We start from the raw sequence: 56,289 nt of genomic DNA, 5'->3' as shown, positions 1-56,289 counted from the left end.
CGGCGACGCGTTCACGCCGGGCGAGAAAGCCCGGGACTTCGCGTACTACGAGCCGCTGACCGTACGCGACTCGTCGCTGTCGGCGTGCGTCCAGTCGGTGATGGCCGCCGAGGTCGGCCAGCTCGACCTCGCATACGACTACCTGGGCGAAGCGGCGCGGATGGACCTCGACGACCTCGAACACAACACCGGCGACGGATTGCACATCGCCTCCCTGGCCGGCGCGTGGATCGCGCTGGTGGCCGCGTTCGGCGGCATGCGCGACAGCGGCGGATCGCTGACGTTCGCACCGCGGCTGCCCGAACCTTTGACCCGCCTCACGTTCAGCGTGCTGTGCCACGGACAGCGGCTGTGCGTCAACGTCACCCGCGCCGAGGCGACGTACAGCCTGAAGAGCGGCAAGACTCTCGAGCTGGCCCACCACGGTCGGGCCTTCACACTGGCCGCCGGCCAGCCGGCGACATTTCCGATCCCGCCGGTCGAGCCCGGTCCACGCCCGAGCCAACCGCCAGGCCGCGAACCGGTCCGGCATCGGCCCGGCTCCGCGTAGCATCCGCTCCCTCGCCGCATATGGACCGTACGGACGCCGCTGGCGGATGACAGGCATGAACACGCTGCTGACAACGCTCGGCCGGCTGCCGGCCGCCGCTGCACGGTCGCTGCCGACACCGGGTCGCCGGATGGCCCGGCGCAGCTGGGTGGGTAATGGCCGCGCCCACATCGAGGTGCGCGGCATCCACCGGCCCGGCAGCGAGTTCATCGCCAGACGCCTGGAGAATCGCCTCGAACGCATCGTCGGCGTCGACGCCGCGGAGGTCAATGCCGTTCTCGGACGGGTGGTGGTGGCCTTCGACAGCGGTCAGGTCGGCCTCGACGACCTGGTCGACGCGGTCGAGGACGTGGAGGAGGCGCACGACCTGCACGCTGAGGCCTTCCCGAGGGACCGCCCCGACCACCCCGCCGACGTCGAGCCGCTGCGCCAGCTTCTGGTCACCCTGGTCGGCGACACGGTCGCGCTGGCGCTGGCTGCGGTGCGGCCGGCACTCGGCCGCCGCACGTGGCCATCCGACCTGCTGTCCGTCCTCGCCCTGGTCGAGGCCACGCCCCGGTTGCGACACGAGCTGAGCCAACGGTTGGGCCGCGCCGCGACCGACCTCGTGCTCGCCGTGACCCACGCGCTCGCCCAGGGCCTGACGCCCGGATTACCGATCGGTCTGCTGACCGACGCCGCCGTCCACGCCATACTCGTCTCCGAGACCAGCGCCCGCCGGACCGCCTGGCAGCACCTGGAGCCCGAACTGTGCACCAACCGGACCGGCGAGTGCATGCAGCCGGTTCATGTGCCGCCACGGCCCGTACCACTGCCGCACGGTCCGGTCGAGCGCTACGCCGACCGGGCCTCCTTCCTGGCTCTGGCTGCGGCGACCGGCGTGGCCGCGCTCGTCAGAGACCGTCACCTGGCACGGACCGTCCTCGCCGTCGCCACCCCCAAGGCGGCGCGGCTGAGCCGGGAGGTGTTCGCCGCCCGGCTCGGACGCGCACTGTGCGCCCGCCGCGTCGTCCCGCTCGACGCCACGGTGCTGCGCCGGCTCGACCGCCTCGACACCGTCGTCATCGACTCCCGTGTCCTGACCACCGGCCGCTTCACTATCGGCCGAGTGGACGGGGTGGACTCCAACCTCCCGGCCGCGGAGAAAAGCAGCCTGCGGGCGCGCGTGGCAGGGCTGATGGATGCTTGTGACCCGGAGAAAGTCACCGCCCGCAACGGCTGGACGCTCGGCCCGCTGAGCAAGGTCGCGTCAAGCCGCCAGCCGGCGGTAAGAGCGGTGGCGGACCGACTGCGTACCGCCGGAGGCGTCACACTCGGCCTGACCCGGGGCCGGAACCTGGTCGCGGTCGGCGTCGCCGTACCCGAACTCGCACCGCACGCGGCGGACCTGGTGGCGTCGGCCCGTTCGGTCGGCGCCCTCGTCGTGGCCGGCGTTGGCAGTGGACTGGGTGAGAGTTTTTCCGCCGACATGGTGGTGCCGAACGGCACCCGCCTGGCCGGCGAGATCCGCACCATGCAGCAGCAGGGCCGGGTGGTCGCGCTGGTGGCCCGCGCCGGAAGCGCCGCCCTGACCGCAGCCGACGCCGGGATCGGCGTCCTGTACCAGACCGGTTCGGTGCCCTGGGCCGCCGACCTGCTGTGCGGTCCCGGCCTCCAACCCGCGTGTCGAGTACTGAACTCGGTGGAGATGGCCCGCGCCGTCTCCCGCCGTGGCGCCCTCATCGCGCTGTGTGGTTCGGTCGCCGCCGCGCTCCTCGCACTGCCCGGGCCCAGGACCGGAGCGTTCGTACGGGCCCGGATCGCGGTCAACGGCGCCGCCGTCGTGGGAATGGTGATGGGAGCGTTGTCGGCCAGATCGGTCGACAAGCGCCCGTATCCGATCCCGACCGACGAGGCACCGTGGCACGTGTGGAACGTTGATACGACACCACGCCCCCGGGCCCATGGCACGTCGCTGCCGGCCACCGTCCGGCACAGCGCGCCCGCCGCGGTGCCCACACCAATGAGATCGGGTCGGACGTAGTCCGTCGGCGATAACCGAGTCACGGTCAGCAGAGTGCTCAACTGTTGGCAGGGTCGTGATTCGCCGCTCGGCAAGGGCGGACCTGGTGCTCCCGGCGGACTCACAAAAGGTCGCGCAGGAGCTCGGTATCGGTGGTGACGGCGCCGCGCCGCACGACCGATACCTGGCCCCGTTGTTCGAACACCACGAATCGCACCGAGGAGAGCTCGTCAACGCCGTGCTGTCTCAGCAGGCCGTACAGGTCCTGGCGGGTCAGGCCGCTGCGGCGAAGCTCGCCGTCGAGGACCTTGCCCTCGGCGACCAGCAGTCGCGGCGGGTGGTCGATCAGTCGGGCGAACAGCGGCCGGAAGCGCAGCCGGGCGGTGAGCCGGTGGGCGAGGAGGACCGTCAGCAGGGTCGCCGCGCCGGCCAGGTAGCCAGCATCATGCGCATTAGGCACCCGACCGACGATGGCTCCGGCGGCTACGGCCGCGATGAAGTCGAACGCCGACATCTCGGCCAGGGTACGCCGTTCACCGACGCGGAAGCAGATCACGGCGGTGGCGTAAAGCAGCAGGGTCTTGACCACGACCCACCACAGGTCGTGCGGGGATCCGAACACAATTGACACGGCCCGCGCTACCCGATCCGAACGCACGACAAACGCCGCACGGCCGCCGGGCACCGCCCGTTCGACCCGCGCGGCCTGGCGACCGAAGCGCACGTCGATGCCGGACTGCTGGAACGACGCCGCTACCATCTCGCCGGCGAACGGCTCGACCCGGTTGAGCAGGCGGTCGCGGCGCACGAGCATCGTCGTCGCTGCAGCGCCGAGGGAGTGCAGTGCCTGGGACATCTCGCAGGCCACCGGCCCGGCGCCGATCACGACCAGCCGCTTGGGCACCTGCTGGACGCTGGTGGCCTCCCGGTTGCTCCACGGGCGCGCCTCCCGCAGTCCGGGCACGCCGGGGATCGCGGGGTCGCTGCCGGTGGCGACGACAACGGCGTGCCGGGCACGTAGCGTCCGGGTGCCGTCGTCCGGGGTGGTCACCTCGGCCCGCAGGGGGCCGGCCAGGTGAGATCGCCGTAGTCCTTCACCAGCGTCGGTGGGAACTGTACGGTCCACGCTTCGCGGTCCACGTGCGGCCCGTTCGGGTCGCGGACGAACCAGCCGGCGCCGCGGTACAGCCAGACGTCCAGTCCGACGACTCCAGCAGCGCGATCGCCGGGGTGACCACCGGGCTCGGGATGGTGTGCTGCTCGATCACGGACAGGCCGGGGTTGACGAAGGGCCGCCGTTTGAACGCGGCGATCGGGGTACCGAGTTGCAGCGGCTCGATCAGCATGGACATGCCGCGCGGCGGCCGGCCGCTGGTGATGGCGAACAGGATGTCGGCGGCGTGCAACGCGCGTACCGCCCCGACGGCGCGGTCGGTGAGGACCTTGTCGTGGGTCACCAGTGTCCCGTCGACGTCGGCGACCATCAGGCGGATGGGCGGTGTCATGGGCTTTCTGGCAGGTACCAATGGTGTGGTGAGATGAGTCGGTCGACGGAGTCCGGACCCCACGACCCGGGGGTGTACTGCTCCACCGGCGGCGGATCCTCCAGCAGCGGGGTGGAGACCTCCCAGAGCCGCTCGATACCGTCGGCGCGGGTGAACAGCGACTGGTCGCCCAACATCGCGTCGAGGATGAGCCGTTCGTAGCCTGCCAGCTGGTGCTGGACGCAGAACGAGTCGGCGTACCGGAACGTCATCGTCGCCTCGCCGAGACGCATGGCGGCACCGGGCTCCTTGGCCAGGAAGTGAGCCCTGATCCAGCCCGGATCGTCGAAGTCGATCACCAGCTTGTTGCTGGGCTGCACGGTCGGGTTATCCGGATCCAACGCGAACATCCGCAGGGACGGCTCTTTGAACCCGAGCGTGACCACCCGTCGCTTCTGCCCTAGCGATTTGCCGGAGCGCAGGTAGAACGGCACCCCCGACCAGCGCCAGTTGTCCACCTCGACGCGCGCGGCGATGAACGTCTCGGTCTGCGACTGAGGATCGACGCCGGGCTCGTCGCGGTACCCGTGGTACTGGCCGCGAACCACGCGGGTGGGGTCCAGCGACGGGATCGCCTCGAAGACCTTGGTCTTCTCGTCCCGCAAGTGTTTCGCCGCCAGGGAGGTGGGCGGCTCCATGGCCACGAAACCCAGCACCTGGAACAGATGCGTGACGATCATGTCCCGGAACGTGCCGGTCGGTTCGAAGAACGCGGCGCGGCCCTCGATCCCGATCGTCTCCGGAACGTCGATCTGTACGTGGCTGATGTGGTCCCGGTTCCAGATCGGCTCGAACAGTCCGTTCGCGAACCGGAGGGCGAGGATGTTGTCGACCGACTCCTTGCCGAGGAAATGGTCGATCCGGAACACCTGGGACTCGTCGAAGGCGGCATGGATGGTCTCGTTGAGCGCGCGGGCCGATGTGAGATCCGTGCCGAACGGCTTTTCGACGATGATGTGGGCGTCTCTGGCCAGACCGGTATCGGCGAGCATGTCGATCGTGGGCGTGAAGGCCGCTGGCGGTACAGCCAGGTGGTACAGCCGCCGTGGACGACCGCCGAGCGTCTTCTCGGCCGCGGCCACCGCGTCGACCAGTGGTCGCGGGTCTGTCGGCGTGACGGGGCTGTAGGACAGCGAGTTGGCGAACTCCTGCCATGCCTCGCCGGTCGGCTCCGCCAGCCCGAACTCGGCCACGGCTTCCTTTGCGTGCCGGCGGAACTCGTCGTCGGTCAGCACGGACAGGGACGCGCCGACGATCCGGTTCCTGGCCGGCAGCAGGCCCGCTCTTGCCAGATGGAACAGCCCGGGGAGCAACATCCGTTTGGCGAGATCCCCGGTCGCGCCGAACAGCACGATCACGTGGTCCTCGGCAGGTACTGTGCTCTCGCGCCGCTCCGGGCGCTGCAGCGTGGCGGCTGTCCCGGTCCCCGAGCTGCGTGCTTCCGGCCGTACGCTCATGATCTCTGATCACTCCAGCCGTCTGGGCACTACCCGAGTTCGTTACCCGGCGCTGCGGGTCGTACACCGATGGCGCACCGGTGGAGGGCCCCGCCTTGGTACCGGCTTCGACCGTGGCGTACCTGTTGCCGGCGCTAGCCCCGCTCCAGGCCGGCTGAATCAGTTCCAGCGCGACCACACGTCCAGCCCGGCCAGCCAGGCCGGATGGTCGTCAGTCTTGTTTCGGCAGTACCGTCGCTGGGCTAACGGTGATCGCTCCCGGCCGGAGCGGTCGCTCCAACGGCCGCGACCGACGCCACACACTCAGTCCTTCTGACGCAATCCGGATACGGGAACCGGCGAGCTGGTCCACCGCGTGCGTCAGAGCAGTTTTCCCTCTTACCCAACGGGAAGCCAGATACAAAAGGCCGACTGGTCCACCGTCGGTCGGCGCTTCGATGGCAGTCGCCCACCAATGTTTCGACTGACGGAACGTGCTATCCGGGAGCCCACGACCTCCTCGCGGTGGATGCAGGGCCGGAAGCGCCCGGTAGACACGCGCCTACGTCAAAGATCATTGTCCTCAGCAGGCGTGACTGCCGCCAGCGCCAGTCGGCTTCGCAGATGGGAGAGCACATGTGTCCGCCTGAAGACATGCGTCCGGATGCCCGGGCCGGGACTGAACCTGATCGCACTACTACGAACCCACGCGCAGTCGACGCGCGCCAGGCACCAGCTGCCGGTGCTGCCGAACCCTATGGCAGCAACCGGGGACAGGACGCCAAGGCGACGGTGGTCGCCGGCGCCGCGGCGGCGGACCCATTCGTCTACAACGCCCGCGGCCATGGGCTTACCGGTGATGGGATCACCAACGACCAGCCCGCCCTGCAGGCGCTGGTAGACGAGCTGGGAGCGGCCTACGCGCGTGACGGCCAGCCGCGAACCATCTACTGCCCGGCTGGGGTGTACTCGATCCGGGACGAGGGCACAGTGTGGCGGAGCGGCGTCTCGCTGATCGGGGCGGGCGCGGCCGCCACCCGGTTCGCCCTGTCCAACCCGGGAAATGAGACGTCCCCGACGCCGCTGGCTTTCTTCACAGCGCTGCAGCATGGCGCCGGCCGGGAAAACCACATTGCGGACTGCACCTTCGCGCACTTCGAGATCGACGGCTCCGGCGTCATCGTGCCCTCCTACGATGTGCTCGCCAAGGGGCTCGGGCTGCAGTACGTGCTGCGGGGCCGCTTCCACGACCTGTACATCCACGACACCCCGGCCACCGGCTTCGGCTGCGACTTCCTCCAGGACACGTTCGTGGACAACCTGCTGATCGTGCACTGCGGGCGGCTGGAGAACGGGGAGTGGATGGGCGGCGCCGGCATCGGTATCGGTGTCGGCGGCTGGGGAGCTGTCGAGCGGTGCACGGTCACCGCCTGCACCACGTACCGCAACGGCACCAACGGGATCTTCTTCGAGCTGCAGAAGCAGGACTGGACGCCGCCACGTGGCATCCGTGTCATCGGCTGCCACTCAGAGGCCAACCGGTTCGGCATCTCCGACTGGGGCACTGACGGGCTCGTCGTCGCCGGCTGCACCCTCATCGGCAACCACCAGGCCGGCTACGACGTCTCGTCGCTGGGCACCACGTCGGTCGCTGGGCGCGGGGGCATCCTGACCGGCTGCATCATCGAGGAGAACATCTGGGACGGGGTCGGCATCGGGAACACCCCGGGCCCCTACACCGTCTCCGGCAACCGGATCAGCCGCAACGGCCGCTTCGGGTACTGGCAGCACAACCTCGCCGGTGGCGACCAGGAGCCTGCCGCTGACATAATCATCGACGGCAACGAGTTCTGGGACAACGCAGTCTGCGGCATCTACATCGATTCCGCGCTGTCCGACCCCGTCGTAGCGGGAAACCGGGTGCGCAACAACGGCCGGCGGATGGAGCCCGGCTGTTCCGGCGGTGGGGCAACCGTCTCCTATACCGAACGGACCCTGATCGACACCGCCGCGGAGTGGGCACCGGATGGGCATCGCGGCAAGTGGATCACCGCCGGCGGGCAACAGGCCATCGTCATGGGAAACACGCCCAACGAACTCACTTTTGCGCCGCGCCGCCCCGGCGCGCTGACCGCCTGGTCCGAAGGCACCCCACCGCCGGGCGCGTCTTACCGGCTGCCCGACTCGCCAGCCGCCAGAGCCGGCATCACGCTGGCCGCTGCCACCCACCGTCCCACCATCCACGACAATCTGATCTGTGACAGTCAGCCACACCAGACCCAGACCCACGGCCTGCGGATCACCCAAACCGGCACCTGCCAGTCCGGACGGGTGCACGACAACGACCTGGAAGGCAACGCCGTCGCGGCCACCCACTTCGACACGGCGCCCTCCGGGGGTTGCTGGTACCACAACCTCGGCCTCGACAAATGCCCAGGCGAACAATCCTGATGTCGCACGGCTTCCCGGACGGCCACTCGGCGACGGCCGCGAACGGTGGGCGGCCGACCGGCCCGTTTCGGGCGGACAGCTTGGCGTGCTGGCGGCGGAGCGGGTCGCGATGCCAGCACAGGACGGTGCCAGCGCAGGACGATGCCAGCACAGGACGGTGTCGGGGGAGACGATCAGGTGCAGTTGCCGCAGCCGTGCCGGGGGAGTCGGTGGAGCAGGGCGGCGAGGAATGCCCGGTCGGGCGGGGTGAGACGGGGCTTGTCGGTCTGGCGCTGCACGAGGGCGAGCTGGTGACGCAGCATCAGAATCCCGACGTCCTTATCCGAATCGCGCAACGGCAGCAGCCAGATGAGCGCGAACGCGTTCGTGAGCGCCAGGTTGGGCAGTCGCAGCAGCACGATCGACCATCCTGGCGGACCCGGCTCGCAGTCTTCAGCCGTATCCGAGAACCGGCAGGTCATAGCTCCTGGACGTGGTTTTCGGCAAGTGCAACGATTCCGGGTGGCTGGGCCGGTGGCGTCGACGTGTGCGGCGGAGGCCGTGGGACGGCCCGGTGCTGTCGCTACGCGTTTGTCAAACCGTAGGTGGCGGCCCACGCCCGCTTCAGGTCTTCCTCATTCGCGTGCCCGAACGTGTAGGCAGGAGAATCCACCGGCAGTGCCCGGTCCACCCGGATCAGCACCGCCTCGTGACATGGAATGTCGGGGCCGTGGGTATCCAGCACCCACCGGCGGGACCACTCGTACACGGGGTCGCCAGCGCCGCGGATCGCGGCGGTTCCCTTGAAGCGGTAGCCGCGCCTGCGGACGAGATCGACCACATTCACCTCAAGCCGGGGGACGCGCCGCAGGTTCGCCACCGTCGTGGGTGAGGCCATGTTCATGAACACCAGGTGATCGTCGTCGTAGACGAGCAAGGACCCTTTCGGAGAGAGGTTCGGGGAACCGTCCTCGCAGACCGTCGCAACGAACGCCAGCTTGGCACTGGCGACGATCTCCCGCATGTCCTGAGTGATGATTCCCATTGCTTGCCAGCCTTTCCATGCCGTGTCTGCGTGCCCTCGGCCTCCTGAGCTGTGACGACGCAGCCTGTTTCGAATGCGCGGTATGACGAGCGGATGACAGGATCCGCTGAAGGCCTTGCCGCCTCTCTGCGCCGTTGGGCGGGCTTCTCGATCGTGTTGGATGACCCTCATCTGCTGGCACCGCGGTCGGTGATCGATCACATCCGTCCAGGTGGCCGGTTTCGGGAACGCGTTCCGGAAATCAAGCCCCGCCACCGGGTCGACACCCTCCCGCGCGGTTCTGCGTGCGGTGCCGCCGCGAATCAGCGCAATCACCTGTTGCGTCTCGCCGGACACGGACACGGGCACGGGCGCGTGGCCGTGCCCGTGTCCGTGTCCGGCGTGCCCCGTGATCCAGCATCAGGATCGGACGGTGCCCGGTCGCGGACGCGCTCAGGGGATGAGCACGATCTTCCTGCCGCCGGCCCGTCCGGCGGACACGCGGGTGAAAGCGGCCGGCCCCTCGCGCAGTGGCAGCGGTTCCGGCGCCAGCCGCAGCGTCCCTTCGCCGAGCTGTTCCGCCAGCCGGGCCAGCTGCGCGGCATCGGGCCGCACGTACAGGTCCGTGCTGGTGATGCCCCGCTCCTCCGGAGGCGCGTCCGAGGTCAGCGAGCACAGCTGGCCGCCGTCGCGCACCAGGGGCAGGGCCGCCACCGCCGTCCCGACGGCGGCGATCAGCGCACCGTCGAACCCTCCGCGTACCTGATTCGGCCAGTTCGGGTCGTGGTAGTCGACGACCTCCACCGCTCCCAGGCCGCGTACGCGGTCGGCGGCAGAAGCGGACGCGGTCGCGGTCACCTCGACGCCCACGGCCGCGGCGAGTTGAACGGCCAGGGAACCGGTCGCCCCGCCTCCGTTGGTGACCAGGAGCCGCTGCCCTGGACCAAGTCCCAGCATCTCCAGGGCCTGCCACGCGGTGAGGCCGTTGACCGGCAGTGCCGCCGCGTCCACAGGATCCAGCCCGGGCGGGCAAGCCGCCGCATGCGCCGCGGTGAGCAGGACACGTTCGGCCCAGAAGCCGCTCCCACCGGGCAGCGGGGCCTCGTGCGCGAGGACCCGGTCGCCGACAGCGAACTCATCGACATCGGCACCGACCGCCAGCACCCGGCCCGCGCCCTCCACACCGAGCGCCGCCGGGGGGCGCAGCCCCACGTCCCAGCCGGCGCCGTTGAGCAGCCGATCCCACGGTCCGACCCCGGCCGCCTCGACCGCCACCAGGATCTGACCGGGACCGGGAGACGGTGGGTCGGGCAGCTCCAGCAGGACGACGTCCCCACCCGCCCCGGACACTCCGCACGCTTTCACGATTACCCTTTCGCTCGGTCCGGCCGACCGGCAGGTGCAGGCCGGAATCCCTGACGCCGGGAGCACGCCGACAGGGCGTCGTTCGTGGTCTCAGCTTTCACACTGTCGAGCCTATGCAGGCAGTGGCCCGGACATGTGGTCCACTTGAAGAGTGACTCAGTGGGCCAATCACGGACTAGATCTGCACCTTGACCTCGGTTCGGGTGGAGGCGTACGGGCCGGTCTCGAACAGGCGCTGCGCCAGGCGGTACGGGACGGGCGGCTGGCACCGGGCACCCGGCTGCCGTCGTCGCGGGTGCTCGCGCAGGATCTGGGGGTCGCGCGGAACACGGTCGCCGACGCGTACGGGCAACTGGTCGCCGAAGGCTGGTTGACGGCGCGTCAGGGGTCGGGGACCCGGGTGGCGCGGGGGACGTTCGCCGAGCCGACGCCCCCCTTGGCCGCTCCCGTGGTCAGTGCACCGACGGGGCTCGTGGAGTCGGATTACGGCCAGAGCTACCCGTACGACCTGCGGCCCGGCTCGCCGGATCTGTCGTCGTTCCCGATCGACGCCTGGCTTGCCGCGAGCCGCCGGGCGCTGGCAGTCGCGCCCCGCGACGCCCTCGGCTACACCGATCCTCGCGGGCGGCCGGAGCTGCGCGAGGCGCTGGCCGAGTACCTGGCGCGGGTGCGCGGGGTGCGCACCGAACCGGGGCTGATCGTGGTGTGCTCGGGATTCGTCCAGGCCATCGGGCTGCTGGGGCGGGCACTGTACGGGATCGGGGGGCGGCGGATCGCGGTGGAAGCACTCGGTTTCCCCAACACCCGGACGATCCTGCGCAACGCCGGGCTGGAGACCGTACGACTGCCGCTCGACGCTGGCGGCGCCCGCGTCGACCGGCTGGCGGGTGAGGACGCGCTGCTGCTGACGCCATCGCACCAGTTCCCGACCGGTACGGCAATGCCGCCCGCGCGGCGCACGGCCGCCGTGATGTGGGCCCGCGAGCACGGCGCGGTGATCGTGGAGGACGACTACGACGGCGAGTTCCGCTACGACCGGCAGCCGGTGGGCGCGGTACAGGGCCTCGCTCCAAACCACGTGGTCTATGCGGGCACTGCGAGCAAGAGCCTGGCGCCGGGACTGCGGCTGGGCTGGCTGGTGCTGCCACCCCGCCTGCTGGAACCGGTCGTACGCGAGAAGCAGCTCGCCGATCGCCATTCACCCGTCCTCGACCAGTTGACCCTCGCCGAGCTGATCGTCTCGGGTGCGTACGACCGGCATGTGCGGCGGATGCGCGCCCGCTACCGGCGGCGCCGGGACCGGCTGGTCACGGCGGTGGCCCAGCGTGCCCCGCGCGTGCGGGTGTCCGGGATCGCCGCCGGGCTGCACGCGGTCCTGGAACTGCCCGCGGACGGGCCGGGCGAGGCCGAGCTGGTCGCCCGCGCGGAACGACAGGGGCTGGCGCTGTCCGGGATGGCGTTGTTCGGCAGCGGCACGGGTCCGGCGCTCGTCGTCGGTTACGGCACACCGCCCGAGCACGCCTTCGCAGGAGCGCTCGAGCGGTTGTGCGCGGTGCTCGACAGTGCGGACCGCCCCTGAGGCCGACGTCGCCGCCGTCTTCTCCGGCAACATGTACCTGTACGCCGGCAACGGTGCCGGTCAGCTCAGCCGTAGCGGTCTTATGTGGCCCTCCGGTGGGGGCGTGGTACGGCTTCCGGGCGATCACCGCCGGTGACTTCAAGGCCGACGGATCTTGGTTCGACTACTGTCTCACCTGGAGCCTCGCCCTCATCGATCTCAGGCCTGTTCGCACCCGCCGTGACCCGCCCGATCACAATGAAATGGGCTCGATTAGCGGGTCGGTTCGCCGGACGACTCCACGAGGAACGATTTGATGTGTTCCAGCGCCATGTCCAGAGCAACTTCCATGGGCGCGACGTTGTGCGCGGCGTTCGCCAGCAAGTAGCCGCCTTGCAAAGCTGCCATCAACCCCGTGGCCAACTTCTCCGGGTCGGCGTCCTTGCGCAGTGCACCGCTGTCCCGCATCCGGTGCAGACCATCACTGATCAGCTTTTCCCATGCCGCAAACGTCTCCGACAGCATCGATCGAGCCTGCTCATCGTGATCGGACAGCTCGACAGCCATCGACCCGAGGCCGCACCCGTATTTGCCGTTGTTCAGCGAGTTGGCCTGGACCAGCGCATTACGCCACCGGACCAGCCCTGAGAACGATCTCAGTCGTTCGAGCCCTCCGCGCTCGCGCTGAAGCACAAGCGCGCCTCGATATTTGACCAACGCGCGCACGAGCTCCTGCTTGTCGGCGAAGTGGTGGTAAAGCTGAGACTTGCTCGTCTGGCTTGCCTCGCGGACGTCGTCAAGGGTCGTCGCGGTCACTCCGCGCACGGACATCAGCCGGTTCGCCGCCTCGAGGATCCGCTCTCGCGTCGCGATGCCCCGTTGAGTGATCCTCCGCTGCTTCGACGGCGCAGCCACCTGCTCGTCGGCCATGGGTCAAGTGTATCCAGCGGTGCGCCAGATGATCCACGGAGGATGGGGCCTTGGAGTCCATCCGGCGTTATGTCGCATTCGCGTGGTGGTGCAGGACGAACGCATGCGCCGCCAGCTTGATTCAACGGGTGCTAGGTCCGCGAGATCAGCGATAGGCGAGTCTTTCCGGGACCATTTGGTCCTCGCTGTGGCAATCAGGGGTTGCTCGGCGATGCGTCGTGAGCTGCGCGCCGGAGGTCAACGTGTGTCAACGCTCGTTGTCATGCGTCTGCACGTCACACGTATCACCCGCAGTTGAACCCGGCTGCGGCCATCAAACAACAAGAGGGAATCCGCCGGGGCGTGGTGGCGTGGCCTGCTGGTGACCGCGATCGATGCCACCGTGCTGGACGTGCCCGACTGTCCGGGCACCGTGGCGCGCCTGGGTTGGGGCCGCAGCCAACACGGCCAGGCCGGATACCCGCAGATCCGGCTGGTGGCCCTGGTCGCCTGCGGTCCCGGGCGGTCATCGACGCGGTCTTCGGGCCGAAGAGCCGGGGTGAGACGATCCGGGCCCGCCGGCTGCTGCGCAGTCTGCACGCCGGGGTGATCGTGTTGCTTGATCGCGGCTTCGACAGCAACACGTTCCTCGCCGGCCTCGCAGGTACCGACGCGCACTTCCTGGTACGCCTGAGCAGCAACCGTAAGCCCCCGACATTTGCGGCGTTACCGGGACGGCTCGTACTGCCTGATCATCGCCGGAGCCGCGGTTCGCATCATCGATCCGTCGAGCTGCACCCTTCAGGATTCCGAGCCCATTTGCACGGCTGCGGAACAAAGGAGCAGTCGGACAAATGGGCTCGGCGCGAGCTGGTTATCTCTCGTCTCTCACGGACGAACGCGGATGACGGTCTTCCCGCTAATCGGTTCGGCCGGGTTGAGGGCAGCAACGGCATCGTTGAGGCTGGCGACCTGGCCGATGTGCGTCCGCAGCTGTCCGTGACGGACCCGTTGCGCGATCTCACCGAGCTGCGCGCGATCGGACACGACGACGAAATCGAGCGCTAGGCCGCCCTTTGGCTGTGCCTCGGGCGGGCCGGCGACCGATACCAGCTTTCCTCCTGCTCGGACGAGACCCGCGGACCGTCTTCCGATGTCGCCGCCGAAGACATCGAACACCAGATCGACGCCGCCGATGTCTTCCAGCGTGTCGTTCCCAAGATCGACGAACTCCTGCACACCGAAGTCGAGCGCGGTCTGACGGTGAGCGGCGCGTCCAGTACCGATGACGTAGGCGCCGGCCTCGCGGGCGAGCTGTGCCGCCATCGATCCGACTCCTCCGGCCGCACCGTGCACGAGGACGCTCTGTCCTGCGAGGAGGTGACCATGCTCGAACAGCCCCTGCCACGCCGTCAGGCCTGTCATCGCGACGCCTGCGCCGACCGTGAAGTCAACGTCTCCCGGCAACGGCGCGAGGTTGCGCGCCTCGACCACCGTGTACTCCGCCAGAGTGCCGTCGCGGGTCCAGTCCGTCAGGCCGAACACCCGCTGACCCACCGACAAGCCAGCGGCGCCATAGCTGAGCGCGGTGACCACACCGGCCACTTCGTGGCCGGGAATCGTCGGCGTTCGGTCACGCCCGAGGCGATCGACCCAGGTCGAAGGCCAGTCGAGCTCATCCCCGGTGAACCCCGATGCATGAACTTCAACGACGACATCGCCGTAGTTGGCGCCCTCAAGACTTGCGAGTCGCGCCGTGTCAGGGTCGGGCCGTTCCACCAACCTCATCCCGGCTGTCCCGGCAGCCCGGTCCGTCACCACGATCGCTTTCATCTGAATGCCTCTCTATAATAGTTCCTCTTTCAGGCCAGGTCGTGCTCGAAGGTGCCGATCTGATGCTCGTCGTGCTGGGCGACCGTCGAGTCGTGGTGGGGATACGCGCCGGAGCCTGGATGCACTTTGTCGATGAGATCGAGGTATTCCGGGTTGCGGGCGATGAACTCACCGATGACCGGGCAAATGATGGTGATGTTCTTCCCGGTTGCGCGGATCTCATCCAGTACGCGAGCGACGAGTTCTGTCGCTACCTGTTGCTTGCGGTAGGCGTGGTTGACCCAGGTCGAGAGCAGAACGACACGGCCTCCGACGAACCGATAGGTGAGTTCACCGATCGGTTCTGCGCCAAGAGCGGCGATCCATCGGCCGCGCTCCGCATCGTTGATGACATCGAACTCCCAGCTGGATGCCACCTCGCTGGCGATCTCCTTATTCAGAGCAGCGATGAGTTCGGCGTTGCTCTCTTCACGGTTGGCCGCTTCGGCCTCGACTGTCGTTGTCACTGTCGTACCTTCTGGTAGGGGAGCTGGAGGGTTGGTTCAGGCGCGGTGCGAACTCTTAGTCCTGCCGGGGTGCTCCGGGTCGATGAGATCGACGTACTCAGGGTTGCGTTCGATAAAGGTCCGGACAATCGGGCACATGGCGGTGACCGTCTTCCCTTGTGTGCGCACGTCATCGAGAACACGTCGGATCAGCTCGGTAGCGACGCCCTGCCCGCGGAACTCGGGGAGCACGGAAGTGGCCAGCAGCACGAGTCGATCAGCGCCGGCGACGTTGTAGGGCAAGCCGGCAATCCGGGTGTCGCCGACGATGGCCTCGTAGATGCCGGTCGCCTCATCGTTGACGACATAGAAGTCGAACGCTGGGGCATGGGGATCATCGATCACCTCGTCGATGAGGATGGCCTGGTCCTGACTGAGCGTGCCTGTCCCGTCCGGGTATCCGGCCTCGTCGGGGTACTCGAAGGCGTAGCGGGTCGGCTCGATGGGTTCTGTCATCAGGGTGAGTTCCTTCGCAAATTGTTCGTCAGGGCGTGTTCTTTGTCCTCACGGACGTACGCGGATGATCGTCTTCCCCTTGACCCGCTCAGTCGGGTTGAATGCGGCAACGGCGTCGTCGAGGTCCGCGACCTGGCCAATGTTCGTCCGTAGCCGACCATCCCGGACGCGCTGGACGATCTCACCCAGCTGCGTGCGATCGGCCTCGACCACGAAATCAACGGCGAGACCGTCCGTCGGCTGCGCCTCGGGCGGCCCGGCGATGGTCACCAGCATCCCTCCAGCTCGGACCAATGCCGCCGATCGCTTCCCGATGTCGCCGCCGATCGCGTCGAATACCAGGTCGACTCCGCCGGCGTCTTCCAGCGAGTCGTTGTCGAGGTCGACGAACTCGTGGGCGTCGAAGTCGAGCGCGTCCTGCCGGTCGGCGGCACGTCCGGTTCCGATGACGTGGGCGCCGGCCTCACGGGCGAGCTGCGTCACCATCGAGCCCACGCCACCAGCCGCGCCGTGCACGAGGACACTCTGCCCCGCCTGGAAGCGGCCGTGAACGAACAGCCCTTGCCACGCGGTCAGGCCCGAGATCGGCAGGCTCGCGCCCACCGTGAAGTCGATATCGCCCGGCAGAGGTGCGAGGTTACGCGCCTCCACGGCCACGTACTCCGCCAGCGTGCCGTCACGCGTCCAGTCCGCGAGACCGATCACCCGCTGGCCTACTGACAGCCCGCGCGTGCCATAGCCGAGAGCGCTGACCACACCCGCCACCTCGTGACCAGGGATCGACGGCGTACGGTCCCGCCCGGCGCGATCGGCCCAGGTCCCGGGCCACGTCAGCTCGCCGGGCGTGAATCCCGACGCATATACCTCAACGAGGACATCGTTACTAGCAGCCTCCGGCTGCGGACGCTCTACCAGCGTCATCCCGGTCGTTCCTGCAGCCTGATCCGTCACCACAATGGCCTTCATTGGGCATCTCCCTGTGTCCTGTGCTTGCCTGCGCGGCGTATACCGCCCAGCCAAATCTGGACGACCTAGCGGACCGCGTGATCTCGAAGAAGTCTTCGAGACGCTGATAGACTCTACCCGAGAACAGGACGCTACAGTCCAGTCATGCAAGTTCGGTTGCACTGGCGAAGCCTGCTGCGGGTGGTCGCGCACGCGAGTGAGTCAGGTCATCAGACCAACACTGACCTAGCATTTGTCCGATCGGATCGCAGCATCGGGCTGGTCGTGGCCAAGACGGCACGCTTGCTGAACGGTGACGCAGTATTCTAGGCTGGACTAAATCGTCCCATCTGGTCAAGGTTGAAGGATCGACCGAGCTCATGGGATTACCACGCCCGCGCCTCGCGGACGGAGCGCGCAGATGCCATCAGCCGCAGAGCGTCTGCGCGGATGCTGAACCCCCACGACAGAAGTTCAGCGCACCCCGCGAATTGCACGTGCGGCGCGACGAAGGAGGAAAATGAACGACACCAAGCAGTCCGCCGAAGATCTGGCGATCCTCAAGCAGCTCAACCTCGCCTACAACCAGGCGGACCAGGCCAGCGATGCCGAGCGGTTCCGCGAGCTGCTCGCTGAAGACTTCATCGTGCAGACTCCGGGTGTCACCCGCAATCGCGACGAGTACCTGGAGTACATCGCAAAGCCGCGCCCCTTCAAGGATCTGACCCTCCTCGACGTCAATATCCGGATCCTCGGCGACGTTGCGCTGATCCACGGTCGCGGCAGCTACACCATGATCGCCGATGGCTCGGTGCAGGAAGCCTTGTACACCGACGTGTACCAGAAGCGTGGGGGCATGTGGCTCTGCGTCGCAGCCTGTGCGATCGCTCCGGGCGCCTAACGCCCCCAGAACGCGGTCAGACACATGCGAGGGCCATGCGGTGTGCGGCTACGTGGACGCACGCCCCTCGAAACTTCCAGAGCCGCCGGCCTGGTTCAGAACAAGAGAAAGGCACGGCTTGATGCACACCGTGGCCCCAGCGCTCAATCAGGTTCGTCAGGGCAGACCGCTCCGGCTGGCATTCATATCCGGGGTGGTCTCCCTGATCGCCGTGTTCGCCGCGGCGGGCTCAACGATCCCGCTGTTCAACATCTACCGGGCCCAGGAAGGGTTCACCAACGCCGGCATCTCGCTGACCGTCGTCGCCTACTCCGCCGCTACTCTCGGCACACTGCTGGTGCTGGGGCGACTGTCCAATCACGTGGGTCGACGGCCTACCGCGATCGCCAGCCTCGGACTGCTCGTACTCGGTTGTCTGCTGCTCTTGAGCGTGCACGACATAGGCATCCTGATCGCTGGTCGACTTCTGATGGGCCTCGGCGCCGGGCTCGCCAGCAGTAGTCTCACCGCCTACATTGTCGACGCCGCGCCGTCCAGGCCGACCTGGCTGGCGTCGGTCGCTTCCAGCCAAACGGTCATGCTCGGTCTCGCTGTGGGCGCCATCGCGTCCGGTGCCTTGGTTCAGTTCGGCCCGTGGCCTCGTGACCTCATCTACCTGGTCGTCATTGGCCTGCTCCTGCTGTCCGCCGCACTCGTCGCCATCAGCCCGGAGACCGCGACCCCCTCGCCGGGCGGTTGGCGGTCATTGCGCCCTAGCGTTCGCGTGCCGGTCCGAGTCAGGCATCTGCTCCCCGTCGCAGCCGCGGTGTTGCTAGGCACCTGGGCGACCGGGGCCTTCTACCAGGCCTTCGTGCCCGCCCTGGTCGAAGATCAACTTCACACCAACAGCTCGCTCGTTCTTGGACTGGTGTTCGCCGCCTACATGGGCCCCAGCGCGCTGGGCGCCCCACTTGGCGGTCGGCTCTCGCCCGCGGCCGCGCAGCGTATCGGCATGATCGCCTTCCTGGTTGGATGGATCGGTATCATCGCTGCGATCGCCACCGGTACATTGCCGTTGTTCATCGTCGCAACTATCGTCGCGGGGGCCGCGCAGGGTATCGCCATCAGTGCCGCCACACGCGGCCTACTGTATGGCAGCTCCCTGGCCGACCGGGCACCTATCTTCGCCGTCGTCTATCTCCTCAGCTACAGCGGTGCCACCTTCCCCAGCCTCATCTCCGGTCAGCTTTCCCGCACCTTCTCGCTACCGCAGATCGCGCTCGGATACGGCGTACTTGCCCTGATCGCCACCCTGTTCACTGCCATCGCTGCGCGTAACCCGAACGCCGGCACGCTCAGCCAGGTCGAAGGGCGAGCATGACGAGCCTCGCCGCGATGACACCCTCGACGCTGAGCGGCGCGCCGCCCTCACTCGTCCGCACGTGTCCAGGGTGAACTGATCGGCCTCGGCTACCGGATCGCGGCGGGCACCGTGTGGAAGATCCTTCACGACGCCGGGGTCGACCCGGCTCCGAGGCGGTCCGGGCCGACCTGGAAACAGTTCATGACCGCCCAAGCGCGCACGATCCTGGCGTGCGACTTCTTCACCGTCGACACAGTGTTCCTCCAGCGGATCTACATCCTGTTCTTCGTCGAGATCGCCACCCGCGGGGGTCCATGTCGTCGGGGTGACGGCGCATCCGACCGGCGCCTGGATAGCCCAGCAGGTGCGGAATCTGCTGGTAGACCTCGACCAGCGGGTAGAGGACCTGCGATTCCTGCTCCGCGACCGGGACACGGAGTTCACGGCGGTCTTCGACGCGGTATTCACCGCCGACGCCGACCGGCAACTGACCGAGCTGGTCGCCGCCGCCGCCGGCAGCAGCCTGCAACAGCTGCACGGCATCGGCCCGTCCGGCGCCGCTCGGTGACATCGTCGACATCGCCCGCTTCGCCAGCCGCGGGCACTTCGCCTCGTGGAACGGCACCGCACCGCTGGACACCTCCTCTGGCGACCACACCCGGCACCGACTGTCGCGTGCCGGCAACCGGCGCATCAACCGGGTCCTGCACATCATGGCCGTCGTCCAACTCCGCCACGACACCGAAGGACGTCGCTACTACCGGCGCAAACTCGCCGCCGGCAAGACGTCGATGGAGGCCATGCGAGCCCTGAAACGGCGACTGTCCGACCTGGTCTACAGCAGATGGTTAAAGACGCAAAGGCGGTGAGGACGGGCCCGGGAGGACAACGGGGAGCGGCTCTGCAATCCAGCGCGGCTGACCCAATCCCCGAGGCCAGCTCTTCGGAACAGTCACTTCCCGGACCCGCCGACAGCCACCCTAGAACACCCTTCCTCGTCAGCGCTTGACGTAGAGAGGAGCCAAATTGGTGCGGATGTTCAGCGCGTTGAGCACGGCGTTATGCGATTCGGCGCTGTTTCGGCGGTGCATTGCAAATCGCGATCGTTGGCCGTCTTGATTTTCGTTGGGGGACGCTGACTGTGGGGCCTGGTCGTTCTCGTCGGGTGTGATTGTCTCCAGCGCGTCACGGAGGGCGGCGCGTGAGGTGATGCCGAGCTTGGGGAAGATCCGGTGCAGGTGGGCACCCACGGTGCGGTGGGACAGGAACAGCTGTTGGCCGATCTGTTTGTTGGTCAGGCCGGTGGCGGCCAGTGCGGCGATCTGTCGTTCCTGCGCGGTCAGTGTGGCCGAGCGGGTGTCGGGTCGGGCGGTGGTGGGGATGCCGGTAGCACGCAGCTCGTTGCCGGCCCGCTCCGCCCATGGCCGGGCGCCCAACCGGTCGAAGGTTTCGATGGCTGCGCGTAGGTGCAGGCGGGCGCGGGTGGTGTCGTGGGTGCGGCGCAGCCATTGTCCGTAGTAGAGGTGGATGCGGGCCTGTTCGAACGGCCACCGGTCGGTCTCGGGCAGTGAGAGTGCGGTCTCGAACAGCGGGCCGGCTTGGTCGTCGTCGGCGGCGAGTGCTGCGGCCCCGGCGATGAGGAGGGCGGTGCGCGGGGAGATCCGGGCGATGCCGGCCTGTTGGACGGCGGCGACGTGCGCGCGGGCCTCCTGCCTTCGCCCGGTGTGGACCGCCGCTGCGACCAGGTCCAGGATCATCCACCGGTCGGGGAAACCGGAACTGGGGGCGCCGGGCGGGGTGGCCCGTGCCGCCTGTACATAGGCTTCCTCGTAGTCGCCCTGGCCCAGGGCCGCGAGGGTGCGAGCCCGCAGGGCGTACGCCTGCGTCACCCCGATGCCGTGGGACGCTGCCCAGGTGGTGATCTCATCAGTCAGGGCCCGGGCGCGGTCCACGTTGCCGCGGGCGGCCGCGATGCATGCCAGGTGGGACCGAAGCTGCCCTTCAAGAAGCTGGTAGCCGCAGACTGCTGTCAGGTCCAGCCCCTCACGCGCCATGGTCTCGGCCTCGTCCCACTGCCCGTGGCTATAGGAGTCGATGCAGAGCATCCGCAATCCGGCGATGACCATGGTGATCGCACCGCCGTCGCGCTGCCGATCGATCACGCGCCGGACCAGGTAGCGGTAGTCGGACAGCGCGTCCACTCCGACGGCCGCCCAGGCCAACGGGATGACCTGCCAGGGTGCCGCATCGGCGGGCAGTGCCGCGAAGGCGTGGGCGATGCCCTCCCGCACCGTGTCGGCGGTGCGGACGGGGTCGACGTACGCGTCGTAGCACAGGCGAAACGGGGTTACCGCCTCCGGATCGAACCGGCCCAGCGCGGTGTTGAGAAGTTGCCACGGCTCCGGTCGGGCGGCAAAGATGCTGACAACCAGCAGCGCGTACAGGATCCCGTAGGAGTCCCAGTTGTTGGTGGTCTTGGCGGTGTCGGCGATGTCGTCGAGCGCCCGGGCCAGCAGCCGCTGGGCGGCGTCGATTTCGCCCTCAGCATGCGTGAGGAGGTAGGCGGTGGCGGCGAAGACCAGTCCGGTCGGGGTGTCCGGTCCATGTCCGGCGTCGGCCAACAGTCGGGGCACCTGGTCGAGTTGACCGGTGAGGTTGGCCAGGTAGGCGGCCTCGACCAGCCGGCGGGACCGGTCGGCCGGGTGCGGGCTGAGTTCGCCGGCCCGCACGAGCGCGGCCACCGCGGCGGACGCACCGCCACGCCGGCGGTCGGAGATGGTCGCCTCGTCCGCCGCCGGGGCCGCCGCGCCGGGCGGGTCGCCGCGGCGCCAGGCGGCAAGGGCCGCCTCGTCCAGCGCCCGGGCCACCGTCTCGTCGGGTCCGGTCGCGGCTTCGGCCAGATGCCACGCTCGCCGCTCCGGGTCGCCGGCCAGGGCGGCGGCCAGGGCCTGGTGTGCGGCCCGGCGCTCGGCCGGCGAGGATGTCTGCACGATCGCCGAGCGGATCAGCGGGTGGCGAAACACCATGGGGCCGGTGACCGCATCGATGCGGACGAGGTCCGCCTGCTGCGCGGGGGCCAGGTCGTCGACGTCCGCACGGCCGTGCGCCGCCGATCGGATCGTGGCCAGGCTCGCATCAGGCTCCAGCGCGGCCAGCAGCAGCGCCTGCTGGGTCGGTGCGGGTAGGGCCCGCACCCCGGCGGCGAAGATCGCCTCCAGCCGCCCATTGAGGGGTAGGAATGCGGGCAGTGTGTCCTGCCCGGAGCGCTGCCGCTCGGTCAACAACGCCGGTAGCTCGCGCAGGGCGAGCGGGTTGCCGGCGGCCTCGTCGAGCAGGCGCCGCCGTACGGGTGGTGGCAGGTTCGGATGCAGGATGTCCAGCAGGGTGGCCGCGGGTTGCTCGCCGAGCGGGCTGATCTCCCGTTCGGGCAGCCGGACCTGGTCGAAGAAGCTGTCCACCCCGGTACGGGCGGCGGCCAGGAAGGCGATGGGGTCGTTGCCGATGCGGCGAGTGACGAACCCCAGCACGGTGGCGCTGGCGTGGTCGATCCACGGCACGTCGTCGACCAGCACCAACAGCGGACGCTCGGCGGCGACCTGGCCCAGCAGGGCCAGCACCGCCGTCGAGACGACCAACGGATCCGGCGCCGGTCCCGGCGCCAGGCCGAACACCTGATGGAGGACGTCGCGATGGCGGGAGGCGAGCCGGTCGGCGCGTTCGCGCAGCGGGTAGAGCAGTTGGTGCAGCGCCGAGAAGCCGATGTCGGCCTCGAACTCCGCGCCGGATGCGCGCAGCACCCGCATCTCAGCCGCCTGCGCCCGCGCCGCTGCCGCGTCCAGCAGCGCGGTCTTTCCCACCCCCGGGTCGCCGCGTAGCAGCAGACCGGGCCCGATCGGGCGGTGGCCGGCGAGCAGCGAGTCGATCTGTTCCAGTTCGGCCGTGCGCCCCACGAGGTCGGCTACCGGCCGTGATCTCACCGGCTGTCCGGTCTGATGATGTCTGCCGGAAAGACTCTGATGGATAGGCTGGGAAGAAGTCAGCATCGGGCACCGTCCGAGGATCGGTCTCGTGTTCACGTGTTCACAACAAGAATCGTGCGACGGCGAGCAGCCTCCGGGCATGGGTCATATGACCGCATTGGGAGGACTGGCGCCGGCTCCGTTGCGTTGAGCATTGGCAAGATCGAGGCAGGCTTGACCGGTGAAGTCATCAACCCGTCCTCGCTCCTGGCTGCCGCCGAAGTCGGCGCTCTCCGGGTTCCGGTTCCCGCCCGAGGTGATCGTGGTCGCGGTCCGCTGGTACCTGCGTTACAACCTGTCGTATCGGGACGCGGAGGAGCGGTCGGTGGACGCGGCATCGAGGTCGACCACGTCACCGTCTACCGGTGGGTGCAGCGGTTCACAACGCTGCTGGCCGATGCCGCCCGATTCTGCCGCCGCGTACCAGGTGACAGGTGGTTCGTCGATGAGACCTACGTCAAGGCCAACGGTGTCTGGCACTACGACTACCGGGCGATAGACCAGTATGGACAGGGCATTGACGCGCTCGTCTCGGCCCGCCGGCACGCCGCTCGCGGCCTCACAGTTCGTAGTTAACTCGTTCCGGTTCCCATCATTGTGTACAGACATGGCCGTTTTTCATGACTAATTCAGACCTTCTCGAAGCCGGGGCCGTAACGGGTGTCGCGCGTCCGAAGACGTTCGGTAGGACGTGCGTCGGCTTCTACAAGTCGGCCCTGGCGTATCTGTGGACTCTCGACTCGCGCCCGCGGTCTATTTACATGCGTGGTACGAGACGTACAAGCTCGACGACGGTGGCCTGATCGCCGACGTCGTCATCGCAGATCCTGCGAGACTCCTGGCCTTGCCGCGCATCCCGGGTGGCTTGCCCATGAGGAGGCGCGGCAGGTCGTACGCGGTCGCGGTATGGATAGTCAGACTCGTCCGGCACGGCACTCACGCGGCGAGGGCCGCGCGTAGGACTGATGTCGCCCGGGGGGACAGCAGCACGTGTGCGGCCAGGTTGGGGCCGCCACGGTCGTCGGCCATCAGCATCAGTTCGTCGGCCAGGTCGCAGCCGGTGGAGTCCGCCGCGACGGCGATGCGGGCGCCGTCGAGGCCGTGTTCGTCGCCGTGCTCGGCGATCCACGCGGCGGCCGTGTAGGCCTCTTCGATTGCCACCGGGTAGCGGGCCGTCGGCGACAGGCTGTAATCCACGACGACCACCGCGGCGTGCAGGTCGGTCACGAGTTTGCTGGCCAGGCGGCGGGTGCGGGCGTTGCCGACCGCCGACCTGTCGCCGTGGACGTACAGGACAACGGCCAGCGGCTCGGCGGCATCGGCCGGCCGGAAGATGCGCAGCCAGGTCTGGCCCACCGGGCCGCCGGGGACCGTGAGATCCCGCACGTCGACAAGGGCTGCGATGTCGACCGCACGCACTCGGTCAGCGGACTTTCGGCGCGAGACGGAGGTGTCGCGTGGTAGCGACGCGGCCTTCGGGGCAGCCCCGGTTACGGCGGGCGCGCCCGGTTGCGGAATGGATCGGATCTTGGTCGTACGCATGGTGGTGGTCCTTTGCTGGAAGAGTTGGCCGACGATTCGTGTGTCGTTGTCGGTCCGGCGGATGACGCTCGCTCTGGTCGCGGGATCCGCGCACGACGCCGTCGATTCGTCCGGCGGGTCGGGCTTTGGCTCCCAGGCTGACGCCCCTGGCCGCTGTCATGCGGCGTCAAGCGGGTCAGTGACCGGGCCGGCGGTACGCCGTCGTGGCAGGTAACCGCGAATGTCGACGACAGCGCCAGCGCGGCGCATCGGCATTGACCGGCTGTCGGCGCTCGGGCCGGTGTTGACAGGGCGGGTGCGGTCGGTGCGCAACCCGAGCTCTTCGAGCAGCCCGGTCAACTGCAACACCTTGTACACATTGGGCTGCAGGTTGGTGATCGCAATGGCGCAATCGAGCTGGCGCGCCGCAATAGCGAACTTCAGCAGGGCGCTGACACCGGACGCGTCCATGAACGTCACGCCTGCCAGATCGACGCCGATGTGAGCCGGCCGGTACATGCGCAACACCTGGATGAGCGTGTCGCGCAGACTCCCCGCGGTCAGAATATCTATCTCGCCCGCGACGGCGAGGTCGACCGCCTGCTCGTGTTGGGTTGGCAACTCGGCGCCCAGCACCGAAATCTCAAGAAGGGTGACGTCACCATTCGATCTGAAATACAAAGGCACGCGGGCAGGAGCCCGGGTCGGCGCGGATCGCGGCATGGCGGTCGACATGATGAACTCCTCACTGGAAATCGCGGTTATCCGGATTGATTGCTCGCGGTCAGATTGGTGGCACACACAGGTTCGAGCCTCGGACACAACTCCGAAGATCTCGCTGACGGGTCGCAACCGCGGTGGTCGGCCGTCACAGCACCCACCTCATGTGGCACGGGTGCGATAACGACAGGACCGGTGGAACGCCGTCGCCCCAGATCCGCGTGTGCAGCCGCGGTCGAACGGTCGAGACTGCCTCACTCGGGGATGTGATCGCTGGTGATCCGTGCCACGACCGACGCCTTCCGCACCATTGCGAATTGATCAGAGCCCCGGTCGCCCAGGTGAATCCCCCGGATGCCGGGGTCAACCAATTCGACCATTCCAACGGGTTCGGGGCCGTTGGCCAACGGGTGTCTGACGATGTGAATGGAGCCGCGACGGTAGCGGACGCTGGCGGAGTGGACGCCGATCGCCGCCTGTCGAATCAGTACTTGATTGTCAATGGAATGGCTGATCGCTTCTTGCTCATAGCGCAATACCGCCGGCGTGCCCTGCTCGTCCATACGAACGACAGCTGTCATACCTTTTCTCCAGTTCAAGGGATTTCAGGATCCATTCCGCGCCGCTGCCACTCCCGGATCCGTGGGCGAACGTGCGGTGTGTCGACGCGTGGGCTGGACAACGCCCGTTACGAAAGCGGTCTTCGAAACCATTGGATTCCTCGATCAGAAGAAGGCTGCCAGAGAGAGGGAACAGGTACTTGGATCGGCCTCATGGCCATGCGAAAATCATGCGATGGTTCGTGCGCACCGTGCATGTGTCATATGACCAGGCGCCGACCATTCCGCATCCGCCATCTGACTGCGGCCAATAATGGAGCGCACGTTCCATTGGCCGGATCAAGGGCGGCGACCTCGCCAGCCATGCCATCCGCTGGCTCGTCGTCCCGATCAAGACCGACTCAAGACACCCGCGGTACCGCCCGGGCTCGCGTACCGTCTTCACCGTCGCACCGCACGGGGGGGCACCCACCTCCACCGGGTGTTCCCCGAACTCGCCAACACCTCACGGCGCGGCCCGCCCGCCGGTGGCCGCCGAGATCCGGGTCCTGGTGTTGCGGCAGGCGCGGGAGAACTCGACCTGGGATTACCGGCGGATCCGCGGCGAGCTGTGCCGGCTGGGCTACCGGGTCGGGGCCAGTACCGTCTGGGCCATCCTGAAGCGGTCCGGAGTCGATCCCGCACCGACGCGGTCGGTGGTGAGCTGGCGGCAGTTCCTGCGGGCCCAGGCGCAGGGCGTGCTGGCGGTGGATTTCTTCAGCGTCGACACGGTGGCGTGCGCCGACTGTATGTGTTGTTCGTGATCGAGATAGGTAGCCGGCGGGTCCATCTGCTCGGTGTCACCGCGCATCCGGTGGGGGAGTGGGTGACCCAGCAGGCCCGCAACCTGCTGAGGGACCTCGGGGAGCGAGCCAACCGGTTCCGATTCCTGATCCGGGATCGCGACACGAAGTTCACCGCCGCGTTCGACGCGGTCTTCGCCGCCGCGGGCATCGACGTCGCCCGCGCCGCTCGCTCGGAAAAAGACCACCGCTGGGGCCGGGGTCGCCGGCGGTGGCCGTAGCCGGTGGGCGGGTTGTGCGGCGAGATCGCCTCGGCGGTCTGATCGGCGAACACTCGCAGGCCGCGTAGGGTGACCACTTTCCGGCACCCACAGGGTTGCTGTGGGAGGCTTGCCACCGTGATTCAGCAACCCCTTAACGGGTGTCCGTGCTGTGGCTACCGAACCGGGTGCACGACCTGCCCGGTCTGTGTTCTAAACCGGTGCGGGCACAGGGATACGGACACTGGCGCGGTGACCGGTCGTCCTAATGGGGAGGTCAGTCTGCGCGATGCTCGCCGCAACTTCTCCATCTACCGGGCCAGTCACCGACGCTACCGGGACGTGGTACGGCCATCGCGCAGCGATGAGCTGCCGTAGCGGCCGTATCGTTGGCTTCTGGTTTCATCGGCATGACCGCGCCTATCACGGCATGACCGCGCCCATCACGGCTAGATGCGGGTGATCGCGTGATCATGGGGGCCGCGTAGAGACGGTACGGGCGCTCCGAGTCGATCGCACCGCGGTGCCCGGTCGCGGATCACGTTCCGGGCCTGATCACCCGAAACTCCGCGCGGCTATGCTGCCGCGTCGCCGTCATCGCGCTGCTAGCTCGTGTGGGGAACGATGACGGTCGACACGGGGGTGCCGAGTTCGACGGTACGAGAGACGGTGCAGAGCCGGTCGTGTGACATCTGCACCAAGCCCGGCAGCGCTTGCCGTGCCGCGTCGCCCGCCTCGCCATCCGGGAACGTAACGGTGAACTCGACCCTGAGGTTGTCCATTCGGTTCCCGCCGGTCTCGTCGCGGATCTTGTTGCCTGTCACCTTCACGACGAACTCGCTCGCCTCGGCGCGCCGACTGATGACCAAATCGACGTCGATCGCGGTGCAGCCCCCGATGGCCGCCAAGAGCAGTTCCGCCGGGGTGAAGCTGTCCCCCTCACCCGTACCCATCGTGATCGAGCCACCGCGGGCGTTTCGCACGACGTATCGCCCGACGCTAGTGCGCTCGATGTCCACAGAGCGGCCGGTGTCGTCAGTCATGGGCCGAAACTACCCAGGCCCTCCCATCGCCGAGCCACCGGGGTGTCTCGGCCCATCTCAGCGAACCGCCGAGACGGCGAGTCGCCGTTCCCACAGCAATTCGGCGACCATGACCGCGCTCATCGCGGCTTCTTATCTACTGGTGCCAGATGAGTGCGGGTGTTCAGCGTGTTGAGCACGGAATTAGGCGTTTCAGCGGTGTTCAGTGCGTTGCCGGCTAGGCTGGTGGGCCGTCCTGGTCGTCGGTGGGGGCGGTAACTGTGGGGCGTACTCATCGGCGTCGGATGTGATCATTTCCAGTGCGTCGCGGAGGGCGGCGCGTGAGGTGATGCCGAGCTTGGGGAAGATCCGGTGCAGGTGGGCACCCACCGTGCGGTGGGACAGGAACAGCTTCTGGCCGATCTGTTTGTTGGTCAGGCCGGTGGCGGCCAGCGTGGCGATCTGTCGTTCCTGCGCGGTCAGTGTGGCCGAGCGGGTGTCGGGTCGTGCGGTGGTGGCGATCCCGGTGGCGCGTAGTTCGTTCTGGGCCCGTACGGCCCATGGCCGGGCACCGAGCCGGTTGAGGGTGTCCAGGGCGGCGCGTAGGTGCAGGCGGGCGCGGGTGGTGTCGCGGGTGCGACGTAGCCATTCGCCGTAGGCGAGCTGGATGCGCGCGTGGTCGAACGGCCACCGGTCGACCTCGGGCAGTGAGAGTGCGGTCTCGAACAGCAGGCCGGCTTGGTCGTCGTCGGCGGCCAGGGCCGCGGCCCCGGCGATGAGGAGGGCGGCGCGCGGGGAGATCCGGGCGATGCCGGCCTGCTGGGCGGCGGCGACGTAGGCGCGGGCCTGGTCGGTGCGTCCGGTGCGGACCGCCGCCTCGACCAGGTCCAGGACCAACCACCGGCCCGGGATGCCAAGGCTGAGCGTGCCGAGCGGGTTGACCCGGGACGCCTGGACGTAGGAGTCTTCGTAGTCGCCCTGGCCCAGGGCCGCGATGGCGCGCGCGTGCCAGGCCAGTGCTTGCGTCAGCTCGACGCCGCGCGGCGCGGCCCAGGTGGCGATCTCGTCGGCCAGGGCCCGGGTGAGGTCCACGTTCCCGCGGGCGGCGGCGAAGAGTGCCAACCTGCACCGAAGCTGACCCTGCAGAAGGTGGTAGCCGTGGGCGACTGCCAGGTCCAGCCCCTCCCTCGCCAGGTTCTCGGCCTCGTCCCACTGCCCGTGGACATAGGAATCGACGCTGAGCATCAGCAACCCGACAACGGCCATGTAGATCGCACCGCCGTCGCGTTCTCGTTCGATCATGCGCCGGCACAGGTACCGATAGTCCGACAGTGTGTCCACCTGGAGGGCCGCGTAGGCCAGGGGTATGAGCTGCCAGGGTGCCGCGTCGGTGGGAAGGGCGTCGAATGCGGGGGCGAGGTCCTCCCGCACGGGGTGGGACGTTCGGGCGGGGTCGGCGTACGCGTCGTAGCACAGCCGCAGGGGGGATACCGCCTCTGGTTCGAGCCGGGCCAGCGCGGTCTTGAGGAGTTCCCACGGCTCTTGTCGGTTGCTGTAGACGCACACGAACAGCAGCGCGAGGATCCCGTAGCCGTCCCAGTCGTTGTTGGTCTTGGCGGTGTCGGCGACGTCGTTAAGCGCCCGAGCGTCGAGCGCCCGGGCCAGCACGTGGTGGGCGGCGTCGATATCGCCCTCACCATACGCGAGGAGTTGGGCCGTGGCGGCGAAGATCAGTCCGGTCGGTGTGTCCTGTGCCTGTCCGGCGTCGGCCAACAGCCGGGTCACCTGGTCGAGTTGACCGGATGTGTTGGCGAGGTAGGCGGCCTCGGCCAGCCGGCGGGACCGGTCGGCCGGGTGCGGGCTGAGTTCGCCGGCCCGCACGAGCGCGGCTACCGCGGCAGACGCGCGGCCGCGCCGCCAGGCGGCAAGGGCCGCCTCCTCCAGCACCCGGGCCACCGTCTCGTCGGGTCCGGTCGCGGCTTCGGCCAGATGCCACGCCCGGCGACCCGGGTCGCCGGCCAGGGTGGCAGCCAGGGCCTGGTGCGCCGCTCGGCGTTCACTCGGCAACGATGTCTGCACGATCGCCGAGCGGATCAGCGGGTGGCGAAACACCATGGGGCCGGTGACCGCATCGATGCGGACGAGGTTCGCCTGCTGCGCGGGGGCAAGGTCGTCGACGTCCGCACGGCCCCGCGCCGCCGGCCGGATCGTGGCCAGGCTCGCATCAGGCTCCAGCGCGGCCAGCAGCAGCGTCTGATGGGTCGGTGCGGGTAGGGCCCGCACCCCGGCGGCGAAGATCGCCTCCAGCCGCCCATTGAGGGATAGGAATGCGGGCAGCGGGTCCTGGCCGCAGCGCTGCCGCTCGGTCAACAAGCCAGGTAGTTCCCGTAGCGCGAGCGGGTTGCCCGCGGCCTCGTCGAGCAGGCGCCGCCGTACGGGTGGTGCCAGGTTCGGATGCAGGATGTCCAGCAGGGTGGCCGCGGGTTGCTCGCCGAGCGGGCTGATCTCCCGTTCGGGCAGGCGGACCTGGTCGAAGAAGCTGTCCACCCCGGTACGGGCGGCGGTCAGGAAGGCGATGGGGTCGTTGCCGATGCGGCGGGTGACGAACCCCAGCACGGTGGCGCTGGCGTGGTCGATCCATGGCACGTCGTCGATGGTCAGCAGTAACGGGCGTTCGGCGGCGACCTGGCCCAGCAGGGCCAGCGCCGCCGTCGAGACGACCAGCCGGTCCGGCGCCGGTCCCGGCGTGAGGTCGAAGACCTGGTGGAGGACGTCGCGATGGCAGGAGGCGAGCCGGTCGGCGCGTTCGCGCAGCGGGTCGAGCAGGTGGTGCAGCGCCGAGAAGCGGATGGCGGCCTCGAACTCCGCGCCGGGGGCGCGTAGCACCCGCATACCGGCCGCCTCGGCTCGGACCGCTGCCGCGTCCAGCAGCGCGGTCTTTCCCACCCCCGGGTCGCCGCGTAGCAGCAGACCGGGCCCGATCGGGCGGTGGCCGGCGAGCAGCGAGTCGATCTGTTCCAGTTCGGCCGTGCGCCCCACGAGGATTGGTCTCGTGTTCACGACAAGAATCGTGCGACGGCGAGCAGCCTCCGGGCATGGGTCATATGACTGCATTGGGAGGACTGACCGGGTCCTCTTCCCGGTCGCCTACTACACGGGGACACCTTCAAGGAAACGCTCCGTCCGGAGCCGGAGGAGGTCATCCACTGGGATCGGTGGTAGAACCCGTGCCGGGTGCGCTACCTCCCGGCTCCATGAACGGCCGCGGACAGGATCGCGCGTACGTCGTCGGCGGTGGGGAAGCGGGGCGTGTTGGCCATGACCTCGTCGGCGAGCGCGTCGGCCGCCAGCAGGTCGAAGTCGTCAGCGCCGACCCCGTGGTCGCCGAGCCCGCCCGTCAACCCCACCTCACCGGCAAGTGCGGCCACGGCGTCAATCGCCGCCTCCGCATTGCGTTCGACACTCCTGTCGGTCTCCCCGACGCCGAGCGCGAATGCGATGTCGGCGGTGCGCTCCAGCCGTACCGGCAGGTTGAAGCGGAGCACGTGCGGCAGCAGCATGGTCAGCGCGACCCCGTGCGCGAGGTCGAACCGGCCGCCGAGCGGGTGGCCGATGCCGTGGCAGATCCCGAGGCCGGTCGCGGCCATCCCGACGCCGGCCATGTGGGCCGCGAGCAGCATCTGCGCCCGGGCCTCCAGATCGCTGCCGTCCCGGTACGCGCGCGGCAGGTGCCGCGACACGATCCGGATCACCTGGAGTGCGATCCCGTCCGACCACGGGTTGGCGCGTACGGAGGAGTAGGACTCCAGCGCGTGGGTGAGCGCGTCCATCCCGGTCGCCGCGGTCTGTCCGGGCGGCAGCCCGACCGTCAACTCCGGGTCGAGCACCGCGGCCCGGGGCAGCGCGCTGGCGTGCCCGACGTAGAACTTGCGGTGCGACGCCACATCGGTCACGACGCCGAACGCGTTGGTCTCGGCGCCGGTGCCGGCGGTGGTGGGTACCGCGAGGAGCGGCAGCGCCGGGTTGGCGAAGCCGCTGCGGTAGTCGAGGTCGCGGCCGCGCTGCGGGTTGACCGCGGCGACGGCGATGCCCTTGGCGGCGTCGATGGCCGACCCGCCGCCGACGGCTACGACCACCTGCGCCCCGTGGTCGATGGCGACCTCGGCACCCAAAGCGATGTCGTCCGTGGTCGGGTTGGCGTGCACGCCGCTGAAAACAGCGGCAGGCAGATCTCCCAGGGCGTCGAGGACCGCGGAGAGGATCGGGGTCGCGGCGATGCCGGGGTCGGTGACGATCACCGCGCGGCGGGCGCCGGTGGACCGGGTCAGGTCGCCCAGGCCGGTGATCGCGCCGGCGGCGAGGTGCGCGGCGGGCATCGGGCTCAGCGTGAGGCCGTTGGTGGACAGCATGGTCACTCCTGGAGAACGGGTACGGGCAGGCGCAGGGGAGTGCCGGTGAGGTCCTCCCACAGACGTACCGGGCTCATCTCGCCGGCGAGGTCGCCGTACGCGGCGCGGGCCCGCCGGTACACCTGCTCGACGAGGGCGGACAGTTCGGCCGGCACCCCGACGGCGCCGGCGAGGTCGACCGCGAGCCCGAGATCCTTGCAGGCCAGCGCCATGGCGAACGAGTCGTCATAGTCGCCGTGGGCCAGCACCGACAGGACGTCGCGGTCGAGGAAGTTGCTGGCGGCGGGGCTGGCCAGCAGCGCGGCGCGCAGCACCGCGAGGTCGACGCCGGCCCGGGTGCCGATGGTGAGGACCTCGGTCGTGGCGACCAGGTGCGAAAACCACAGCAGGTTGATCATCAGCTTCACGGTGTACCCGGCACCGTGCCCGCCGACCCGCATGATGCGCTCGGGGTCGCCCAGGACCTCGAACACCGGCCGCACCCGCCGGTACGTCGCCTCGTCGCCGCCCACGAAGATCTGCAGGCTGCCGGTACGGGCGCCGTGTGCCATGCCGGAGACGGGAGCGTCGAGCACCTCCACGCCTCGATCCGCAGCCCGTGCCCGGACCCGGTCGGCCACCTCCGGTACCGACGTGGACATGTCCACCCACACCGACCCGGGGGCCAGTGCGTCGAGCAGCCCAGCGGGGCCGAGGAGCACCGTCTCGACGTGGCGCGGCGTGGGCAGCATCGTGATGACCGCGTCCCGGCCGTGCCCGGCGCCGGCCGGGGTCGCCGCCCAGACCGCGCCCCGCCGCTCGTGCTCGGCGGCCGCCTCCCGCCGTACGTCGTGCACGGCGACGTCGTATCCGGCGGCGAGCAGGTTGAGGCTCATGGGGCCGCCCATGTTGCCCAGGCCGATGAAACCGATCTTCACGACTGCTCCAGGTTGATCCACGTGGTCTTCAGCGCCGAGTAGGCGTCCAGCGCGTGCAGCGACTTGTCCCGGCCGGAGCCGGAGTCCTTGAACCCGCCGAACGGCGTGATCACGTCGCTGGCGTCGAAGGTGTTGACCCAGACCGTGCCCGCGCGCAGTGCCCGGGAGACCCGGTGCGCGGTGCCGAGGTCACGGGTCCAGACGCTGGCGGCCAGCCCATACCGGGTCTGGTTGGCCAGCCGCACCGCTTCCTGCTCGCCGGACACGGTGACGGAGGTCAGGACCGGACCGAAGATCTCCTCCTGGGCCACCCTCGCCTTGTTGTCTACTTCAGACAGTACGGTCGGCGCCACGAACGTGCCGCCGGAGTCCTCGCGGATCCGGCCGCCGCCGGTGAGCACCTCGGCACCCTCGTCGCGGCCGAGCTGGATGTAGCCGAGCACCCGGTCGAGCTGGCCCGAGTCGACCACCGGGCCCATCTGCGTGTCGGGGTCGAGCGGGTCGCCGACCTGGATCGACGTGGCCACCTTCACCACCTCGGTGAGCAGGTCGTCGGCGACGCGCCGGTCGACCAGCAACCGCGAACCGGCGTTGCAGGTCTGCCCGGCGTTGTAGAAGATGCCCCAGGCGACGGCGGAGGCGGCCGCGGTGAGGTCGGGGGCGTCGGCGAGCACCACCTGCGGCGACTTGCCGCCGAGTTCCAGCGCGATCTGCTTGCCGTTGGACCGGGCGGCGTAGTCCAGGAACGCCCGGCCGACCTCGACCGAGCCGGTGAAGGCGATCTTGTCGACGTCCGGGTGCAGGCCCAGCGCCGCGCCGGCGACGGGACCCAGCCCGGGCACCACGTTGAGCACCCCGTCGGGCAGCCCGGCCTCGCTTGCCAGTTCGGCCAGCAGTAGCGCGGACAGCGACGACTGCTCGGCGGGCTTGAGGACCACGGAATTGCCCATCGCCAGGGCCGGGCCGAGCTTCCACGACGTAATGATCAGCGGGTAGTTCCACGGTACGACCGCGCCGACCACGCCCAGCGGCTCGCAGGTGACCAGGGCGAGCGCGTCCGGACCGGTCGGAGCGATCTCGTCGTACCGCTTGTCGACGGCCTCGGCGTACCACTGGATGCAGTTCGCGGCGCCGGGCACGTCCACCCGCAGGGACTCGCCGATCGGGTGCCCGGCGTCGAGGGTCTCCAGCAGCGCCAGTTCCTCGTGGTGCTCGCGCATCAGGTCGGCCAGCCGCAGCAGGACCTTCTTGCGGTGGCGTGGGCTGGCACCGGCCCAGCGCCCGTCGTCGAACGCCGTCCGCGCGGCCCGTACCGCGCGGTCCACGTCAGCTTCGCCGGCGGCCGCGACCCACGCCAGGTCGGTGCCGTCGCGCGGGCTGGTCGTCACGAACGTCGCGCCGTCCGCCGCGTCGACGAACGACCCGTCGATGTAGAGGCCGGTACTGGGCGCGACCGTGGCCGCGCGCTGCAGCCACTGCTCGTAGCTGGACACAGTGGACGAACCTTTCAGGTCAGAGCGAATGTGCGAACGGAGTCGAGGTCGATGTCGGCGCCCAGGCCCGGAGTCCGGGGAACGTCGAGGTAGCCGTCGGCGTCCACCTGGACCGGTTCGGCCAGGAAGAAGTCGCGCCGCTGGGCGGTCCAGCCGGGCGGGTCGTACGGGTACTCGACGTAGGGACCACCGCCTACGCCGGCGACGACATGCAGGTTGGCCAGGATGCCGAGGCCGTTGCTCCAGGTGTGCGGCGTGAACCAGCGGTGCTTGGCCAGGGCCAGTTCGGCGATGGTGCGGGCGCGCAGCATCCCCACCGAGAGCACCACGTCCGGCTGGTACACGTCGAGCGCGTCGCCCTCGAGGAGGTGCAGCAGTTCCGGCATCGTGCGTACCATCTCGCCGCCGGCCACCCGGATGCCGGTGTGCGCCCGGATCATCCGCATGCCCGGGACGTCGTGCTGCGGCAGCGGCTCCTCCAGCCACAGCACGCCGAGCTCGGCGAGACTGTCGGCCAGTTTCCGTACCGACACGAGGTCGAGCGCCGCGTCGATGTCGCCGGCCATCCGCCACAGCTGGTTGAGGTCGACCATGATGTCGACGTCGTCGCCGACGGCCTCGCGGGTCGCCCGCACAGCCGCCAGCCCCTCGTCGAGCCGTTCCCGGGCGATGCGGATCTTCATCGCCCGGAACCCGGCCTCCCGGGCGGCCACCGCCGCCTCCGCCCGGGCCCGCGGTGGTTTCAGCTCGCCGAAGGACGCGTACGCGGGCAGCCGGGTGGTGGCGCCGCCGAACAGGGTCGCGACCGGCTGGCCGCAGACCTTGCCGATGATGTCCCACAGGGCCGCTTCGAGGGGCCAGTACCGGCCGGCGTGGAAGTTGACCGTCTCCAGGGTCTTGACGTGGTTGACGATCGCGAGCGGATCGCGGCCGAGGAACAGGTGCTCGTACGCCTCGAATCCGTCCATCGTGTCGCCCGACCCGTAACCGACCACACCCTCGTCGGTCCGCACGGTGACCAGCGTCGCGTCGAAGGAGGTGCGTGGCACCGGGTCCCAGGCGGCGTTGAACGCCGGGTCCAGCGGAAGGCGCATCCGGTCCAGGCCGATCCCGGTGATTTTCATGATCCCCCTGGCGCGGTGTAGAACGGGTTGGCGGGCTCCTCGGCGGCGGCCAGCGCCTCGTCCACCGTGGGCCTACCGTGGGCGCCGGCCTGCAACGCGCGGGCGGTGGCGAGGCGGTTGTTGCGGTAGACGGCGTCGGCGTCGTCCGGGCCGGCCTGCGGATCGACCCACACCGCGGCGATCACGACGAGGTCGTCGACCCGCTCGCGGTCGATCACGCCGGCGGTGACCGCGTCCATGACACCGGCGGCGATGCCGGCCTGCGCCGGACCCCAGGTCAGGTTGGCGTGTGCGGCTCCGGCGACGGTGGCCTTGTTGACGAACAGGGTCGGCGGCCGGGTCGGTACGCCGGGCTGGAGGACCGCGACGAACGGCGCGTGTCCGGCGGTGGGGGTGGCGAGGGCGGTTGCCCACGCCGCCCCCGCCGGGCCGGAGCGGTCGCCGAGCACGGTGTTGACGTGCGCCGCCGACGGCCCCGTACCGATGAAGCTCTCGCCGATCTGCATGGTCACTTGAGGAACCCCTGGGAGGTCAGCCAATCCTTGGCGACCTTGGACGGCTCCTGCCCGTCGGCGTCCACCTTCGCGTTGAGCTGCTGCATGACCTCGTTGGTCAGCTTCGCCGCGACCGGGTCGATGATTTTGCGGATGTCCTGGTACTTCTGGTCGGTGTCCTGGCGCAGGGTCAGTGCCGCGTTGTAGACCGGGAAGAACTTCTTGTCATCGTCGAGGACGGTCAGGCCGAGCGAGGCGATCCGCCCGTCGGTCGCGAAGACCTCCCCGAAGTTGCACGTCTGGCCCTTCTTGGTCTCGGTGTAGATGACGCCGGTGTCGAGCAGCTTGACGTTGTTCTTCGGTACGTCGATGCCGTAGGCCTTCTGCAGTCCGGGCCAGCCGTCGTCGCGGGTGGAGAACTCGCTCTCGATGCAGAACGTCGCCTGGTCAGGCTTGCTGCTCACCAACTGCTTCAGGTCGGAGAGGGTCTTGACCCCCAGTTCGGAGGCCTTCTCCTTGCGGATGGCGAAGGCGTACGTGTTGTTGAGCGGCGCCGGGGCGCCCCAGACCACCTTGTTGGCAGACAGGTCCTCCTTGGCCACCGCGTCGTACTGCTGCTTCGGGTCCGGGATCGGGGTGGTCTTCTTGAGATAGGTGATCCATCCGGTGCCGGTGTACTCCCAGTACATGTCGATGTCGCCGGACATCAGGGCGGTACGCGTGTTCGTGGAGCCCTTGATGTTGGTCTTGTCGATGACCGTCGCTCCGTGCCCGGACAGAAGCTGCATGGTGATCTGGCCGAGGATGATCGACTCGGAGAAGTCCTTGGAGCCGACGGTGAACTTGGCGCCCTTGAGCTCCTGCCCGAGGCTGCCCTGGTTGGCCTGCGTGCTGTCGTTGCCGCACGCGGCGAGGGCGGCGACGGCCGCGATGGTCGCGGCGCCGGACACCGCGGCTCGGGTGGCGCGTGACGCGGCTGATAAGCGCATCCGTATGTCCTTTCTGGATAGTGCGGTGAGGGTCAGACGCCGCGTGGCCGCAGGACGTCCTCGGCGAGGCTGCCGATCCAGTCGACGATGAAGGCGATGCAGGCGGTGAGCACGCTTCCCGTCACGAGGACGGGCGTGCGCTGGAGCTTGATTCCGTTGACGATGATGTCGCCGAGGCCGCCGGCGTTGACGAACGTCGCGAGCGTCGCGACCCCGACCGACAGCACCAGCGCGGTGCGCAGGCCGGCCAGGATGACCGGCACGGCGAGCTTGAGTTCGATCCGGCGCAGCACCTGCCAGCGGGTCATCCCCATACCGCGCGCGGCCTCGATCAGCGCCGGATCGACCTGCTGGATGCCGACGAGGGTGTTGCGCAGCACCGGCAGGACGGCGTACGCGACCAGGCCGATCATCGCGACCCGGAATCCGACGCCGAGCTTGATGGTCAGCAGCACCAGCAGCCCGATCGCGGGCGTGGCCTGCCCGAGGTTCGCCAGGCCCAGCACGGCCGGGCTGACCCACCGGGCCCGCGGCCGGGACAGCAGGATCCCGAGCGGGATGGCGATCACGACGACGAGCAGCGTCGCGAACCCGGTCAGCGTGAGGTGTTCGAGGGTACGGGAGCGCAGGTACTCCGCGTTGAGGGTGCGGCGTTCGATGCTGTCCAGCGTGCGGCTGGACACCCACAGGTACAGCAGGAGCAGCGTCACCGCCACGCCGAGTGGCAGCCCGACGTGGCGGAAGATCCGGGGCGCGCCGGCGCGCCGCCGGGCGACGGTGGGAAAGGCGCTGGTGAAGGTGTCGGTGGCCATCAGTGCCCCGCAGTGGTCTGCTGCCGGTCGACCGCGTCGGCGGCGCGCACGGCGGCCGACAACTGGGCGAACGTGACGACGGTGCCGTCGACCGAGATCCGGTCGCTGCCGCGGGCGACCATGACGTCGAGTGCTTCGCGTAGCGTCGCCGTCGGTGCCACGCCCGGGAGGTCCGCCGGTGCGCCGGGTTCGCCGTCGATTTCGCCGACGGTGTGCAGCGCGAGCCGCTTGAGCGTCGCGTCGCCGCCCACGAAGCTCGCCACGTACTCGTCCGCAGGCCGGGCGAGGATGTTGGCGGGGGTGTCGTACTGGGCGATGTGCGAGCGTTCCCGCAGCACCGCGATCCGGTCGCCGAGTTTGATCGCTTCCTCGAAGTCGTGCGTGACGAAGATGATCGTCTTGCGTAGCTCCCGCTGCAGGCGCAGGAACTCGTCCTGCAGGCGGAGCCGGGTGATCGGGTCGGTGGCGCCGAACGGCTCGTCCATCAGCATCACCGGCGGGTCGGCTGCGAGGGCCCGGGCGACGCCGATGCGCTGCTGCTGTCCACCGGACAGTTGGCGCGGGTACCGGCGGGCGTGCACGGTCGGGTCCAGCCCGACGAGGTGAAGCAGGTGGTCGACCCGCTCGGCGACCTTCTTCTTCGGCCACTTGAGCAGGTTCGGCACAATGCCGATGTTCTGGGCGATCGTCATGTGCGGAAACAGGCCGATCTGCTGGATGACGTACCCGATGTGCCGGCGTAGCTGGTCGGGCTGCATGGCCAGGACGTCGCGGCCGTCGATGCGGATGGAGCCGGAAGTGGGCTCGATCAACCGGTTGATCATCTTCATGGTGGTGGTCTTGCCGCAGCCGGACGGTCCGACGAAGACGACAAGCTCACCGGCTGCCACGTCCAGGTCCACGTTCTCCACGGCCGGCTCGGCCTGGCCCGGGTACCGCTTGGTGAGGCCGACGAGTTCGATGCGCTCGCCGGTGGTGCCGCTGCTGTCGGCGTGGTCGTCAGCGTTGTCGTCAGACACGGAGCCCCCTCGACGTGGTGAGGTGACGGATCACGAGATAGAAGAGGTCGAAGAGCAGCGCGAGGACGACCACGCCGAGGGTGCCGGCGAGAGCGGCGTTCAACGCGTTGACCGAACCGAGTCGCGCCAGCCCGTCGAAGATCTGGTTGCCCAGCCCGGGCCCGGCGACGTATGCGGCGATGGCCGCGATACCGATGATCATCTGGGTGGAGACCCGGATGCCGGTGAGGATCACCGGCCAGGCCAGCGGAAGCTGGATGCGCAGCATCACGCCGGCAGCGCTCATCCCGATGCCGCGCCCGGCCTCGACCATCGCGGCGTCCACGCCGCGCAGGCCCACCACGGTGTTCCGGACGATGGGCAACATCGAGTACCCGACCAGCGCGACCACCGTGGACGTCCACCCGAGACCCAGAATCGGGATGAACAGGCCCAGCAAAGCGAACGACGGGATCGTCAGGAACCCGCTGGACGCGCCGATGGCGATACCGGACAGGCGCGGCCGGTTGTACGTGAGCACCCCGACGCCGACGCCGATCACCGTGGCGATGCCGACCGACAGGGCGACGACCAGTACGTGGTTCATGGCCGCCTGTGACAGAAGGTCCCAGCGCGTCTGGATGTACTCGGTGAGCGACATCGTTGACCTCGCCTGTTGAAGGAATGACGGAACCGTAGGACGATGATCTGCATGGATGCAACACCTGTTGCGGCAGCTGCAACGACATCGCGATCTTCGGCCCCGTCGGCCGGCCTGCGCCGAGACATGGAGATCCTCGAATTGCTGGCGACCGCACAGGGCGCGCCGGGTCTCGGGGTCAGCCGGATCGCGGAGTCACTCGGCCGGGAGAAGAGCCAGATGTCGCGGGCACTGCGCGCGCTGGAGGCCGAAGGCATGGTCGAGCGGGATCCGGACACGCTCGAGTACCGGCTGGGCTGGCGCGTCTACGCCCTGGCCGCCCGTACGGTCGAGGCGCACCTGGTCCGGGCGGCTGTGCCCTACCTGCGCCGGCTGGTCGCCGTGCTCAACGAGACCACACACCTGTGCGTGCTGCGCGGCTCGGCCGTCCTGACCCTGCTGTCGGTGTCACCGTCGCACGCGTTCCGCGCCCTGGGCTGGGAAGGCGTCAGCGTCCCGGCGCCCCTGACCTCGGCCGGCCGGGTCCTCGTCTCGGACTGGCCGCCCGAGGCGCTCCGCAGCCTGCTCGCCGAACCGGCCGACCTGCACCCCGGCCCGCGTCCGCGGGTGCACACGGCCGACGACCTGCTCCGCGAGGTCGCCGGGATCCGCAAGCGCGGTTACGCGGCCGTCGACGAGGAGTTCGAGGACGGCGTCGTCGGGGTCTCCGCGCCGGTACGCGACTTCCGTGGTCAGATCGTCGCGGCGATCAACGTGTCCGCGCCGAAGGGCCGGCTCGGCAAGCGGCTGGACGAGGCGGGCCGGCTCACGTTGAGCGTCGCCCGGGAGTTGGCCGCCGAGTTCGGTCACGTCCGCCTGATGGCCTGACGATCCGCACCTCTCTCGCGTCAAGATCCGCCTCTCCCGCCTCACGATCCGGTTCGTCCGCAGCGTCCGCACCGAGTGCACCGAGTGCACCGAGTGCACCGAGTGCACCGACCGGATTCTGGTCTACAACGAGCGGCACGCCCAAGCGGTCCTTGACGAATACGCGGCCCACTTCAATGGACACCGTCCGCACCAGAGTCTCGCCCAACGCCCACCGAACGGTGAACCGGTCATCGTCGTCCCGACCGATGCCCCGGTACGGTGACGGCGGGTCCTCGGCGCGTGATCAACGAGTACCGCAGGGCGGCCTGACCTGATCCACGAGACTCGAGGTCAGGGCACAGCATCGATATTTGGTGCGGTACAGGCAGGGCGTTGGCCGGGTTCGACGGCACGCAACAGGCCGGCGCTGCACAATCAGGCAAGAAGCGGAGTCGGTCGCGCTGACGGCGACACCACATTATTGCCAGCTCCGCGGCATCACACGGTGGGGCCGGAGTTCATCAGACCGATCAGATATCTCCAGGTGGAGCGCGGCAACAACCGGGCTCTCAGGCGGTACGAGCAGGCGCGGGCTTCACCGGAATACGCGATCACCGTGATCGCGCCGTGAGGTGAGTCGCCGGCGTGAGTACGTTCATTCACTGCCCCGGATGACGTCTGGGTGTCCTGACAGCTCGATGGTGGCGCGGGGATTCGTTACCCTGCTGTCGGCGCATCGATTGGTATTGCCAGCGGTGTGGAGGGTGAGCGGTGAGGATCCGGCACCTACTACTTGCGGTCCCGTCGCATCGCGGTGATGAGCTGCGTCTGCGCTTCGTCCGGTCGGTATGACCGCCGCTGACCCTGGTGACCCCGCTAGGAGCGAGTCGTGACCGCAGTCTCCAAGCATCGTCGCACGCTGCGGCTCTGGGAAGCGCTTGCGCTCTCTCTGGGGCTGATGGGCCCGACGCTCGCCATGGCCGGCAACGGCCAGGGCGTGATCGACGCGGTCGGCAAGGCCGTTCCGCTGGTGTTCGTGCTCGGCTGCGTCGGCGTGGCCCTCGTTGCCTACGGGTTCGTCCGGCTCACCCGTTACTACAACCACTCGGGCAGCGCATACGCGCTTGTCGGTGCGACCGTCGGTCCGCGTGCCGGGTTCTTCGCCGGCTTCGCGTTGTTGGGTACGTACCTGTTCTTTTCCGTCTGCACACTCGCGGCCCTCGGCGCCTTCACCAACGCCCTGCTGGCCGCCGCCCAGCCGCATAGCGCGCAACCCTTCCAGCTCTCCTGGGGAGTGACTGTCGTCGTCGGTCTCGTGCTGTCGGGCGTTCTCAACACCCGCGACACGAAGATCGTCGCCCGTGTTCTGCTGGCGATCGAAGGCATCGGCGTCGTCTTCATGGTCGTGCTCGCCTTCGTCATCCTCGGCACCGGCGGCGCACCCTCCACGGGCATCGACTTCTCGGCGTTCACGGTGTCCGGTACGAGCTTGCAGGCCGTCATGGGTGCCGTGGTCGCGGCGTTCCTGTCCTGGGCAGGATTCGAGGCATGCGCGGTTCTCGGTGAGGAGACCGACGACCCACGCCGTAACATTCCGCGGGCGCTGGGCGGAGCGGTACTGCTGACGTCGGCGTTGTTCGTCGGCGTCATGTTCGTCCAGACCATCGGTTTCGGCACCGACGGCAACGGCCTAGAGGCGTTCAAGAACTCGGGCAACACCCTGGGCACGCTCGGCGGCCGGTACGTGGGTCTGTGGTTCGCGCTGGTGATCCTGTTCACCTCCGTGATGTCGGCGTTCGCGTCGCACCTGTCCGCCGCCGCGACCGCGAGCCGGATGATCTACGCCTTGGCCCGCGACGGGTTTGGGCCGAAGCGGTTGGCGGAGCTGGATCCACGGCACGACAGCCCGCGTAACGCCCTGTGGGCGGTGCTCGCTGTCACCGCCGTCGTCGACATCGTGTCGTGGGCGACCGGGCGGCCACGGATCGGAACCGGGAGCGCCGCTTTGGACTCGTACTTCTACTTCGCTGTCAGCGGCGCGGTCTGCCTGATGTTCGCTTATCTTCTGGTCCAGGTTGGCGTCATCCGCTTCATCGCGACCGGCCGGGTCACCATTCCGCGCTACGAGACCGTGGTGCCGCTGTTGGGCATCGGCGTCATCGTCGCTGTCTTCTACTACAACGTCAAAGGCCAGAACAGCCTGCTCGCCTCACCGTTCGTCGCGTTCGCCTGGTGTGCGGCGGGCCTGGTTATCGTGTTCGCCGCGCCCGGGCTTGCCCGGCGCATTGGCACGATGCTGACCGCGGAGCTCGGCATAGGTTCTCGCAATGATGCCGTCACCCCGGCGTCCACAGCACACCAGGAGGCCTGATGAGCATGGCCGACAGCCACTGCGGCCGGCCATCGCGCATCCCGGCCTCGCACCGTCCACCGTGGCCGATCCGTCCGCCGTCGTTCCCAGGAGGTGTTCCATGTACGACTACGTGATCATCGGTGCCGGTTCGGCCGGCTGCGTGCTCGCCGCCCGGCTCAGCGAGGACCCGGAGGTACGGGTGGCGCTGATCGAGGCGGGGCCGCCGGACTCCGCCGAGGAGATCCACATCCCGGCCGCGTTCGGCAAGCTGATGCAGACGTCGTGGGACTGGGCGTACCTGAGCGAGCCCGAGCCCGGCCTCGACGAGCGGCGCAAGTACCTGCCCCGGGGCCGGATGCTTGGTGGCTGCTCGTCGGTGAACGCCATGATCTACATTCGAGGTAATGCCGCCGACTACGAGGAGTGGCGTGCGCTCGGCGCGGTCGGCTGGGGTTGGGAGGACGTGCTGCCGTACTTCCTCCGTGCTGAGGACAACGAGCGCGGGGCGAACGCCTGGCACGCCACCGGCGGTCCACTGCGCGTCAGCGACGGCCGCTCGCAGCACCCGATCATGCAGGCCTGGGTCGCCGCGGCCGAACAGGCCGGCCACCCGCACACCGACGACTTCAACGGCCCCGCCCAGGACGGCGTCGGTTTCTACCAGCTCACCCAGCGCGACGGGCGGCGCTGGAGCACAGCGGACGCGTACCTGCGCCCGGCGCTGAGCCGACCCAACCTATGGGTCATCACCGACGCGGTGGCGACCCGGCTTCTGTTCGACGGCGACCGGGCGGTCGGCGTCGAGGTGGAGCGCGGCGGAGCGCGGTCGGAACTTCGGGCCGCCCGGGAAGTGCTGGTATCGGCCGGGGCCTACAACTCCCCGCAGCTTCTGATGCTGTCCGGCATCGGACCGGCCGACGAACTGCGCCGCCACGGCATCGCACCCCGTATCGACCTGCCGGTAGGGGAGAACCTGCAGGACCACGTCCACGTGCCGCTGGCCTACCGCACCGGCACGCCCACGCTACGGACGGCCGAGAGCGCCGAGAACCTGGAACTGTTCATCCGCGAGGGACGCGGGCCGCTCACCTCCAACATCGGCGAGGCCGGTGGCTTCTTCCGAAGCCAGGACGACCTGTCCGCACCCGACTTCCAGGTCCACGCCACGCCGGTGGCCTTCCTCGACGATGGGCTGGCAGCGGCCGACGAGGACGCCTTCATCGCCGGTGCCTGCCAACTGCGCCCCACCAGCCGCGGGCGAGTGTCGCTTCGCTCGGCGTTGCCGACAGCCAAGCCGCGCATCCTGCACAACTACCTGACCACCGCCGAGGACCTCGTGACGATGGTCCGCGCGGTACGGACGCTCCTGGACATCGCCGGGCAGCCGGCGCTGGCGCCGCATCGGGGCGAACCGCTGCGCGCCCCGGCATCGGACCGCGAGGATGACATCATTCACCACATCCGGCGTACCGCACACACCCTCTACCATCCGGCAGGCACCTGCGCCATCGGACCGGTCGTGGACGCCGAGCTTCGGGTGCACGGGGTGGCCGGCCTGCGGGTGGTGGACGCCTCGGTCATGCCGACGGTGGTGCGCGGCAACACCAACGCCCCGACGATCATGATCGCTGAAAAGGCCGCCGATCTGGTGCGCGGCCGGGCACCGGGGAGTACTCACACGATGAGCGTGATGTCGTGTGGGCTCGCCCAGCCCGCCGTGTTGGACCACCCGCATGAATATCCTAGGACGCTGTAGGGGTAGTCATCCGTGTCATAACTCCAGATCCGGTGGGTGCCGGTCAACCTGCGTCCACGGCCGATGGCTGGCCCCAAGGTTCTGGGGAGGGCTGGTGTTCGGGCCATGGTGCGACCGGATCGGTCCGATCTTGGTGGCCGCCGTACGGGATCATGGGGTCGTGGCCGAAGGTGATCAGAGGGCATCGCGTAGCTATCGACATCGACCCTGGCTGGCCTTCACGGTCGTGGTCAGTCCCGTCCTGCTGTCCTTCGTCGGGGTCGTGCTCGTCCATGCGGTGACGCACCCGAGCTACCGGTCACTGATGGCGGTACTGGTGGCGCTGGCGTTCTTCGGTGGCGCGCAGGCTTTCGTCGTGCTCAGCTGGCGGATGCGCACCGTGGTCGACGATGCCGGGGTGACGCAGTACTGGATCCTGCGCCAGTACCGCATGCAGTGGTCCGAGGTGACCGCGATGGAACTGGTTCGGTCTGTGAGGCGCTGGTACGTGCGTATCCACTGTGGGGAACGGACGTTCGAGACGATCCCATGCCTGCAACTGTACGGTTCCGTCTCGCCCTGGCAGGTACGCGCTCTGTTCGGGCTTCCCTCGGGCGCTCCGCGGGCCGCTGAGGCGGCCTACGAGGACATGCGGCGCCGCTGGAAGGCCCATCAACGCCACCGATGATCCGACCCTCGGGCGTGATGCCGGCCAATACCCGCGGGCCGTGTAGGGCGACCGATTATCTGCGGCCACCCAACCCGTACGAGGGGCAGGACGGCTCGCCGCATAGAGATATGCGGTAGGCCATCGAAGAACACCGTGGTGGCCGGACTGACTCGCTGGGCCGGTAGTGTCTGCGATGTGCCGGACCAGACCACCGATGTCCGAGGCGACGGGCGCCGCGGTTGGTTGATCCTGCTGGGAGTGCTCGGCGTCGGGTTGGCGCTGGTCTGTCTTGCCGGGGTTGCGCTCCTCGGGCCGTGGCTGCTCGCAGCCCGGCAGGAGCAGCAATGGCAGCGCAGGTGCGAGGCCGGTCTCGAGGGCTGAGCACCGGTCTCCTCACCGGGCGTCGGGGCGACGGCATCGACCGGGGCGACGGTCGGGTTCGGGCTGTTCGCACTGCTGACGCTGTACGTCTGCATCCGCGTAGCGGTGATGAGGGCGGTCGCCACCCCGGAGGGACTGATCTTGAATGGACTGTTGTGGACCGCGATCGTGCGATGGGAGCGGATCTCTAAGGTGGTCGGTGACGACACGGAGACCGACTTCGGCCTGATCCCGGTGCGTGCCCCGGTGCTGGTCCTCACCGACGGCCGGCGGTTCAAGGTCAGGCAGGCATCCTGCTACGACCTCAGCGCGCGCAGCAGCCGTCACCACACGAACACCTGGGTCGACCACGTCGCCGCCGAACTCGAGATCATCCGGCTGGCCTACAGTTCCCGACCGGAGACCGCGTGAGCTCATAGCGTCGATGCGTTTCAATGTTGGTATGGGCTATGTGTTGACGATTGTGCTGTTCGCTGCGCTGGTGATGCTGGGGGTGTCAACCTCGCGTTCCACGAAGCAAGCGGACATGTCCGCGCGTCTAGCGAAGATCGAACGCAAGCTGCAGGCGGTGATGGATCACCTCGGTGTTGTCGAGGCCGAGGCGAACATGCCCGAGGTGGAAAGTCGTCTCGATCGGGGGGAAAAGATCCAGGCCATCAAGGCCTACCGTGATCTGACCGGTGCCAGTCTCAAGGAAGCCAAGGACGCGGTCGAGGAGATGGCGAAGACTCGTGGCCTTTGAGAAGGCAAGCCACCCGCCGCAAACGGAAGTGATCACGTGGCTGGTCAGCCTGTGGCGCCAGCGGAGCGGCCATGCCGCCGCCGTTCACCCAGCCTCGACCCAGGAGGTCACCACATCGGCCAGCACGTCCAGCGGGAGCGCACCGTTGCCCAGTACCGTGTCGTGGAAGGCCCGGATGTCGAACCGGTCACCGAGCCGTGCCGTCGCCTCCGTCCGCAGCCGCTGGATCTCCAGCCGGCCCACCATGTACGCCGGAGCCTGCCCCGGGGCGGCGATGTACCGGTCGGTTTCCGACTCGATGTCGACCTCCGCCATCACCGTGTTCTCGCGTAGGTAGGCCGCCGCGCGCTCGCGGCTCCAGCCGTACGCGTGCAGCCCGGTGTCGACCACCAGCCGGGCCGCCCGCATCGAGTCCAGCGTCAGCATGCCCAGCCGGGACAGGTCGTCGGAGTACAGGCCCATCTCGTCGGCCAGCCGCTCGGTGTAGAGGCCCCAGCCCTCGCAGTACGCGGTCGACTGGTACATCCGGCGCAGCAGCGGCAGTCCGGTCAGCTCCTGGGCGATCGTCAGCTGGAAGTGGTGGCCGGGGACCGCCTCGTGGAACGCGGTCGCCTCGCTGACGTACCGGTGACGCTCGCCGACGCCGTAGGTGTTGGCGTAGTAGACGCCGGACCGGCTGCCGTCCAGCGCCGGGGGCATGTAGTACGCGCCGGCCGCGCCGGGAGCCTCGTCGTCCGGGACCGGCCGCACCTGACAGCCGCGGCTGGGCAGCCGGCCGAACCAGCCCGGTGCCGCCGCCTCGGCCCGGGCGATGGTGGACCGGGCGTGCGCCAGTAGCGCGTCGGCGTCCTTCCAGCGCAGCGCCGGGTCCTCGCGCAGCAGGCGACGCACCAGCGCCGGGTCGCGCTCGCCGAGGGCACGGGCGCCGATCTCGGCGTACTCCCGGTCCAGTCGGGCAATCAGGTCCAGCCCGGTGTGGTGCAGGTCGTCGGTGTTCCGGTCGGTGGTGGTGTGCCGCCGGCACAGCGCGGCGTAGAACTCCTCCCCGCCCGGCAGCCAGCACAGCCCCGGCCGGTCGTCGGGGCGCGACCGGGGCGCCACCTCACCGACCAGCGCCTCGCGGTACCGGGCGTACGCCGGGTGGACCCGTTCGGCCAGCAGCCGCTCCCGCTCGGCGTCGAACCCGGCGACGTCCACCCCCGACTCCGGGGTCGGTGCCGGTTGGCGCAGCGGATCGCGCTCGGGGTGGGCCAGGTACCGGTCGATGAACGCCACGGTGTCGTCGACCAGCGAGCGGACCGGAAGTCGGCCGGCGATGATGCCAGCCCGATGCCGCTGCGCGAGCGCCTCCAGCACGGCCGGGATCGCGGCCAGCCGGGCCAGGTAGCCCTCGACGACGGCGCGGTCGGTGAGGGCGATACGGGACATCCTGATCAGTAGCTGGGCGACCGGGGCGATGAAGGAGTCGACCACGGTGTACTCCACCGCCCGCACCTCGACGTCGGAACGCTCGTCCTGGATCGCACGCAGCAGCACCGCCCGGGTGATCCGCTCCTGCGGGTCCTGCCCGGCCGGGTCCAGCGCGGCCGCCCGGGCAGCAATCCCGCCCATCCGGGCGCGGCGCCGCTCGTCGCCGGCCTCGCTGTAGTCGGGCATCTCATGGTCATGCCCGCGGATCCCCATCAGCGTGGCCCAGATCGGGTGGGCCTCCCACTGCGCCTCGAGCAGGTCGTCACTGAGCGCGGTGAGTTCGGTCATCGGATCCCCTTCCCGTTGTCGCCGCCCGCTCTGTGGTTCCCCCACCCCGACCGGTGACGACCGCACTCCCGCTCCCGGAGCGGTTTCTGAGTATCGAACCTGTCAGGTCGTGTTTGTGACGGCGGTCAGCAAGCGTCTCAACTGAGCGATGAGCGCACCGTTGCCGTCGGTGGTCACCTCGCCTGCACCGCCCCGGTTGTACAGCGAACGCAGCATCGCCGCCGGCTTCCCCGAGATGCGCGCGGCAGCACCGCCGTCGACACCGTGACCCTCGATCCTCGTGACCTCGGCGCTATCCGGTCGCACCGTGATCCGCCAGGCCGCGTCGCCGGCCGACACCAGCGCCCAGCGATCCGCCCAGTCACTGAGGTCGGCCGCAAACTCTTCGGGGAACAGGCGGGTGAGCTCACCGAGAAAACCCGTCAGCATCTCGTCAACGCCGTCGATGGCTTGATCCGACGGTATGGGCGAGACCGCTTCAGTGAAGGCCAGTTCGGCATCCAACCGGTGGATGGCGGTCTCGTGCACCATTCGCCGCACCCAGTACCGCACCGTCTCGTGCGGTAGCTGACCTACGTGATCTTCGGGACGGCGGGCGGAGAACTCGTCCATCATCGCGGCGTAGCCGCGGTCAAACGCCGCCAGTGGATCTTCCTCCGCGAGATCCTGTTTCGGCGTGTCCGCTGGCATTCGTAGCCGCCGTACAACGACGTTCAGGTAGAGGTTCGCAACGTGGCGGACCAGGTCCTCGACCGTCCAGCCGGGGCAAGTCGGCACTGGCGAGGTCAGGCCTCGGGCCGCGGCGGTGCGGAGTCGGACAGCCTCAGCAGCCAAGCAGTCGAGTAGCCGCGACGTATCCACGCCAGTACATAAACATAGAAAGATCACGTCGCGCTACCCGGTACGGATCCGCGCCAGTCTGGCTCTCCGGAGCGCAGGGTGGTCCGCGTATACCCGTGCCCAGCACTCATGCCGCTCGACCCTCGGTTTTCCCATGAACCGACGCGTCCGTATACGAGGATGAGGGCGCACAGGACTGCAGTTCAGCGTGAGAACACTTGAGCTCGCAGGAACTCACGGACTTCGGGTCCTTGACGAACACGAGGACGTCTTCGTGCGCGATCAGGTGTATCGGGGTGCCGGCCGCGCGGGCCCGGCGCACCTGCTGTAGCTGGAAGAACGACGGCGGGCCACTCGATCGACCGGTTCGATCAGGGAGCGGCCGGTTCCCAGAGCAGGAGCTGGCGGTGGTGGCTGAAGCCGTTGCGCAGGTAGAAGTCGACCGCGCGGCGGCCGGAGTGGACGGTCACGTGCAACAGGTCCCGGGTACGGGCCTCGGCCAGGATCGCGGCCATCAGCGCGGCGCCGATGCCCTGGTTGCGGTACTCCTCGCGGACCATGACCGACTGGACGTCGCCGTACCGCCGGTCCAGCGACTCGTTGCCGGGCACCCGTTCCGCGACGAGCAGCCAGGCGGAGCCGACCACGTACCCGTCGACCTCGGCGACGAACGGCAGGTGCGTTCCCACATGGGCGGCCACCCAGTCGGCGTACGCCGCGAGCTTGTCCGGTTCGATGCCCCGCAGCTCCGCGAGCGCCGCCACATCCGCCGCGCCAGCAATCCGCACGATCATCCGGCGGAGTCTAGGCGAGTACGGGACCCGCCGCGGTCCTGCAGAGCGTCGGGCACGGTCAGCGTGCCACCACCGACAAGGTTCAGCTCAAGGCTCGGGAACGGGTCGCCCGGTGAAAGAAGTGTCATGCCCTGTTAGTGCCGACAACCTGCGCCGTCTTACCTCAGCTGAGGCAGACAGGCACTGTTGCACTGAGCGTTTGCAAGATCGCGGCAGGCTTGACCGGTGAAGCTGTCGACCCGGCCACGTCCCTGGCTGCCGCCGAAGTCGGCGTTCACCAGGTTCCGGTTCCCGGCCGAAGTGATCGTCGCCGCGGTCCGGTGGCACCTGCCCTACGGCCTGTTCTACCGAGACGTCGAGGAACTGCTGCTCGAACGCGGGATCGAGCCCGGACAGTTCCCGCGCCCGACGGCTGGACCGCGGCGGGCGCGTTGTCGGGGATGTCAGAGAGGCTCGTCGTCTGGGGAATCATGGCGGGGTCCGCAGCGTTGTCGATGCCGCGACGGCTGGGAGGCCAGACGTCGAACCGGAAAGAGGCAGTGATGAAGGTTCGCAGCTCGCTACGAGCGTTGAAGCGCAAGCCGGGTTCGGTGGTGGTGCGTCGCCGTGGCCGGATGCGTGTGGTCAACCGCGCCAACCCGCGCTGGAATAGCCGCCAAGGCTGACATCGCCGCGTGACAGCGGGAGGGCGCAGGCTTGAGGCTGCGGTGGCGTTGAACTCGGGTGGACTCAGTGTGCGTAGCGCGCAGTTCGGCGAGTTCCACGTACCCGCACGGGCAGCGCCGCGGCTTGCCAGGCCGGTCGATGTGTGCCTGGTGGCGGTCAAGGCGACGGCGGTCTCGCTGCTGGCCGGTGCCTACCCGGCGGGCTCCTGGTGCGCGGCCGTCGGCCTGCGCGCCTGCCCAACCTCCCGGGCCTACTACGACCGAAAACGCGCCCAAGGCAAGACCCACCGCCAGGCCGCCGCGGCCCTGTCCAGACGCCGCGTCGACGTGCTCTGGGCCTGCATCCGCGACAACCAGTCCTACCAGCCCAAACGGTCACGATCGGATTAGGCCACGGCGGCGTGAGTAAACCTAGGAACTCCGGCAGTTGAAGATCATTCGAGTGGTTGGGCGGGGGCTGGCGGATCTGCCGGAGAGCCATGCCGGCGGCTCGGCAGTGACGCTTCACCTGGGGGTCCGAGTGGGAGGGGCGACACGAACCATTACCCCACACTTGCTGTCCTGTCACGCGAGCTACCGGTCACGTAGCCGCTGCCACCGAGTAGGCGTGCCATGGAGCCACGGCCACCAGTACGGCCCCGGTTGCTGACCGGGTTCCGCCCGCAGATATTAAGGATCTATTACCGAGCTTTCTCGCCGGCGACGGACTGACCACACTTGTTTTGTGAAAACACGTCGGTACGGAGCCCTGGCCGGTCTGGCGGCGGCCGCCGTCGCGCTCGGAGTGGCCGAACCGCTCGCGGTCCTGACCGGGGCCCGCTCAGCGCCGCTGGTCGCCGTCGGTGGTGTGGTCGTCGACACCGTGCCTGCATCGGTCAAGGAGTTCGCGGTACGCGCCTTCTACACCCATGACAAGCTCGCGCTCCTGGTCGGCACCGGTCTGCTGGTCGCTGTGTTCGCCGCCGTCGTGGGGATCCTCGTGGTGCGGCGGCTGCGCTACGGGCTGGCCGGCGTGGCGCTGCTCGGCGTGGTCGGCGCCGTCGCGGCGGTGACCCGGCACGGTGCCTCCTGGGTCTACGCCCTGCCTTCGGTGATCGGCGCGCTGGCCGGCATGGGGGTGCTCACGGTGCTGCGCGGCCGGCTCGTTGCCGGTGCCGGGCGGGTCGGCGCCACGGCGGCCGACGACCCGGCGGGGCGGCGGAGATTTCTTCAGTTCGCCGGCGGCGCGCTCGGCGTCGGCCTGGTCGCCGGCGTCGGCGGTCGGTGGCTGGCCGCCCGCCGTAACCTCTCGGTGGCGCGGGCGGCGGTGACCCTGCCGGTCCCGGCGAGCCCCGCGGTGGCGCTGCCGGCCGCGGTCGATTTTCGGGTCAGGGACCTCGCCCCGTTCGTTACCGACGTGCGTGACTTCTACCGGATCGATACTGCTCTGAGCGCGCCGGAGGTCGACCCGGCTAGCTGGCGGTTGCGTATCCACGGCCGGGTGCGCAACCCGTTGACCCTCACGTACCAGCAGTTGCTCGCGCGACCGATGATCGAGCGGTACATCACGCTGGCCTGCGTCTCCAACGAGGTCGGCGGCAACCTGATCAGCAACGCGCGCTGGCTGGGCGTACCGATCAAGGATCTGCTCGACGAGGTGGAGCCGCTCGACGGGGCGGACCAGTTGGTCAGCCGCTCCGTGGACGGCTTCACCGCGGGCACGCCGACGGCGCTTCTGCGCGACGGCCGGGACGCCATGCTCGCGGTGGGTATGAACGGCCAGCCGCTACCGGTGGCGCACGGTTTCCCGGTCCGGATGGTGGTGCCCGGGCTCTACGGATACGTCTCGGCCACGAAGTGGCTGGCCGAGTGGGAACTGAGTAGCTTCAAGGACTTCGACGCGTACTGGGTGCGGCGTGGCTGGGCGCGGCAGGCACCCATCAAGACCGAGTCCCGCATCGACACCCCGCTGGACGGCGCGACCCGCAAGCCGGGGCCGGTGGTCGTCGCCGGGGTAGCGTGGGCGCAGCACCGTGGTGTCGGCAAGGTCGAGGTGCGGGTCGACGACGGCCCCTGGCGGGAGGCGTCCCTCGGTGCGGTGCCGTCGATCGACACCTGGCGGCAATGGAACTGGCAATGGGACGCCAAGCCCGGCAGGCACCGGCTGTGGGTACGCGCGACGGACAACGGGGGCCAGACCCAGCCTGAGGACGAAGCGTCGCCGGCGCCGGACGGTGCGACCGGCTGGCACAACGTCGAGGTCACTGTCGCCTGACTTGTACCGCACTAGAACTGTTCGCAGATGGTGTGAGCCGGCGTCCCGGAGGGCCGAGACAAGCATGTCGATGGGGACTGTCCGATCTTCGGTGTAACTAATCCGGCGCTCTCAATTGGTGGTACTCGGAACGATACGGCCTTCGAAGGTGATCGCGAAGGCGTTGAGGGCGGGCTTCCAGCGCACCGCCCACTTGGCCCGGCCCCGTCCGGTCGGGTCACTGCGACACGAGGTGACGGTGCTGCGGCGACAGGTGGCGCGGCCGCGAGCGGATTGGGCCGATCGGGCGATACTGGCGGGCCTGGCGCGGCTGCTGCCCGATCGGCTGCGGGGCGGGTTGTTCGTGCGGCCGGCCACGCTGCTGCGCTGGCATTGCGACCTGGTTCGCAGGCGGTGGACGTATCCGAGTCGACGCGGCCGGCCACCGGTGGCAGCCGAGATCCGCAGCCTGGTGTTGCGGCTGGCGCGGGAGAACTCGACCTGGGGTTACCGGAGGATCCACGGCGAACTGCGCCGGCTGGGCTACCGGGTCGGGGCCAGTACCGTCTGGGCCATCCTGAAGCGGTCCGGAGTCGACTCGGCGCCGACCCGGTCGGCGGTGACCTGGCGGCAGCTCCTGCGGGCCCAGGCACAGGGTGTCCTGGCGGTGGACTTCTTCAGCGTCGTTACCGTGGTGCTGCGCCGGCTGTATGTCCTGTTCATGATCGAGATGGGTAGCCGGCGGGTCCATCTGCTCGGCGTCACCCCACATTCAGTGGGGGAGTGGGTGACCCAGCAGGTCCGTAACCTGCTCATTGACCTTGGTGAGCAAGCTGAGCGGTTCCGGTTCGTGATCCGGGACCGTGACACGAAGTTCACCGCCGCGTTCGACGCGGTCTTCGCCGCCGCGGGGATCGACGTCCTCACCACACCGGTGCGGGCGCCACGCGCCAACGCGTACGCCGAGCGCTGGATCGGGACCGCACGTCGTGAGCTGCTCGACCGGATGCTCGTCGTCGGGCGTCGCCACCTGCAGTCGGTGCTGATCGAATACGTCGATCATTACAACTCGCACCGCCCACACCGTTTCGTTGGCACAGGCACCGCCGCTCGAACCAGCGTCACCACCGACGGCCGTAGCTGGCCGGCGGGTCGTGCGGCGCGATCGTCTCGGCGGTCTGATCGGCGAGTATTCGCAGGTCGCCTGATGTGACTGACTATCTGGCACCCACAGGGCTCGCGGCCGGCGAGCTGGCAGACTTGGTGTGGTACTCGGCCGAGCGCCGTCATCGGGCCGCTCCGAAGCCGATGCCGCTCGTGGTGGGGATCCTGGTCAGGGTGCGGCCGCCCGATGAGCGGACTGGAACAGTTCGATGAGGTTGCCGGCCGGGTCGGTCAGCAGGATTTGGCGTCCACCGGGGCCGGCGACCACGTCGCTGCGAAACGACAACCCGGCGCCGCGCAGCTGGCTGATCTCGGCGTCGAGGTCGTCGACGGTGAGGTGGATCCGGTTGCGGCCGGGGGTGGCGGCGTCGCTGGGGGTGGCGCGGGCGCCGGAGCTGGCTGGTCCGGACAGCAGTAGCCGTAGCGGGCCGCGTACGACGTCGGCGAAGGCGGGCGCGGCGCTCGTGTTCAGGGTGAAGCCGAGATGGATGGTGTAGAAGTCGATAGCCGCTTGGACGTCATCAACGAGGTAGCGAACACTGGCGTACTGGTCGGGCGCAGTCATGGCTGACTCTCTCCTTCAGGATCGGGTGGCGCTGAGAACGGGCAGCAGCTGCCTGATGCGGGCGTTGATGTCGGCTGCGACGTGCTGGAAGGCGGGATAGCTGGCCCGGTCGGTGTCGCCGGCCGCGGCGGGATCGGGGATGCTCCAGTGCACCCGCCGCGGCTGGTCCGGGAAGTCGGGGCAGACCTCGCGGGCCTTGTCGCACAGGCTGATCACGTAGTCGAACCGGCGACCGGTCATCGTGTCCCAGTGCCGGGGGCGCTGGGCGGTGATGTCGAGGCTGAACTCGTCGTTCAGCACCCGTATCGCATTGGGGTGCAGGTGGGGCTTGGGCCGGCTGCCGGCGCTTGCAACCTCGACCTGGCCGTTGGCGCGGTGACGAAGCAGGGCCTCGGCGATGGGTGAGCGGGCGCTGTTACCGGTACAGACGAACAGCACGCCGAGGCGGGGTGAGCGCCACAGGTCCACCGGGGGTACGGGCGGCGCAGCGGGTTCCCGGCGCAGCGCCGGGTGCAGCGCGGCGCCGGTTTCGGCCAGCGCGTCCGCGCAGCGATCCAGGTCCAGGTGGTAGTAGCTGTCGCGGCCGTCAAAGCTGCTGCGCACAGCGGTGACCAGCCCGCCGTCACGCAGCAGCCGCAGGTGATAGGAGACCAGGTTCTGCGGCTCACCCACCAGCGTCACCAGCTCCCGGACCCGGTAGTCGCCGACTGCGAGTTCGCTTAGCAGCCGCCACCGCAGCGGATGGGCGGCCAAGCGCACGAACGCCGGGGCGGCTTGACTCGACATCACCACACTCGGAAGATACATCAAACGGAGATGATGCATCAAGCTGATTTGATGGAATGGCTGAGTGGTGCGGAGGCGGGCAATTGAGTCCGAGCGGCAGCCCCGCGACATACCGGCCCCGGACCGGGCCGCATCGGCCGCCACGGGCCACCTGGCCCGGCGGTTGGGGCACCGCCGACGCGGTGCTGATCGGGCTGGGATCGATGATCGGAGCTGGCGTATTCGCCGCGTTCGGTCCGGCGGCTCGCACGGCCGGTAGCGGCCTGCTGATCGCGACGGTGATCGCCTACTGCAACGCGGTGGCCTCCGCGCAGCTGGCGGCGGTGTACCCGACCTCCGGCGGCACGTACATCTACGGGCGCGAGCGCCTCGGGCATTGGTGGCGCTTCACGGCCGGCTGGGGCTTCGTGGTGGGCAAGACCGCTTCGTGCGCGGCAATGGCGCTCACGTTCGCCTCCTATGCGGTACCCGGCCCATGGTGGGCGCAACGCGCCATGGCGGTGGCATGCGTGGTGGCCCTGGCCGCGCTCAACTACCGCGGCGTGACCAAGACCGTGCTGCTGACCCGCGTGCCGGTCGACGGTGGTCTGTAGCAGGTCGATCTCGGTGCGGCGGGCGCGGCCGCCGCCGGCGAGGGCGAGCAGCGCGCGGGCGTGGTCGAGTTCGGTGGCGGTGCACCCGCTGCGCTTTTCCGCCTCAGGAGCCGTGAGCAGCAGTTCGGTCAGTTCGACGCGGAAGTCGAGGCTGCGATCTTCCGCCGGCCGTTGGTAGCACGAGCAGACAACGGGTGAACGTGCTGCACGCTCGGCATCCTGCGCCATCTGCTGTCTATGTTGGCGTTCGGCTGATGACAGCCGTCAACGAAAGCTCGCCTGTTCGATATTTGTAGTCGGTTCTTATGCCCGGCACCGCTTCTGGCGGTGCCGGGCACGTTTGTTTCCAACCATTTCCGGCCGCGCACGGCCGGACCTTCGTCAAGGAGTCCCTTGTGTCTACCGCTCATTCCGATCAGCACCGCCGTCTGCCCCCGACCGGCGGCCCAGCGGCAGCCTCTCGACGCTTCCGCACTGGCCGCGCCGTCATCGACCGGGGAGGACGGCCAGTTGCTGTACACGCCGGCCGAGGCCGCCGCG

Annotated in this window: 52 protein-coding genes and 7 pseudogenes; 27 read left to right on the top strand and 32 right to left on the bottom strand. The window is 68.9% G+C overall.

What is annotated here, in order from left to right:
- Positions 1 to 550: glycosyl hydrolase family 65 domain-containing protein (locus HC031_RS28810; RefSeq protein WP_277349832.1), on the top strand; the 550-nt coding region annotated here is incomplete at its 5' end.
- A 55-nt stretch (positions 551 to 605) separates the two neighbouring features.
- Positions 606 to 2,573 carry a heavy-metal-associated domain-containing protein gene (locus tag HC031_RS28805; protein ID WP_167928592.1) on the top strand — a complete coding sequence of 656 codons (1,968 nt, stop codon included), beginning with the start codon at positions 606 to 608 and terminating at the stop codon, positions 2,571 to 2,573.
- A 100-nt stretch (positions 2,574 to 2,673) separates the two neighbouring features.
- On the opposite strand, the gene HC031_RS32700 is transcribed toward HC031_RS28805, so the two are convergent.
- The 3 genes from HC031_RS32700 to zwf are packed head-to-tail and all read right to left on the bottom strand — an operon-like array spanning position 2,674 to position 5,553.
- A complete protein-coding gene (locus HC031_RS32700) occupies positions 2,674 to 3,678 on the bottom strand; it encodes an FAD-dependent oxidoreductase (RefSeq protein WP_205863368.1) in 1,005 nt (334 codons plus the stop codon).
- Positions 3,647 to 4,057: an HAD family hydrolase gene (locus tag HC031_RS28795; RefSeq protein WP_205863367.1), complete on the bottom strand. Its 411-nt coding sequence runs from the start codon at positions 4,055 to 4,057 to the stop codon at positions 3,647 to 3,649. Before HC031_RS28795 ends, HC031_RS32700 begins: the two co-directional genes overlap by 32 nt.
- A complete protein-coding gene (gene zwf / locus HC031_RS28790) occupies positions 4,054 to 5,553 on the bottom strand; it encodes a glucose-6-phosphate dehydrogenase (RefSeq protein WP_167928591.1) in 1,500 nt (499 codons plus the stop codon). The genes HC031_RS28795 and zwf overlap by 4 nt, the downstream gene beginning before the upstream one ends.
- Before the next feature lie 603 nt (positions 5,554 to 6,156).
- On the opposite strand from zwf, the gene HC031_RS28785 reads away from it, so the two are divergent.
- Positions 6,157 to 7,983: a right-handed parallel beta-helix repeat-containing protein gene (locus HC031_RS28785; protein WP_240943156.1), complete on the top strand. Its 1,827-nt coding sequence runs from the start codon at positions 6,157 to 6,159 to the stop codon at positions 7,981 to 7,983.
- Positions 7,984 to 8,156: 173 nt separating this feature from the next.
- Here HC031_RS28785 and HC031_RS28780 read toward each other — a convergent pair whose 3' ends face one another.
- From HC031_RS28780 to HC031_RS28770, 3 genes are all read right to left on the bottom strand, one after another.
- Positions 8,157 to 8,381 (bottom strand): hypothetical protein, encoded by a 225-nt coding sequence (locus tag HC031_RS28780; RefSeq protein ID WP_167928590.1) that lies wholly within the window; start codon positions 8,379 to 8,381, stop codon positions 8,157 to 8,159.
- A 164-nt stretch (positions 8,382 to 8,545) separates the two neighbouring features.
- Entirely contained in the window at positions 8,546 to 9,343 is a 798-nt protein-coding gene (locus tag HC031_RS34595; RefSeq protein ID WP_205863366.1) for a pyridoxamine 5'-phosphate oxidase family protein, read from the bottom strand.
- A gap of 96 nt (positions 9,344 to 9,439) precedes the next feature.
- Positions 9,440 to 10,351, bottom strand: coding sequence for an alcohol dehydrogenase catalytic domain-containing protein (locus HC031_RS28770; RefSeq protein ID WP_167928589.1), 912 nt, complete (start codon positions 10,349 to 10,351; stop codon positions 9,440 to 9,442).
- Between the two features lie 151 nt (positions 10,352 to 10,502).
- Between HC031_RS28770 and pdxR the strand changes: the two genes are divergently transcribed.
- Positions 10,503 to 11,930, top strand: coding sequence for a MocR-like pyridoxine biosynthesis transcription factor PdxR (pdxR, locus tag HC031_RS28765; protein WP_167928588.1), 1,428 nt, complete (start codon positions 10,503 to 10,505; stop codon positions 11,928 to 11,930).
- Positions 11,931 to 12,182: 252 nt separating this feature from the next.
- On the opposite strand, the gene HC031_RS28760 is transcribed toward pdxR, so the two are convergent.
- Complete coding sequence (locus tag HC031_RS28760; RefSeq protein WP_167928587.1) at positions 12,183 to 12,839, bottom strand: TetR/AcrR family transcriptional regulator; 657 nt, start codon at positions 12,837 to 12,839, stop codon at positions 12,183 to 12,185.
- Between the two features lie 342 nt (positions 12,840 to 13,181).
- On the opposite strand from HC031_RS28760, the pseudogene HC031_RS34930 reads away from it, so the two are divergent.
- A pseudogene (locus tag HC031_RS34930) lies at positions 13,182 to 13,514 on the top strand (transposase); the annotation flags it as partial.
- A gap of 192 nt (positions 13,515 to 13,706) precedes the next feature.
- On the opposite strand, the gene HC031_RS28755 reads toward HC031_RS34930, so the two are convergent.
- Genes HC031_RS28755 through HC031_RS28740 form a run of 4 tightly spaced genes read right to left on the bottom strand, consistent with a single transcriptional unit; the run spans position 13,707 to position 16,618 of the window.
- Entirely contained in the window at positions 13,707 to 14,651 is a 945-nt protein-coding gene (locus tag HC031_RS28755) for an NADP-dependent oxidoreductase (protein WP_167928586.1), read from the bottom strand.
- A 29-nt stretch (positions 14,652 to 14,680) separates the two neighbouring features.
- A complete protein-coding gene (locus tag HC031_RS28750) occupies positions 14,681 to 15,157 on the bottom strand; it encodes a GNAT family N-acetyltransferase (protein ID WP_167928585.1) in 477 nt (158 codons plus the stop codon).
- A 36-nt stretch (positions 15,158 to 15,193) separates the two neighbouring features.
- Complete coding sequence (locus HC031_RS28745) at positions 15,194 to 15,652, bottom strand: GNAT family N-acetyltransferase (protein WP_167928584.1); 459 nt, start codon at positions 15,650 to 15,652, stop codon at positions 15,194 to 15,196.
- A gap of 48 nt (positions 15,653 to 15,700) precedes the next feature.
- The gene (locus HC031_RS28740; protein ID WP_167928583.1) at positions 15,701 to 16,618 is read right to left on the bottom strand and encodes an NADP-dependent oxidoreductase; all 918 of its coding nucleotides are present in this window, start codon (positions 16,616 to 16,618) and stop codon (positions 15,701 to 15,703) included.
- A 499-nt stretch (positions 16,619 to 17,117) separates the two neighbouring features.
- Here HC031_RS28740 and HC031_RS28735 point away from each other — a divergent pair, with 499 nt between their 5' ends.
- The 4 genes from HC031_RS28735 to HC031_RS34925 all read left to right on the top strand — a co-directional run bounded on the left by HC031_RS28735 (position 17,118) and on the right by HC031_RS34925 (position 19,709).
- Positions 17,118 to 17,498 carry a nuclear transport factor 2 family protein gene (locus tag HC031_RS28735; protein WP_167928582.1) on the top strand — a complete coding sequence of 127 codons (381 nt, stop codon included), beginning with the start codon at positions 17,118 to 17,120 and terminating at the stop codon, positions 17,496 to 17,498.
- A 121-nt stretch (positions 17,499 to 17,619) separates the two neighbouring features.
- Positions 17,620 to 18,858, top strand: a complete 1,239-nt coding sequence (locus HC031_RS28730) for an MFS transporter (RefSeq protein ID WP_167928581.1) — start codon at positions 17,620 to 17,622, stop codon at positions 18,856 to 18,858.
- 307 nt (positions 18,859 to 19,165) lie between these two features.
- Positions 19,166 to 19,408, top strand: coding sequence for a hypothetical protein (locus tag HC031_RS32690; protein WP_205863365.1), 243 nt, complete (start codon positions 19,166 to 19,168; stop codon positions 19,406 to 19,408).
- Between the two features lies 1 nt (position 19,409).
- Positions 19,410 to 19,709: a transposase gene (locus HC031_RS34925; protein ID WP_420813694.1), complete on the top strand. Its 300-nt coding sequence runs from the start codon at positions 19,410 to 19,412 to the stop codon at positions 19,707 to 19,709.
- A 129-nt stretch (positions 19,710 to 19,838) separates the two neighbouring features.
- Here the strand turns inward: HC031_RS34925 and HC031_RS28720 are convergent, their stop codons facing one another.
- Positions 19,839 to 22,817, bottom strand: coding sequence for an AAA family ATPase (locus HC031_RS28720; protein ID WP_167928580.1), 2,979 nt, complete (start codon positions 22,815 to 22,817; stop codon positions 19,839 to 19,841).
- Positions 22,818 to 23,070: 253 nt separating this feature from the next.
- Here HC031_RS28720 and HC031_RS28715 point away from each other — a divergent pair.
- Positions 23,071 to 23,432, top strand: a pseudogene (locus HC031_RS28715) (IS6 family transposase); the annotation flags it as partial.
- Between the two features lie 363 nt (positions 23,433 to 23,795).
- On the opposite strand, the gene HC031_RS28710 reads toward HC031_RS28715, so the two are convergent.
- The 3 genes from HC031_RS28710 to HC031_RS28700 form a co-directional block, all read right to left on the bottom strand.
- Positions 23,796 to 24,278: an alpha/beta hydrolase fold domain-containing protein gene (locus HC031_RS28710; RefSeq protein ID WP_167928579.1), complete on the bottom strand. Its 483-nt coding sequence runs from the start codon at positions 24,276 to 24,278 to the stop codon at positions 23,796 to 23,798.
- 279 nt (positions 24,279 to 24,557) lie between these two features.
- On the bottom strand, positions 24,558 to 25,115 hold the full coding sequence (locus HC031_RS28705; RefSeq protein ID WP_167928578.1) for an STAS domain-containing protein: 558 nt from the start codon (positions 25,113 to 25,115) through the stop codon (positions 24,558 to 24,560).
- A 239-nt stretch (positions 25,116 to 25,354) separates the two neighbouring features.
- Entirely contained in the window at positions 25,355 to 25,681 is a 327-nt protein-coding gene (locus tag HC031_RS28700) for an alcohol dehydrogenase catalytic domain-containing protein (RefSeq protein ID WP_167928577.1), read from the bottom strand.
- A 506-nt stretch (positions 25,682 to 26,187) separates the two neighbouring features.
- Between HC031_RS28700 and HC031_RS28695 the strand changes: the two genes are divergently transcribed.
- From HC031_RS28695 to HC031_RS28685, 3 genes are all read left to right on the top strand, one after another.
- The gene (locus tag HC031_RS28695) at positions 26,188 to 26,463 is read left to right on the top strand and encodes a hypothetical protein (RefSeq protein WP_167928576.1); all 276 of its coding nucleotides are present in this window, start codon (positions 26,188 to 26,190) and stop codon (positions 26,461 to 26,463) included.
- A complete protein-coding gene (locus tag HC031_RS28690) occupies positions 26,460 to 26,723 on the top strand; it encodes a hypothetical protein (RefSeq protein ID WP_205863364.1) in 264 nt (87 codons plus the stop codon). The genes HC031_RS28695 and HC031_RS28690 overlap by 4 nt, the downstream gene beginning before the upstream one ends.
- Positions 26,724 to 26,792: 69 nt before the next feature.
- On the top strand, positions 26,793 to 27,080 hold the full coding sequence (locus HC031_RS28685) for a CPCC family cysteine-rich protein (protein ID WP_338090879.1): 288 nt from the start codon (positions 26,793 to 26,795) through the stop codon (positions 27,078 to 27,080).
- 227 nt (positions 27,081 to 27,307) lie between these two features.
- Here the strand turns inward: HC031_RS28685 and HC031_RS28680 are convergent, their stop codons facing one another.
- The 11 genes and pseudogenes from HC031_RS28680 to HC031_RS28630 all read right to left on the bottom strand — a co-directional run bounded on the left by HC031_RS28680 (position 27,308) and on the right by HC031_RS28630 (position 39,621).
- Positions 27,308 to 27,745 carry an OsmC family protein gene (locus HC031_RS28680; protein ID WP_167928574.1) on the bottom strand — a complete coding sequence of 146 codons (438 nt, stop codon included), beginning with the start codon at positions 27,743 to 27,745 and terminating at the stop codon, positions 27,308 to 27,310.
- A gap of 192 nt (positions 27,746 to 27,937) precedes the next feature.
- The gene (locus HC031_RS28675; RefSeq protein ID WP_167928573.1) at positions 27,938 to 30,784 is read right to left on the bottom strand and encodes an AAA family ATPase; all 2,847 of its coding nucleotides are present in this window, start codon (positions 30,782 to 30,784) and stop codon (positions 27,938 to 27,940) included.
- A gap of 179 nt (positions 30,785 to 30,963) precedes the next feature.
- Positions 30,964 to 32,133: an iron-containing alcohol dehydrogenase gene (locus tag HC031_RS28670; protein WP_167928572.1), complete on the bottom strand. Its 1,170-nt coding sequence runs from the start codon at positions 32,131 to 32,133 to the stop codon at positions 30,964 to 30,966.
- A gap of 2 nt (positions 32,134 to 32,135) precedes the next feature.
- On the bottom strand, positions 32,136 to 33,050 hold the full coding sequence (locus HC031_RS28665) for an NAD(P)-binding domain-containing protein (protein ID WP_167928571.1): 915 nt from the start codon (positions 33,048 to 33,050) through the stop codon (positions 32,136 to 32,138).
- Positions 33,047 to 34,543: an aldehyde dehydrogenase family protein gene (locus tag HC031_RS28660; RefSeq protein ID WP_167928570.1), complete on the bottom strand. Its 1,497-nt coding sequence runs from the start codon at positions 34,541 to 34,543 to the stop codon at positions 33,047 to 33,049. The genes HC031_RS28665 and HC031_RS28660 overlap by 4 nt, the downstream gene beginning before the upstream one ends.
- A 14-nt stretch (positions 34,544 to 34,557) precedes the next feature.
- On the bottom strand, positions 34,558 to 35,667 hold the full coding sequence (locus HC031_RS28655) for a mandelate racemase/muconate lactonizing enzyme family protein (RefSeq protein WP_167928569.1): 1,110 nt from the start codon (positions 35,665 to 35,667) through the stop codon (positions 34,558 to 34,560).
- Positions 35,664 to 36,173, bottom strand: a complete 510-nt coding sequence (fae, locus tag HC031_RS28650; RefSeq protein WP_167928595.1) for a formaldehyde-activating enzyme — start codon at positions 36,171 to 36,173, stop codon at positions 35,664 to 35,666. Before fae ends, HC031_RS28655 begins: the two co-directional genes overlap by 4 nt.
- 2 nt (positions 36,174 to 36,175) lie before the next feature.
- Entirely contained in the window at positions 36,176 to 37,150 is a 975-nt protein-coding gene (locus HC031_RS28645) for a glycine betaine ABC transporter substrate-binding protein (protein WP_167928568.1), read from the bottom strand.
- A gap of 32 nt (positions 37,151 to 37,182) precedes the next feature.
- Positions 37,183 to 37,962 carry an ABC transporter permease gene (locus tag HC031_RS28640; RefSeq protein WP_167928567.1) on the bottom strand — a complete coding sequence of 260 codons (780 nt, stop codon included), beginning with the start codon at positions 37,960 to 37,962 and terminating at the stop codon, positions 37,183 to 37,185.
- An 86-nt stretch (positions 37,963 to 38,048) separates the two neighbouring features.
- Positions 38,049 to 38,924: pseudogene (locus tag HC031_RS28635) on the bottom strand (ABC transporter ATP-binding protein); the annotation flags it as partial.
- A gap of 49 nt (positions 38,925 to 38,973) precedes the next feature.
- Entirely contained in the window at positions 38,974 to 39,621 is a 648-nt protein-coding gene (locus HC031_RS28630) for an ABC transporter permease (RefSeq protein ID WP_167928565.1), read from the bottom strand.
- A gap of 126 nt (positions 39,622 to 39,747) precedes the next feature.
- On the opposite strand from HC031_RS28630, the gene HC031_RS28625 reads away from it, so the two are divergent.
- From HC031_RS28625 to HC031_RS28590, 8 genes are all read left to right on the top strand, one after another.
- Entirely contained in the window at positions 39,748 to 40,488 is a 741-nt protein-coding gene (locus HC031_RS28625) for an IclR family transcriptional regulator (protein WP_240943152.1), read from the top strand.
- Positions 40,489 to 40,513: 25 nt separating this feature from the next.
- Positions 40,514 to 40,753, top strand: coding sequence for an integrase core domain-containing protein (locus tag HC031_RS34125; RefSeq protein ID WP_338090880.1), 240 nt, complete (start codon positions 40,514 to 40,516; stop codon positions 40,751 to 40,753).
- A gap of 606 nt (positions 40,754 to 41,359) precedes the next feature.
- Positions 41,360 to 42,841: an amino acid permease gene (locus HC031_RS28615; protein WP_205863362.1), complete on the top strand. Its 1,482-nt coding sequence runs from the start codon at positions 41,360 to 41,362 to the stop codon at positions 42,839 to 42,841.
- 100 nt (positions 42,842 to 42,941) lie between these two features.
- Positions 42,942 to 44,579: a GMC family oxidoreductase gene (locus tag HC031_RS28610; RefSeq protein ID WP_167928563.1), complete on the top strand. Its 1,638-nt coding sequence runs from the start codon at positions 42,942 to 42,944 to the stop codon at positions 44,577 to 44,579.
- A gap of 160 nt (positions 44,580 to 44,739) precedes the next feature.
- A complete protein-coding gene (locus HC031_RS28605) occupies positions 44,740 to 45,246 on the top strand; it encodes a hypothetical protein (RefSeq protein ID WP_167928562.1) in 507 nt (168 codons plus the stop codon).
- 177 nt (positions 45,247 to 45,423) lie between these two features.
- Positions 45,424 to 45,609, top strand: coding sequence for a hypothetical protein (locus tag HC031_RS28600; protein ID WP_167928561.1), 186 nt, complete (start codon positions 45,424 to 45,426; stop codon positions 45,607 to 45,609).
- A gap of 141 nt (positions 45,610 to 45,750) precedes the next feature.
- Complete coding sequence (locus tag HC031_RS28595; RefSeq protein ID WP_167928560.1) at positions 45,751 to 46,020, top strand: hypothetical protein; 270 nt, start codon at positions 45,751 to 45,753, stop codon at positions 46,018 to 46,020.
- A gap of 31 nt (positions 46,021 to 46,051) precedes the next feature.
- Positions 46,052 to 46,351 (top strand): ribosomal protein L7/L12, encoded by a 300-nt coding sequence (locus tag HC031_RS28590; protein WP_205863361.1) that lies wholly within the window; start codon positions 46,052 to 46,054, stop codon positions 46,349 to 46,351.
- A gap of 84 nt (positions 46,352 to 46,435) precedes the next feature.
- Here HC031_RS28590 and HC031_RS28585 read toward each other — a convergent pair whose 3' ends face one another.
- The 4 genes and pseudogenes from HC031_RS28585 to HC031_RS28575 all read right to left on the bottom strand — a co-directional run bounded on the left by HC031_RS28585 (position 46,436) and on the right by HC031_RS28575 (position 49,743).
- On the bottom strand, positions 46,436 to 48,109 hold the full coding sequence (locus HC031_RS28585; RefSeq protein WP_167928558.1) for a DUF885 domain-containing protein: 1,674 nt from the start codon (positions 48,107 to 48,109) through the stop codon (positions 46,436 to 46,438).
- A 102-nt stretch (positions 48,110 to 48,211) separates the two neighbouring features.
- Entirely contained in the window at positions 48,212 to 48,970 is a 759-nt protein-coding gene (locus tag HC031_RS28580) for a maleylpyruvate isomerase N-terminal domain-containing protein (protein WP_167928557.1), read from the bottom strand.
- Between the two features lie 229 nt (positions 48,971 to 49,199).
- Positions 49,200 to 49,298: pseudogene (locus HC031_RS34920) on the bottom strand (site-specific DNA-methyltransferase); the annotation flags it as partial.
- A gap of 22 nt (positions 49,299 to 49,320) precedes the next feature.
- Positions 49,321 to 49,743 (bottom strand): GNAT family N-acetyltransferase, encoded by a 423-nt coding sequence (locus HC031_RS28575; RefSeq protein WP_167928556.1) that lies wholly within the window; start codon positions 49,741 to 49,743, stop codon positions 49,321 to 49,323.
- Positions 49,744 to 50,031: 288 nt separating this feature from the next.
- Here HC031_RS28575 and HC031_RS34915 point away from each other — a divergent pair.
- From HC031_RS34915 to HC031_RS33600, 5 genes and pseudogenes are all read left to right on the top strand, one after another.
- A pseudogene (locus HC031_RS34915) lies at positions 50,032 to 50,130 on the top strand (IS6 family transposase); the annotation flags it as partial.
- A gap of 53 nt (positions 50,131 to 50,183) precedes the next feature.
- Complete coding sequence (locus HC031_RS34910; protein ID WP_420813692.1) at positions 50,184 to 50,408, top strand: 50S ribosomal protein L36; 225 nt, start codon at positions 50,184 to 50,186, stop codon at positions 50,406 to 50,408.
- A gap of 228 nt (positions 50,409 to 50,636) precedes the next feature.
- Positions 50,637 to 50,798, top strand: a pseudogene (locus HC031_RS28560) (IS110 family transposase); the annotation flags it as partial.
- A 334-nt stretch (positions 50,799 to 51,132) separates the two neighbouring features.
- A complete protein-coding gene (locus tag HC031_RS28555) occupies positions 51,133 to 52,662 on the top strand; it encodes a molybdopterin-dependent oxidoreductase (protein WP_338090878.1) in 1,530 nt (509 codons plus the stop codon).
- 238 nt (positions 52,663 to 52,900) lie between these two features.
- Complete coding sequence (locus tag HC031_RS33600) at positions 52,901 to 53,854, top strand: integrase core domain-containing protein (protein WP_338090877.1); 954 nt, start codon at positions 52,901 to 52,903, stop codon at positions 53,852 to 53,854.
- A 120-nt stretch (positions 53,855 to 53,974) separates the two neighbouring features.
- Here the strand turns inward: HC031_RS33600 and HC031_RS28545 are convergent, their stop codons facing one another.
- Together HC031_RS28545 and HC031_RS28540 are read right to left on the bottom strand one after the other, a co-directional pair.
- Entirely contained in the window at positions 53,975 to 54,370 is a 396-nt protein-coding gene (locus HC031_RS28545) for a VOC family protein (RefSeq protein WP_167928554.1), read from the bottom strand.
- 15 nt (positions 54,371 to 54,385) lie between these two features.
- A complete protein-coding gene (locus HC031_RS28540) occupies positions 54,386 to 55,156 on the bottom strand; it encodes an arsenate reductase/protein-tyrosine-phosphatase family protein (protein ID WP_240943157.1) in 771 nt (256 codons plus the stop codon).
- A gap of 151 nt (positions 55,157 to 55,307) precedes the next feature.
- Between HC031_RS28540 and HC031_RS28535 the strand changes: the two are divergent.
- Positions 55,308 to 55,734 (top strand): annotated as a pseudogene (locus tag HC031_RS28535) (amino acid permease); the annotation flags it as partial.
- Between the last annotated feature and the right edge of the window lie 555 nt (positions 55,735 to 56,289).

Origin of the sequence: Planosporangium thailandense, from assembly GCF_011947195.1 — a bacterium.
Classification (GTDB): domain Bacteria; phylum Actinomycetota; class Actinomycetes; order Mycobacteriales; family Micromonosporaceae; genus Planosporangium; species Planosporangium thailandense.
This window is presented reverse-complemented; position numbering and strand designations above follow the sequence as displayed.

Excerpts from the sequence above, each read along its gene's own strand:
- HC031_RS28700 (WP_167928577.1), bottom strand. The coding sequence starts at position 25,681 with ATGACAGCTGTCGTTCGTATGGACGAGCAGGGCACGCCGGCGGTATTG.
- HC031_RS28760 (WP_167928587.1), bottom strand. The coding sequence starts at position 12,839 with ATGGCCGACGAGCAGGTGGCTGCGCCGTCGAAGCAGCGGAGGATCACT.
- HC031_RS28785 (WP_240943156.1), top strand. The coding sequence starts at position 6,157 with ATGGGAGAGCACATGTGTCCGCCTGAAGACATGCGTCCGGATGCCCGG.
- HC031_RS34910 (WP_420813692.1), top strand. The coding sequence starts at position 50,184 with ATGTCAGAGAGGCTCGTCGTCTGGGGAATCATGGCGGGGTCCGCAGCG.
- HC031_RS28740 (WP_167928583.1), bottom strand. The coding sequence starts at position 16,618 with ATGAAGGCCATTGTGGTGACGGATCAGGCTGCAGGAACGACCGGGATG.
- HC031_RS28655 (WP_167928569.1), bottom strand. The coding sequence starts at position 35,667 with ATGAAAATCACCGGGATCGGCCTGGACCGGATGCGCCTTCCGCTGGAC.
- HC031_RS28590 (WP_205863361.1), top strand. The coding sequence starts at position 46,052 with ATGGGCTATGTGTTGACGATTGTGCTGTTCGCTGCGCTGGTGATGCTG.
- zwf (WP_167928591.1), bottom strand. The coding sequence starts at position 5,553 with ATGAGCGTACGGCCGGAAGCACGCAGCTCGGGGACCGGGACAGCCGCC.
- HC031_RS28625 (WP_240943152.1), top strand. The coding sequence starts at position 39,748 with ATGGAGATCCTCGAATTGCTGGCGACCGCACAGGGCGCGCCGGGTCTC.
- HC031_RS28645 (WP_167928568.1), bottom strand. The coding sequence starts at position 37,150 with ATGCGCTTATCAGCCGCGTCACGCGCCACCCGAGCCGCGGTGTCCGGC.
- HC031_RS28705 (WP_167928578.1), bottom strand. The coding sequence starts at position 25,115 with ATGTCGACCGCCATGCCGCGATCCGCGCCGACCCGGGCTCCTGCCCGC.
- HC031_RS28540 (WP_240943157.1), bottom strand. The coding sequence starts at position 55,156 with ATGTCGAGTCAAGCCGCCCCGGCGTTCGTGCGCTTGGCCGCCCATCCG.
- HC031_RS28795 (WP_205863367.1), bottom strand. The coding sequence starts at position 4,057 with ATGACACCGCCCATCCGCCTGATGGTCGCCGACGTCGACGGGACACTG.
- HC031_RS28745 (WP_167928584.1), bottom strand. The coding sequence starts at position 15,652 with ATGACAGAACCCATCGAGCCGACCCGCTACGCCTTCGAGTACCCCGAC.
- HC031_RS28670 (WP_167928572.1), bottom strand. The coding sequence starts at position 32,133 with ATGCTGTCCACCAACGGCCTCACGCTGAGCCCGATGCCCGCCGCGCAC.
- HC031_RS28730 (WP_167928581.1), top strand. The coding sequence starts at position 17,620 with ATGCACACCGTGGCCCCAGCGCTCAATCAGGTTCGTCAGGGCAGACCG.
- HC031_RS28545 (WP_167928554.1), bottom strand. The coding sequence starts at position 54,370 with ATGACTGCGCCCGACCAGTACGCCAGTGTTCGCTACCTCGTTGATGAC.
- HC031_RS28575 (WP_167928556.1), bottom strand. The coding sequence starts at position 49,743 with ATGATCGTGCGGATTGCTGGCGCGGCGGATGTGGCGGCGCTCGCGGAG.
- HC031_RS28680 (WP_167928574.1), bottom strand. The coding sequence starts at position 27,745 with ATGACTGACGACACCGGCCGCTCTGTGGACATCGAGCGCACTAGCGTC.
- HC031_RS28735 (WP_167928582.1), top strand. The coding sequence starts at position 17,118 with ATGAACGACACCAAGCAGTCCGCCGAAGATCTGGCGATCCTCAAGCAG.
- HC031_RS28755 (WP_167928586.1), bottom strand. The coding sequence starts at position 14,651 with ATGAAAGCGATCGTGGTGACGGACCGGGCTGCCGGGACAGCCGGGATG.
- HC031_RS28610 (WP_167928563.1), top strand. The coding sequence starts at position 42,942 with ATGTACGACTACGTGATCATCGGTGCCGGTTCGGCCGGCTGCGTGCTC.
- HC031_RS28805 (WP_167928592.1), top strand. The coding sequence starts at position 606 with ATGAACACGCTGCTGACAACGCTCGGCCGGCTGCCGGCCGCCGCTGCA.
- fae (WP_167928595.1), bottom strand. The coding sequence starts at position 36,173 with ATGCAGATCGGCGAGAGCTTCATCGGTACGGGGCCGTCGGCGGCGCAC.
- HC031_RS28640 (WP_167928567.1), bottom strand. The coding sequence starts at position 37,962 with ATGGCCACCGACACCTTCACCAGCGCCTTTCCCACCGTCGCCCGGCGG.
- HC031_RS28630 (WP_167928565.1), bottom strand. The coding sequence starts at position 39,621 with ATGTCGCTCACCGAGTACATCCAGACGCGCTGGGACCTTCTGTCACAG.
- HC031_RS28585 (WP_167928558.1), bottom strand. The coding sequence starts at position 48,109 with ATGACCGAACTCACCGCGCTCAGTGACGACCTGCTCGAGGCGCAGTGG.